This window comes from Streptomyces sp. NPDC031426 (genome assembly GCF_055581585.1).
This window is the reverse complement of sequence record NZ_JBVIJE010000014.1, coordinates 102,073-156,624: the sequence shown is the minus strand read 5'-3', so window position 1 is coordinate 156,624 and position 54,552 is coordinate 102,073. Positions and strand designations below refer to the sequence as shown.

Sequence of the window (54,552 nt, the reverse complement as noted above, 5' to 3'; positions counted from 1 at the left end):
CCGGGGAACCGGTGATCTCGCCGCCGGTCGCCAGCTTCCAGCGCAGGCGGCCGTCGTCGGACTTCAGGGTGTAGAGCAGGTGGTCCGTGGAGCCGAAGTGGATACGGCCCTCCGCCACCGCGGGGGCGCCCACGACGTCGCCGCCCGCCTGGAAGCGCCACTTGGGCGTGCCCGTGACCGCGTCCAGGGTGTACAGGCCCTTGCCGCTGCCGACGTGTACGTGCCCGGCGGCGACCAGGACCGGCTCGATCGACGAACGTGCCTCCGTCGCGATGCGCCAGCGGTCGCGGCCGTCGGTGGCGTCGAGGGCGTAGACGGTGCCCAGGTAGTCCGCGAGGTAGATGCCACCGCCCGTCACCGCCGGGCCGGGGGCGAAGGCCGGCGGGCTGAGGAAGACCGCGGGGGCCTCGAAGTGCCAGCGGACCATGCCGCTCGCCGCCTCGACGGCGAGGACACGGGTGCCGGCGGAGACGTACACGTAACCGTCGGGGGCGGGGGTCAGGCGGACCGGCACGCCGCCGCAGGAGGCCGCGTCGCCGACCGGGTACGACCAGCGCTCCTCGCCGGTGCGGGCCTCCAGGGCGCGCAGCCGGGCGTCCTGCCAGACGTAGACCGTGCCGTCGTGGACGAGGGGACCGGCTTCCGGGGACTCGAAGTCGGTCTGGCAGCCGGCGATCTCCCACAGCTTCTGGCCGTTGGACGCCTCCCAGGCCTGGACGCCGCCGCCGCGGGTGCCGGTGACGACCGTGCCGTGGTCGGCCTTGAGGGAGTACACCCAGGCGTCCGTGGACAGCCGCCACAGGTCGGTGCCCTCGCGGGCGTCCAGGGCGAACAGGGTCGGTCCGTCGGAGGCGTGGATACGGCCGTCCGCCACGGACATCGACCAGGCGACGTCCCGGGTCTTGAAGCGGCGCCGGCCGGTGGCCACGTCCAGGGCGTGCACCTCGAAGGAGGTGACGTAGACCATGTCGCCGTCGACGGCAGGGGTGCCCCAGACCTCGTTGGACATGCGGAACCGCCAGGGCCGCCAGCCGCTCGCGGTCTCCGGGGGCTGGGGCGGGACGTTCGGGTCGGGGCCGGTGACGCCGGGACGGGGACGGGACCAGCTGGCGACCAGGCCGGCCTCCGGCGGGGGTGCCTTGACGGCGGCGGCGCGGGCGTCGGCGACGCGCGGACCGGGGCCGATGGGCACCTGGGCGCCGGCGAGGCGGACCGGGCCGGTGTCGGGCGCGGCGGAGGGGGCGCCGACGGGCACGGGGGCCGGGGGGTCGTACGGGGGCGGCGGGGGTACGGCCGCGCGGCCGCCGCTCCTGGGCCCGCCGGTGGTGACCGGGGCGGGCTTGACGGCGGGGCGGCCGCCGCGGCGGGCCTCGATGAGGGCGACGGCCTTCTCGGGCAGCCAGGCGGAGGCGGTGCCGCTGTCGTCGGAGCCGGAGCCGAAGAGATGGGGCGCGAGCTGGGCCTGGAGGTCGGCCGGGGTGGGCCGGGCGGTGGCCTCCATCTGCATGCAGACCTCGATGAGCGGGCGCAGCTCGTCGGGCAGGCCGGTGAGGTCCGGGCCCTCGCGCAGCAGCATGAAGACGGTCTCGACCGGGTTGGCGCCGTGGAAGGGCGGGTGGCCGGTGGCCGCGAAGACCAGCATGGAGCCGAGCGAGAAGACGTCGCTGGCGCCGGTGACGCTGCGGGAGTCCTTGGCCTGCTCGGGGGACATGTAGGCGGGGGTGCCGACGGCGACGTTCGTCATGGTCAGCCGGGTGTTGGAGACACCGGAGGCGATGCCGAAGTCGATCACCCGGGGGCCGTCCTCGACCACGAGCACGTTGGACGGCTTGAGGTCGCGGTGGACCAGCCCCGCGCCATGGATGGACTGGAGGGCCTCCGCCACTCCCGCGGCGAGCCAGCGCACGGCCTGGGCCGGGAGCGGCCCGCAGTCGTTCACTATCTCCTCGAGCGAGGGCGCCGGGACGTACGCCGTCGCCAGCCAGGGCACGGCGGCGCGCGGGTCGGCGTCGACCACGGCCGCCGTGTAGAAGCCGGAGACCGCGCGGGCCGCCTCCACCTCGCGGGTGAAGCGCACCCGGAAGAGCTGGTCCTCGGCCAGCTCGGTGCGCACCGTCTTGATCGCCACGCGCCGGCCGGACGCCGAGCGCGCGAGATAGACCAGCCCCATGCCGCCGGCGCCCAGCCGGCCCAGCACCTCGAACGGCCCGATCCGCCGCGGATCGTGCTGCGTCAGCTGATCCACCACTTGCCTGCCACCTCCCCGTACGAGCCGCGCCACCCACATATGTACGCGACCGAAGTGCAGCGTCTCACCACCGCACCGCCAAGGCGGCACGCACCCCAGATTCTTCCTGGCCGGGCGGCTGGTTGCGAACCCGGGGATATTCGGGGTGTCTCAGTACCTACCCTGCCGAAACGGACGGATCAGCGCTGCAACAGTGCGAACGACGCCCCCTGATTGTCGGTGACGACGGCCACTCGTCCGTACGACGTCTCGAAGGGTGGCGCCTGCACCCGGCCGCCGAGCCGCTGCACGGCCCCGAGGGCGTCGTCCAGCCCGGTGACGCGGAAGTGGGTCAGGAAGTGGGGGGGCATTTCGGCCGGGAAGACGTCGGTGACCTCGGCACGGCCGAAGTCGGGCCGGGCGTGGGCGCCGAACAGGGCGTCGTGGAAGAGGCCGCCGTAGAAGGCGTTGGCGGCGGCGGTGTCCCGGGTGTACAGCTGGGCCCAGACGAAGGTGCCGGGCTCGTGCCGCCGTCCGAAGCCCCGGTGCCGGCCCGGCTGCCACAGCCCGAACACCGCCCCCTCGGTATCGGTGGCGAGCGCGGCGACCCCGAGGTCGCCCACCGGGAACGGGGCCATGACCACCTGCCCGCCGGCCGCGGTGATCCGCCGGCCGAGGGCCTCGGCGTCCGGGGTGGCGAAGGACACCGTCCAGACGGTGGGCATACGGCCGTCGATCTTGGGGGCGAGCGAGGCGACGAGCTGCCCCTCCAGCCGCGCCCACACCGAGGAGCCGTAGGCGTCCTCGAAGGTCCACCCGAAGAGCTCACCGTAGAACCGCTTGCCCGCCTCGACGTCGGCGAGCTGGGCGTCCACCCAGCAGGGCACACCTTCCCCGTAGGCCTCTTCCGCCTCTACCACTTCTGCCTCTATCACCTCTTCCGCCTCTTCCGCCTCTTCCGCCCCTTCGTGCCCGGATGCCCAGTTTTCGGCCATGCCGTCAAAGTAACCGGGCCGCACGCACCGCGCAGACCAGGCACACCACCCTCAGAGCACCCGTGCACCCCATTTGCAGTCGGCCGAATCGCGCTCCGATCACCCCTCGGTAAGCTGACGGCATGACAGGACAAGTGCGTACCGTCGACGGCCGCGTGGCCGGCCGGCGTGGGCAGGCGACCCGGCAGAAGCTGCTCGACTGCCTCAGCGAGATGCTCAGCTCCTCCCCCTACCGGGACGTCAAGGTCATCGATGTCGCCCGGAAGGCGGGAACTTCACCCGCGACCTTCTACCAGTACTTCCCCGACGTCGAAGGCGCCGTCCTGGAGATCGCCGATCAAATGGCGGCCGAGGGCGCGGAATTGACCGAACTACTCCAGGGGCGGTCCTGGGCCGGCAAGTCGGGCTGGCAGACCGCACAGGAACTCGTGGACGGGTTCCTGGAATTCTGGCGCAAGAACGACGCGATCCTGCGGGTCGTCGACCTCGGCGCGGCCGAGGGGGACAAACGGTTCTACAAGATCCGCATGAAGATCCTGAACTCGGTGAACAACTCCCTCGCGGAGTCCATCACCGAGTTGCAGTCCAAGGGCAGGGTCGACAAGGACGTGAATCCGGCGGCGGTGGCCGGCTCCCTGGTCGCGATGCTCGCGGCGGTGGCGGCACACCAGAAGGGCTTCTCGACCTGGGGTGTGAAGCAGGCCGAACTCAAGCCGAACCTGGCGCTGTTGGTGCACCTGGGTGTGACCGGGAAGAAGCCGAGCAAGTAACACGCGGCCCCTGTAACCCCTTTTTTTCCTTAACCTCCAAGTCCTGTCTGTCAGGCGGCGGTTCGCTCGCGTTCTCGCGCGCGGTGAGCCACCGCCTGCACTGCTATGCGGGCAGTGGACGGTCCCGTACGACGTGCTTCATCACCAGCGTCGAGGTGAGCCGCTGCACCCCCGGCAGGGTCGCCAGCCGCTCGTCGTACAGCCGCTGGAAGGCCGCGAGGTCGGCGGTCGCCACCCGGAGCAGATAGTCGGGCTCGCCGAACAGCCGCTGGGCGTCGAGCACGTGCTCCAGCTCGCCGACCGCCCGCTCGAACTCGGCGACCGTGTCCCGGTCCTCCTGGCGCATCGACACGAAGACCAGCGCCTCGAAGGTCAGCCCGAGCGCCGCCGCGTCCACCACCGCCCGGTAGCCCTGGATGGCACCGGAGCGCTCCAGCTCACGCAGCCGGCGGTGGCAGGGCGAGACGCTGAGGCGCACCCGGGCGGCCAGCTCGGTCACGGTCAGCCGCCCGTCCTGCTGCAGCTCGGCAAGGATTTTTCGGTCCACGTCGTCCATGGGGCAGATCTTGCCTCATAACCCGCAGTTGCGGGCAAATTTCGGAAACACTTTCGGGCCATTCACGCCTAATGTCCCCACCATGGACTCGGGACTGCTCTTCTCCTTCCTCGCCGTGGACCTGCTGCTGGTGTGCGTGCCGGGCGCCGACTGGGCGTATGTGATCGCGACCGCGCTGCGCCGTGGCTCGGCGCCGCGCGCGGTGGCCGGCCTGGTCTGCGGCTATGCCCTGCACACGGTTCTGGCGACGGCGGGCCTCGCGGTCCTGGTGGCGGGCTCGCCGAGGCTGCTGACCGCCCTGACGATGGCGGGCGCGGGTTACCTGCTGTGGCTCGGCTGGAGTGTGCTGCGCCGCCCGGCGGTGCCGGGGGCCGCGGAGGAGGCCTCCCCCGACGGGCGGCTCTTCCTCCGCGGCGCCACGATCAGCGGCCTCAACCCCAAGGGTCTGCTGCTCTACCTCTCCGTCCTCCCCCAGTTCCTCACCCTGCGCGGCGCCCACCTGCCCGTCCCCGTCCAGACGGCAACCCTCGGTCTGCTCCACATGGCCTGCTGCGCGGCCGTCTACCTCGGCGTCGGCGCGTTGTCGCGTGCGCTGCTCTCCGCCAGGCCGACCGCGGCTCGGGCGGTGACGCGGACTTCGGGGGCGGCGATGCTGGGCATCGGCGCGGTTCTCCTGGCGGAGCGCCTGGCCACGTTGTAAGTTCGGCCGTCTTTCGGCTGGGGGTCCGTCGTGGTTGCTCGCGCCCACGCGCCGGTAGCCGCATATCAGACGCAGCCCCGCGCCCCTTCAGGGCGCTTGAGTGAGCCGGAACAGACGGATTTGCCTCGTCACCCGGGCCTGGTAGGTGGCGTACGGCGGCCAGAACGCCAGCAGCGCCTGCCAGGCCTCCGCCCGCTCCTCCCCCGCGAGCAGCCGGGCGGTGACGGGAATGTCCTGCCCCTTCCAGCTGATCGACGCCTCCGGGTGGGCGAGCAGATTGTGGCTCCAGGCTGGATGCCCGGGCCGCCCGAAGTTGGAGCCGACCAGCAGCCAGCTCTTGCCGTCGTCCTGCGGCATGCAGGCCAGCGGGGTGCGGCGGAGCTGTCCGCTGCGGGCGCCGGTGGAGGTGAGGATCAGTCCCGGCAGCATCTGGGTGCTGAGCAGGTACCGCCCCCCGGTGAGCCGGTGGACCGCCCGGTCGAGGGCCGGGATCACATGGGGCGCGACCTTCGCGAACCAGCGCGTCGAGGACACCCTCTGCACCATCCGGACGCCGATCACACCGTCACCTCGCCGCCCGCGAAGAGACCGGCGACCTCGGCGGCCCGGTCCCGCAGCCGGTGCACCGGCCCGAACAGCAGCTCGTCCCCGGCGGCCCGCTTGAAGTACAGCTGGGCGTCGTGCTCCCAGGTGAACCCGATCCCCCCGTGCAGTTGGATTCCCTCACCGGCGGCCCCCCGGAGCGCCTCCAGGGCGTGCGCGAGCGCGAGCCCCCCGGATCGCTCCGTCTGAGCGCCGGACCCGCAAGCCGCCGACGGCGAGGACTGCGCCGAAGGCGAAGCCGAGGCGATGGCGCCGGCGCCCCACGCGGAGCAGTACGCGGCCGACCGAGCCGCCTGCACCCCCACATACACATCGGCCAGCCGATGCTTCACCGCCTGGAAGGACCCCACGGGCCGCCCGAACTGCTCGCGCTGCCCGACGTACGCCACGGTCCGCTCCAGCACCCGTTCCGCCGCCCCGACGGCCTCACAGGCGAGCACGGCGGCGACCCGGTCCCCCAGGGCGGCGAACGCGGGCAACACGTCCACCTCCTCCTCGCCGAGCAAGTCGGCGCGCACATCGCGCAGTTGGACGCGCCCCTGCGGCCGGGTCGCGTCGAGCGCGGTCTGCCGGGCGCGTACGACACCGGACGCGTCCCCGGCCACCAGGAACAGCAGGGTCCGCGACCGCGCGAAGCCCCCGGTGTGCGCGGCGACGAGCAGCAGCCCCGCACTGTGCCCGTCCAGCACCTGGTCGACCTGCCCGTACAGCCGCCAGTCACCGTCGGCCCGCCGCGCCTGGACACCGCCGGCCCGGCCGCCACCGGCGGCGAAGGTGCCGTTGTCGCAGGTCAGCGCGAGGGCCGTGGTCAGGGCCGGGCCGGGGACGGCGAGGGCGGCGGTGAGGGTGCCGGCGGCCAGGCGGGGCAGCAGTTCGGCGCGCTGGGCGTCGGTGCCGAGGGCGAGGACCAGCGGGGCGGTGAGGACGGAGGTGGCGAGCAGCGGGGAGGGAGCGAGCGCCCGGCCGGTCTCCTCGCAGGCGAGGGCCAGTTCGGTGAGAGAGCAGCCGACCCCGCCGTACCGCTCGGGCAGGGCGAGCCCGGGCAGGCCGAGCTGGTCGGCGAGGGCCGACCACAGGAGGGGGTCGTGTCCGGCCGGGCTGTCGACGGCGGTCCGCAGCTCGGGCGAGCCGCACCGCTTGTGCAGCAGCTCGCGCAGGGTGCGGCGGATCTCGTCCTGCTCGGCGGTGAGGCGGGTGTCCATGGCCTTCCCTCCATATCTGACGGGGCGTCATATTAGGGGGGGCGGAATGAGATGCACAGAGGCAGGAGCCCTCGCATGAGTCGTGGCACCCGGAAGGTCGCCGTGGTCGGAGTAGCCCTCTCCGACTGCGGACGCGTGGCCGACGCCACCCCGTACACCCTGCACGCGCAGGCGGCCCGCCGCGCCCTCGCGGACGCGGGGCTCGACCGCGCCCGGGTCGACGGCCTCGCCTCCGCGGGCCTCGGCACGCTGGCCCCGGTGGAGGTGGCCGAGTATCTGGGCCTGTGCCCCACCTGGGTGGACTCCACCTCGGTCGGCGGCTCGACCTGGGAGGTCATGGCGGCGCACGCGGCGGACGCGATAGCCGCGGGCCACGCCAACGCCGTCCTCCTCGTCTACGGCTCGACGGCCCGCGCGGACATCAAGGCCGGCCGCCGGACGGGCGACCTCTCCTTCGGCGCTCGCGGCCCCCTCCAGTTCGAGGTCCCCTACGGCCACACCCTGATCGCGAAGTACGCGATGGCCGCCCGCCGTCACATGATCGAACACGGCACGACCGTCGAGCAGTTGGCCGAGGTCGCGGTCCAGGCCCGGGCCAACGCGGCGCTGAACCCGGAGGCGATGTTCCGCGACCCGATCACGGTCGACGAGGTCCTGGCCGGCCCAGTGATCGCCGACCCCTTCACCAAGCTGCACTGCTGTCTGCGCTCGGACGGCGGCGCGGCGGTCCTGCTGGCGGCCGAGGAGTACGTACGGGACTGCCGTACGGCCCCCGTCTGGATCCTCGGCGCCGGGGAGCACGTCTCGCACGCGGCGATGTCCGAGTGGCCGGACTTCACGGTGTCCCCGGCGGCGGTCAGCGGGCGACTGGCCTTCGAGCGGGCGGGCGTGGGACCTCAGGAGATGGACTTCGCGCAGATCTACGACGCCTTCACCTACATGACCCTGGTGACCCTGGAGGACCTGGGCTTCTGCGGGAAGGGCGAGGGCGGGGCGTTCGTGCAGAAGGGCCGGCTGCTGGTGCGGGGCGGGGAGCTGCCGGTGAACACGGACGGGGGCGGCCTGTCGGCCCAACACCCCGGTATGCGCGGGCTGTTCCTGCTCGTGGAGGCGGTACGGCAACTGCGCGGGGAGGCCGGGGAACGGCAGGTGCGCACGCGGGACGGGCAGCTGCCGAGGCTGGGGGTGGCGTCCGGGACGGGGGGCTGGTTCTGCTCCTCGGGGACTGTGGTGCTGGGCCGGTGAGGGTCCCTCCTCAGTCCTCGTCCAGCAGCCGGCGCCAGATGCGGGTGCGGTGCAGGACGTAGACGGGGCCCAACAGGACGACCGCCTGCAGCCCCACGGCGAGCAGCCAGAACTCGTCCCTGGTCTCCAGCCTGTTCGTCAGGAACGTGAAGTTCATGCCGAAGAACCCGGTGATGAACGACAGCGGCAGGAAGATCACCGGCATCATCACCACCGTTACGATCATCGCCCCTCACCGTCATTCCCGAGCCCGTGGCTCCGAGCGTCCCCGCGCTCCGCCGCGCCCGCACCCGGAATCACTCGTGTGCGTCGCGGGAGGACTGCCGAACGGATGGCGGCCCGGTCGCACCCGCCCGCACCGACCGCGGCCCGGTGGCGATACTCGGCACATGGAAACGGATCTCCACGCAACTCTGAGGTCGCTGCGGGTATGGGACCCGGACGTCACGGACCTGCGCCCCTTCGACCCGGACACCGCCCCGCCGACCCCGCTGCCCCTGTTCACGAGCTGGTTCGCGGACGCGGTGGCGGCCGGGCAGCCGGAGCCGCACACGATGTCGCTGGCCACGGTGGACGAGGAGGGCCGGCCGGACGTACGGATCGTGATGCTGCACGGCGCCGACGCGGACGGCTGGGCCTTCGGCACCCACGCCACGAGCCGCAAGGGCCGGGCCCTGAGCGCACACCCCCAGGCCGCCCTGGCCTTCTACTGGCCGGTGCTGGGCCGCCAGGTGCGGGTGCGCGGGCCGGTGACCGCGGCGCCGTCCCGGGACAGCCAGGCGGACCTGCAGGCCCGCTCGACGGGGGCGCTGGCCGCGGCGCTCACCGGGCGGCAGAGCGAGGAGCTGTCCTCACTGGCCGAGCTGCGGCGGGCGTCCGAGGCGGCGTGGGAGCGGGCGCGCGAGCACCCCGACGAGCCGTCGCCCACCTGGACGCTGTACCGGCTGCGACCGGAGACGGTGGAGTTCTTCCAGGGGGACGCGGAGCGACGGCATGTCCGACTGGAGTACCGGAGCACGGGGTTCGGGTGGAGCCGGACGTTGCTCTGGCCTTGAGCCGGGACACGCCCACCCGCCGGCGTCAGCCGCCGAACCGCCACACGCTGAAGTCCGCCACCGGCCGGTAGCCGATCCGCTGGTACAGCCCGTTGCTCGTCGGGTTGTCGAGGTCGGTGAAGAGGAGGATCTCCTGGACGCCCGCCGCCCGCGCGGTCCGGCTCACCTCCGCCGTGACCGCGCCGGCGTATCCGCGTCCGCGCAGGTCGGCCGGGGTGTAGACGGGGGCGACACGGACCTGGCCGGCCGTTTCGGGGGTGGCTCCGGCCATGGCGAGCGGGGTGCCGTCGCCGGTTTCCCAGAGGGTGACGCCACCGTAGGAGATACGGGCGTCGGCCCAGTTGCCGGGGTCCTGGCCGACGCCGCCGGTGATCTCCCCGAACTCCTCGAACCAGCGGATCAGCAGATGCCGGTCCGCCGGGCCGGCGATCCGCGCCCGCCCCTGCGGCCGGGGCTCCGGTACGGTCAACTCGCCCAGGCGGTAGAGCCGTTGCCGCTTGTCGACGGCGACCGCCGCACCGGTGCGCCGCTCCCAGGCCGCCGCGAAGGACTCCGTCGCGTCCTTCGGCCCGGAGACCCCGGGGAGTGAGCGGCCCAGCTCGGCGAACCGGACCGCCAGGGCGTCGGCCTCCTGCGGGGTGAGCGCGGTGACGTTGATCTGGAAGGGCGGGGTGTGGAGCAGGGCGGCCCGTACCATGCCGTCGTCCGCTTCCAGCAGGCCGAAGAGGGGCGCTTCCTTGCCGTAGAGATGCAGCCCGCGCCGCCGCAGCGCGTCCGTCACCGTCAGCGGCACCGTGTGCAGTGCGGGGCGGGAGCGCAGGAAGCCGCCCGCGCGGGCGAGGAACTCGTCCAGGTCTTCGGTGAGATACCAGTTCTCAGGGCGCATACGGCCATGATCGGCGCCACCGCTGGGAAGGCACACCGGTTTTCCTACGGCAGCCCAGCCCTCATGGGCGCCACATCGGCCCCCTGCCGCAGCTCAGCCTCCGGACCGAACCCCGGCTCCCCTCCGCAGCTCAACCCCAACCCGCGGACCGAATCCCGGCTCCCCTCCGCAGCTCAACCCCAACCCGCGGACCGAATCCCGGCTCCCCCTCCGCAGCTCAACCCCACCCCCCGGACCGAATCCCGGCTCCCCTCCGCAACTCAGCCCCCCAGACCGAACCCCAGCTCCCCCTCCGCAGCTCGACCCCAACCCCCGGACCGGCAGCTCAACCCCCTGGGCCGAACCCCCGGCCCCCTCCCCAGCTCATCCCCAGACCGAACCCCGGCCCCCCCACCCACCCCAGCTCCCCCCGGACGAAACACCGCCACCCCCTCCACGAACGTCGCCCGCAGCGGCAGACCGGCTCGTAGGTCCGCGGCCGCGCACTCCACCACCTGTGTCATCATCCGCGGGCCCTCCGCCAGATCGACCACCGCGGCCACGTACGGCGTGCGCTCGCGGAAGGGCGGCAGGTCGTTGCGGTGGACGGTGGACCAGGTGTAGAGCACGGCCCGGCCGCTCGCCTCCTCCCAGGTCACCTCCTCGCTCCAGCAGTGCGGGCAGAACTCGCGCGGGTAGTGGTGGGCGAGGCCGCAGGCCCCGCAGCGGCGGATCAGCAGCCGGCTCCGCGCGGCCGCCTCCCAGTAGGGGCGGGTGAAGGCGTCGGGCTCCGGAAGGTCGTAGCGCACCTCGGCCATCAGAACCACCCCAGCCACGCGTCGATCGACCAGGTCTGCCACGCCATCCCGAAGAACCCGACGAGCGAGATGAGCGCCATCATCGAGTTCTGCCCCTGCTCGGCCCAGTCGTGGATCATCAGGACGAAGTAGATCGCGTTCAGCAGCAGCCCGCCCAGCAACGCGATCGGGGTCAGAAGGCCGAGGATCAGGCCGAGGCCGAGGGAGAGTTCGGCGTAGGCGACGACGTACGCCATCAGCTTCGGGTACGGCTCGACCACCGTCCCGAACCCCTTCCGCACCGGCGTCCAGCGGTGCTTCCCCGCGATCTCCGCCGCCCACGCGATGCCGCTGCCCCGCTCGAACCAGGCCTTCTTGTCCTTGTGCCGCCAGCTCTCCAGCCACCACAGACCGAGCCCGATCCGCAGCACCGCCAGCCACTGAGCGCCGTCCAGCCATATGGAGTCCATAAAACTGACGGTACGTCAGATCGGCGGCGATGCCCACCTGTGAGCCCACGCCGTACCGCCACAACCAGGCGCCCTACGCCACCGGCCCCACCCACTCCTCCTACATCCGTGATCAATCCGCAACCAATTCCGGTCTTGACCGAGACCCATCAACCGGGTGCGTGATTACGCTCCCGAGCATGGCCGACTCCCGTTCCGCTTCCGTGCAGCTCTCCGCCACGCCCGCCGACCGCCCGGTCTACGTCATCGGCGCCGGTCCGGGCGGCCTGGCCGCCGCGTACGCACTGCGGGCGCGGGGCATACGGGCCGTGGTGCTGGAGAAGGCCGACCACGTGGGCACCTCCTGGCGCGGCCACTACGACCGGCTGCGTCTGCACACCACCCGGCGGCTGTCCGCGCTGCCCGGCCTGAAGATCCCCCGGAAGTTCGGGCGCTGGGTGTCCCGCGACAACGTGGTGCGCTATCTGGAGAAGTACGCCGAGCACCACGAGCTGGAGATCGTCACCGGCGTGGAGGTCTTCCGCGTCGAGCGGACCGCCGACGGCACCGGCTGGCTGCTGCACGCCTCCGGCGGTCGCGAGCTGACCGGCAGCGCGGTGGTCGTCGCCACCGGCTACAACCACACCCCGCACATCCCTGACTGGCCGGGCCTGGCGGAGTACGGCGGGGAGTTCCTGCACGCCGGCGCCTACCGCAACGCCGAGCCGTACACGGGCCGGGACGTCCTGGTCGTCGGCGTCGGCAACACCGGCGCCGAGATCGCCGTGGACCTGGTGGAGGGCGGTGCGGCGCGGGTGCGGCTGGCGGTGCGCACGGTCCCGCACCTCGTGCGCCGTACGACGCTCGGCTGGCCCGCGCAGTACTCGGGCGTCCTGGTACGGCGGCTGCCGGTGGGACTCGTCGACCGGCTGTGCCGGCTGCAGGCGAAGGCGGGCGTACCGGACCTGTCCGCGCACGGCCTGCCCCGCCCGGACACCGGGCTGTACAGCAGGGTGAAGGAGGGTGCCATCCCCGTGCAGGACGTCGGTCTGATCGACGCCGTGCGCAAGGGGAAGGTGGAGATCGTGGCCGCCGTCGAGTCCTTCGAGGACGGGAACCCGGGGAAGGTCGTCCTCGCCGACGGCGGCAGGATCGAGCCGGACGCGGTGATCGCGGCGACCGGGTACACGCGGGCACTGGAGGGCCTGGTCGGGCATCTCGGGGTGCTGGACGGGCGTGGCAGGCCGGTGGTGCAGGGCGGCCGTGCGCCGGCGCAGGCGCCCGGTCTGTACTTCACCGGGTTCACCAACCCGATCAGCGGGATGTTGCGGGAGATGGCGCTCGACGCCGGGCGGATCGCGAAGGCGGCGGCCAGACATCTGCGCACCCGCCGGTGATTCCGCCGCTCCGCACCCGCCGGTGACTCCCACCGCCCGCACCCGCCGGTAACTTTGCTCGGTCCGACCAGTTCCTGACACTACGTCAGTTCCAGTAATCTGACAGAACGTCAGTTTACTTGTGCTGTCTCACAGGAGCGGGCGGACCGATGCTTGGATCAACCCACGGCACCCTCACCACCGACTCCCGCCGGGCCCGCGTCATCGCGTGCGGCGAGCAGCGGCCCGGACCCGTCGTCCACGACCGGGTCGACGACCTGGACGTCAGCGGGCGGCCGCTGTACGCGGACGTCCCCGACCTGACCCGCTTCTTCCGGCCCGAGTCGGTCGCCGTGATCGGCGCCTCGGACGCGGAGGGACGCCCGAACACCGGGATCACCCGGCAGCTGCTGGCCTGGGCCGAGCGGGTGGGGGCGCGGGTGTATCCGGTGCATCCGTCCCGCCCCTCGGTCTTCGGCATCCCGTGCGCCACCTCGGTCGCCGAACTGCCGCCCGGCCAGGTCGACCTGGCCGTGCTGCTGGTGGCCGACCCGCTGCCGGTGATCGAGGAACTGGCCGAAGCGAAGGTGAGGTTCGCGGTCGCCTTCGCCTCCGGGTTCGCCGAGACGGGCGAGGCGGGCGCCGAGGCACAGCAGCGGCTCACGGACGCCGTACGCCGCTCGGGGATCCGGCTCCTCGGCCCGAACACCAATCTCAACGCCTTCGAGCACTTCCGGGAGGACCTGACCGGCCCGGCGATCGCGCTGATCACTCAGTCGGGCCACCAGGGCCGCCCGGTGTTCTCGCTCCAGGAGCTGGGCATCCGCCTCTCCCACTGGGCGCCCACCGGCAACGAGGCCGACCTGGAGACCGCCGACTTCCTGTCCTGGTTCGCCGAGCAGCCCGAGGTCGGTGCCGTCGCCTGCTATGTGGAGGGCCTGAAGGACGGCCGCGCCTTCCTGCTGGCCGCCGACCGGGCCGCCCGCCGCGGGGTGCCGGTGGTCGCGGTGAAGGTGGGCCGCACCGAGACCGGCGCGCGTACGGCCGCCTCGCACACCGGCAAGCTCACCGGCGCCGACGACGTGGTGGACGCGGCGATGCGCCAGTTCGGGGTCGTACGGGTCGACGGTCTCGACGAACTCCAGGACACCGCAGCCCTGTTGGCGCGGGCGCGGGCGCCGCTGGCGGAGGGGGTCGCGGTGTACTCGATCTCCGGCGGCACCGGCGCGCATGCCGCCGACCTCGCCACCGCCGCCGGACTCCACCTCCCCCGCCTGTCCGAGGCCAGGCAGGCCGAGCTGCACCAGTGGATACCGGAGTACCTGAGCGTGGCGAACCCGGTGGACAACGGCGGGCATCCGGTGGGCGACTGGCGCGGCCGGAAGATCGTCGACGCGATCCTCGCCGACCCGTCCATCGGCGTCCTGATCTGCCCGGTCACCGGCCCGTTCCCGCCGCTGAGCGACAAGCTCGTGACGGACCTGGTCGAGGCGGCCGAGGAGACGGACAAGCTGGTGTGCGTGGTGTGGGGCTCGCCGGTGGGCACGGAGGCGGCCTACCGCGAGGTCCTGCTGGGCTCCTCCCGTGTGGCCACCTTCCGCACGGTGGGCAACTGCCTCAAGGCGGTGCGCGCCTGGCTGGACCACCACCGCTTCGTGAGCGACTACCGCTCCCCCTTCGACGAGGCCCCCCGCACCCCCTCTCCCTCCTTCCGCAAGGCCGAGGCCCTGATGCGCCCCGGTCAGCAGCTCAGCGAGCACGGGGCCAAGCAACTGCTGCGCGCCTACGGCATCCGGGTGCCGCGCGAACAGCTGGTGACCAGCGCGGCGGCGGCCGTACGGGCGGCGGCGCAGGTCGGCTACCCGGTGGTGATGAAGGCCTCCGGCGCCCAGATCGCCCACAAGACCGAACTGGGCCTGGTGAAGATCGGTCTGACCTCGGCCAGCCAGGTCAGGGACGCCTACCGCGAGCTGACCGACATCGCGCGCTACGAAGGTGTCTCGCTGGACGGGATCCTGGTGTGCCAGATGGTCGAACAGGGCGTGGAGATGGTTCTCGGGATGACCCACGACGACCTGTTCGGCCCGACGGTGACGGTGGGCCTCGGCGGGGTCCTGGTGGAGGTCCTGCACGACGCGGCGGTCCGGGTGCCGCCGTTCGGCGAGGACCAGGCCCGGGCCATGCTCGCCGAGCTCCGCGGCCGGGCCCTGCTGGACGGCGTCCGGGGCCGACCGCCGGCCGACCGGGACGCGCTGGTGGAGGTGATCCTGCGGGTCCAGCGGATGGCGCTCGAACTGGGCGAGCACATCGCCGAGTTGGACATCAACCCGCTGATGGTGCTGCCCCGGGGGCAGGGCGCGGTGGCGCTGGACGCGCTGGTGGTGTGCCGATGAGCGAGCTGGAGACCGAGCGGAGCGAGCAGGTCGCCCACCTCACCCTGAACCGTCCCGACTCCCTCAACGCCCTCACGCCCGCGATGAGGGACGAGCTGATCGACCGCCTTGCCGAGGCATCCGCTGCCCCGGACATCCGGGTGGTGGTCCTGACCGGCAGGGGGCGCGGGTTCTGCGCGGGCGCGGACCTGAGAGGCGGCGGCACCGGTGGCGACCGGCTGCCCGGCGACGTGGCCCGGATGCTGCGCCGGGGCGCCCAACGCCTGATCGCGGCGGTCCTGGACTGCGAGAAACCGGTGATCGCCGCCGTGAACGGCACGGCGGCGGGCCTCGGCGCGCACCTGGCGTTCGCCTGCGACCTGGTCCTGGCCGCCGAGTCGGCCCGCTTCATCGAGGTGTTCGTACGGCGGGGCCTGGTACCGGACGCCGGCGGCGCGTACCTGCTCCCCCGCCTGCTGGGCCCCCACCGGGCGAAGGAGCTGATGTTCTTCGGCGACGCGGTGCCGGCGGCTGACGCACGGCGGCTGGGGCTGGTCAACCGGGTCGTACCGGACGGGGAGCTGGAGAAGACGGCCCGCGAGTGGGCCGCCCGCCTGGCGTCCGGCCCCTCCCGCGCCCTGGCCCTGACCAAGCACCTGGTGAACACTTCCCTGGAGTCGGACCGGGCCACCGCCTTCGCCGCGGAGGCCTGGGCTCAGGAGCTCAACATGGCGACCGAGGACGCCCAGGAGGGACTGCGGGCGTTCGCGGAACGCCGGGCGGCGCGGTTCCGGGGGCGGTGAGGGTCAGTCCTCGGCGCGGTCCAGGGTGCGGAGGGTGCCCGCGTCCGGGTCGCCGAAGAGGACGTACAGCTGGGGGGCGGGCTCGGTGCCGCTGACGGACCAGCGGGTGTCCTCGCAGGCTTCCAATCTGACGCTCCGTCAGCTTCAATGGAGGCGTGATGGGACACGCAGGGGCGGCGGCCGCCGCCGTCCGGTATCTGGGGCGCAGGCCAGTGGAGCCGTTGCCGCGGCCGGAGTTGCGGTGCGTGCGGGAGGACGAGCGGGCGCCGGTGGAGCCGGGTGAGTTCCGGCGGGTGCTGGGGAGCTTCGCGAGCGGGGTGACCGTGATCACGGCACCGGCCGCCGACGGAGAGGTCGGCCCCGCGGGTTTCGCCTGCCAGAGCTTCGCCTCCCTCTCCCTCGAACCGCCCCTGGTCTGCTTCATGGTGGGCCGTACGTCCACCACCTGGCCCCGGATCGCCCGCGCGGGCGTCTTCTGCGTCAACGTGCTCAGCGCCTGCCAGGGCGAACTGTGCCGGGCCTTCGCGGTGAGCGGCGCGGACAAGTTCGCGGGCGTGGCGTACGACACGGCGCCCGCCTCCGGCTCCCCGCGCCTGGCCGGCTCCGCCGCCTGGATCGACTGCACCGTCCACGCCGTGCACACCGGGGGCGACCACCTGATCGTCGTGGGCCGGGTGGACGCGCTCGGAGCGGAGGATCCGGCCGAGCCGCTGGTCTTCCATCGCGGGCGGTTCGCCCGGATCAGCCACCCCTAGGTCCCGTCCCGCGGTTCACCGGGAGCGGGCGCTTCCGACACGGCTGCCGGTCCGCGCCCCGAGCGCCTTGCCCGGCGTAGGCCATGGTGCGGTGAACACCGGGTCGGGCCCGCGGACTGGCTGTCGCCGCGGCCCGAGGGCGCCTGCCGCTCCGACTGGCCCGCTTCCTGGACTGGGCTCATCACGCCGGACTCCTCCGCGTCGCAGGCAACTCGTACCAGTTCCGGCACATCGAGTTCCAGAGGCGGCTGGTGCGGGACGGCGGCGAGCGGGACTGAGTTCGGGTTCGCGCGGCTTTCTCCCCCTGTCAGGCGCCTCAGGACACGGCGGCCACCGGAGCCGACGGAGCCGTCCGGCGGATCACCAGGGACATCAGGGCCGCCGCCGCGCACAGCGTGCCGGAGGCGTACCAGACGAGGTCGTAGGTGCCGAAGACGTCCCGGGCGAGGCCGCCGAGGTAGGCGACGAGGGCCGCGCCGACCTGGTGGGAGGCGAGCACCCAGCCGAAGACGATGGCGCTGTCCTCGCCGAACTGCTCCCGGCACAGGGCGAGGGTCGGCGGGACGGTGGCCACCCAGTCCAGGCCGTAGAAGACGATGAAGAACAGCATCGGGGGATGGACCGCGGGGCCCAGGAGCATGGGGAGGAAGACGAGGGAGATGCCACGCAGGGCGTAGTACACGGCCAGCAGACGGCGCGGTTCGAAGCGGTCGGTGAACCAGCCGGAGGCGATCGTGCCGACCACGTCGAACACGCCGATGACCGCGAGCAGCGAGGCGGCCGTCGTGACGGGCATGCCGTGGTCGTGCTCGGCGGGCACGAAGTGGGTCTGGATCAGGCCGTTGGTGGAGGCGCCGCAGATCGCGAAGGTGCCGGCGAGCAGCCAGAAGGTGCCGGTGCGCACAGAGGTCGAGAGGACCTTCAGCGTGCGGCGGGCGGCACCGGTCACCGGCGCGGGCTTGGGCACGAACTCGCGTGCGCCGTACGGCTTCTGCCCGACGTCGGCCGGGTGGTCGCGCAGCAGGATCCAGACGAAGGGGACCACGGCCAGAGCGGCCAGGGACACCGTCACGGCGGCCGGGCGCCAGCCGTGGTGCTCGGTCAGCCAGGACAGCACCGGCAGGAAGATCAGCTGCCCGGAGGCGGACGCCGCGGTCAGGATGCCGCTGACCAGGCCGCGCCGCTCGGTGAACCAGCGGTTGGTGACCGTCGCCGCGAACGCGAGGGCCATCGAGCCGGAGCCGAGGCCGACCAGCAGTCCCCAGCACAGCCACAGCTGCCAGGCCGCCGTCATCCACACGGTCAGGCCCGAGCCGGCCGCGATCACGGTCAGCGCGGCGGCGACCACCCGGCGGATGCCGAAGCGGTCCATCAGCGCGGCGGCGAAGGGCGCGGTGAGGCCGTAGAGGGCGAGGTTGATGGAGACGGCCGCGCCGATCGTGCCGCGCGACCAGCCGAACTCCTGGTGCAGCGGGTCGATGAGCAGGCCGGGCAGGGAGCGGAAGGCGGCCGCACCGATGATCGTGACGAAGGTGACGGCGGCGACGAACCACGCCCGGTGCACACGGCGGCGCCGGGCGGGCGGGGCGGCCTGGACGGGGGCTGCGGCTGGGCTTGTCTGAGTCACGTCATACAGCGTGCTTTTTTCATGAGCACACAACGAGTGGCCCAAAGGACAGCATTCGTTAGGATCGGGCCATGACTGCTGTCAGTGAGGAGCCCGAGGAAGCCGCGGGCTTCCGTCCGCACCGGATCGCCGTCCTCGCCCTCGACGGCCTGCTCCCCTTCGAGCTGGGCATTCCGCACCGCATCTTCGGCCGCCCCAAGGACGGGCACGGCCGGCGCCTGTACGAGGTGCTGACCTGCTCGGTACGGCCGCCCGGCCCGGTCGAGACCGACGCCGACTTCGCCGTGCACGTCCCGAACGGCCCGGAGGCGCTGGCCGGCGCCGACACGGTGATCGTCCCGGCGTCGTACGAGCTCGGTCCGGTCTTCGAGGAGGGCCGGCTGACCGAGGAGCTGGCCGCCGCCCTCGCCGGCATCCGCCCGGGCACCCGGCTCGCCTCCATCTGCACCGGCGTCTACGTCCTCGCCGCCGCCGGATACCTCGACGGCCGCCCGGCGACCACGCACTGGGCCGACGCCGAGCGTTTCCAGCGCATGTTCCCGCGGGTCAAGGTGGACGCGGACGTGCTGTTCATCGACGACGGCGACGTGCTCACCTCGGCCGGGGTGGCCGCCGGGATCGACCTGTGCCTGCACATGGTGCGCCGCGACTTCGGTACGGCGGTCGCCAACGAGGTGGCCCGGCGCACGGTCGTACCCCCGCACCGCGACGGCGGCCAGGCCCAGTACATCGAACGCCCGCTCCCCGACCCGCAGTTGTCGACCACGACCGCCGCCCGCGCCTGGGCGCTCGGCCGCCTGCACGAGCCGATCCAGCTGCGGGACATGGCCGGGCAGGAGGCCATGTCGGTCCGCACCTTCACCCGCCGCTTCCGTGAGGAGGTCGGGATCAGCCCCGGGCAGTGGCTCACCCAGCAGCGCGTGGAACGCGCCCGCCAACTGCTGGAGACCACCGACCTCTCCATCGACCAGGTGGCCCGCGAGGCGGGCTTCGGCACGGCCCAGTCGATGCGCCAGCACCTCCAGCAGGCGCTCGGGGTGACCCCGACGGCGTACCGGCGGACCTTCCGGACCGGCGTCAGAACGTGAGCACCGCCCGGGCCACCCGCCCCGCCTCGGCGTCCGCGCGGGCCTTGGCGAAGTCCTCCACGGGGTACACCGCCGTCACCAACTCGTCGAGCAGCAGACGGCCTTGGCGGTACAGCTCGGCGTACAGGGCGATGTCCCGCTGGGGTCGCGAGGAACCGTAGCGACAGCCCAGGACGGACTTGTCCAGGTAGAGGGAGGAGACCAGGAAGGACGCCTCGGCGGCGGCCGGCGGCACGCCCAGCAGGACGGCCTGCCCGTGCCGGTCGAGGAGGTCGATCGCCTGCCGGATCAGCTCCACCCGGCCCACGCACTCGAAGACGTGGTCGGCGCCCGTGGGCAGGATGTCCTTGACGCCCTCCGTCGAGGTCAGGAAGTCGGTCGCGCCGAACTGCCGGGCCATCTCCTCCTTGGCCGGGTTGGCGTCCACGGCGACGATCCTCAGCGCCCCCGCGAGCCGCGCCCCCTGCAGCACGTTCAGCCCGATTCCACCGGTGCCGATGACGACGACACTGTCCCCCCGGTCCACCCGTGCCCGGTTCAGCACGGCACCCACGCCCGTGAGCACCCCGCACCCGATCAGCGCGGCCGACTCCAGGGGGATGTCCTTGGGGATCCGCACCGCCTGCACGGCCTTGACGACCGTGCGTTCGGCGAAGGCGGAGTTGGCGGCGAACTGGTGAACCAGGTCGGCCGCGCCCCGCGTGAACGGCTTCCCCGGGCGCCCGATGGCCTGTCGGCACATCGTCGGCCGGCCCCGGTCGCACTCCGCGCACGTGCCGCAGTTGGCGAGCGTGGACAGCGCCACATGGTCGCCGGGCGCGACATGGGTGACGCCCGCGCCGACCGCCTCCACCACCCCCGCCCCCTCGTGCCCCAGCACCACCGGCACCGGGAACGGAATGGTGCCGTCCACCACGGACAGATCGCTGTGGCACAGCCCGGCCGCCGCGATCGCCACCAGCACCTCGCCGGGCCCCGGCTCCCGCACCGCGAGATCGTCGACCACCTGCACCTGCTTGCCGTCGAACACCACTCCACGCATCACGCGGCCCCCTTGGGCTCTCTGGGCAGGCCGAGCACACGCTCGGCGATGATCGTGCGCTGGACCTGGTCCGAGCCGCCGTAGATGGTGTCGGCCCGGGAGAAGAGGAACAGATGCTGATCCGCGCCGAGTTCGTACGGCGCCGAGGGCGACCAGTCCGCGGGACCGACGGTGGCCGCCGCGCCCCTCACCTGCATCGCCAGCTCGCCGAGCCGCTGGTGCCAGCCGGCCCAGAGCAGCTTGGCCACGCTGGGCCCGCCGGGGTCGGCCGAGCCGCCAAGGGTGCGCAGGGCGTGCCGGCGCATGGTCCGCAGCTCGGCCCACTGCCGCACGAGCCGCGATCGCAGGACCGGATCCGCCGCCGCCCCCGTCTCCACGGCCACCCGTACGACCTGGGCCAACTCCTCGGCGAACCCGATCTGCTGGGCGAGGGTGGACACCCCGCGCTCGAACCCGAGCAGACTCATGGCCACCGACCACCCCCGCCCCTCCCCTCCCACGACGTGCTCCACGCGCGCGTGCGCCCCGTCGAAGAAGACCTCGTTGAAGTCGCTGGTGCCGGTCATCTGCCGGATCGGGCGCACCTCGATGCGACCGGGCTGGTCCATGGGAACGAGCAGGAAGCCGAGCCCGTGGTGCCGCCTGGACTCCGGATCGGTACGGGCCAGCACGAAACACCAGTCGGCCTCGTGCGCGAGCGAGGTCCAGATCTTCTGCCCGCTGATCCGGTAGCGGTCCCCTTCCCGGACCGCCACCGTCCGCACCCCGGCCAGGTCCGACCCGGCCCCGGGCTCGCTGTACCCCTGGCACCACAGCTCCTCACCGGCCGCGACGGGCGGCAGGAAGCGGGCCTTCTGCTCGTCGGTGCCGTGCGCGATGAGGGTGGGGGCCAGCAGGTTCTCCCCGATGTGCCCGGAGCGCGGGGGCGCGACCGACCGCGCGTACTCCTCGGCCCAGACGACCTGCTGGGTGAGGGTGGCGCTGCGGTTGCCGTATCCCGGCTCGGGCCAGCCGAGACCTATCCAGCCGGCTTTGCCGAGGGTGCGTTCCCAGGTACGGCGGTCTGTGCCTGGGTCGGCGTTCGCCGTCAGCCATGCGCGGGCCTCGGCACGAAAGTCCTCGTCCCCTTGACCGAACCCGAAATCCATATGTGGACCACCTTCGAATTGGGGGCCACGGGGGCGCCCCGTAAGGGGCGCGGGGAACTGCGCGCCAAGCCACAACGCACCCGCAGCCGCCGAATCACAACGCCCCCGAGCCATTAGGCGTTCGGTCGCGAAGAACCCCGCGCCGCCTCTTCCATCGCCAACAGCTGGGACAGCATCGGCATCGGATCCACCCCCACCGACCCAGGCAAAAGCTCCGCTATCTTCTCCGGGGTCCAACCGCCGGAGGCAAACGCGGAACGCAGTTCACGCGGCTGGGCCCACACCGCCAACTTCGGTCCCGCGACGGTGTACACCTGCCCGGTGATGCCCAGCGCAGCGGCCCCGTCGGACAGCAGGTACACCACCAGCGCGGCCACGTCCTCCGGCTCGCCGATCTCCGTCAGCTCCATGGGGACGTTCGCCGACATCCGCGTACGCGCCACCGGCGCCACCGCGTTGGCGGTGACCCCGTACTTGTGCAGACCGAGCGCCGCGCTGCGGACGAGCGAGATGATCCCGCCCTTCGCCGCGCTGTAGTTGGCCTGGGACACCGACCCCTGATGGTTGCCGCTGGTGAACCCGATCAGCGTGCCGGAGCGCTGCCTGCGCATCACCGCGGACGCCGCCCGGAAGACGGTGAACGTGCCCTTGAGATGGGTGGCGAGCACGGGGTCCCACTCCTCCTCGGTCATGTTGAACAGCATGCGTTCGCGCAGGATCCCGGCTACGCACACGACCCCGTCGAGACGGCCGTACGAGGCCAGCGCCACGTCGACGACCCGCTGCCCGCCCGCCATCGTCGAGATGTCGTCGGCTACCGCGACCGCCTCCCCGCCCGCCGCCTCGATCTCCTTGACGACGCCCTCGGCGACCTGACTGGTGGGCGAGGCGCCGTCGACGGAGACGCCGTAGTCGTTGACGACGACCTTCGCCCCCTCGGCGGCGGCCGCCCGCGCGACCGCCCGGCCGATGCCCCGCCCGGCACCCGTCACGGCGACGACCTTTCCTGCCAAGAAGTTCCCCACGACCGGCCCCTTCCCGCGGTTTCTGACGGTCCGTTAGATTCTACGGCGCGTCGGATGCGCGGACACAAGCCCCGGGGAGGCACCGGATGGCACTGCCTGAGGAGTTCCACGAGATCGCGGGGCGCGTGAACAACTGGGGGCGCTGGGGGGCGGACGACGAGATCGGCACGCTGAACCTGATCACCGACGAGGTCGTCCGCGAGGCCGCCGCCTGCGTCCGCACCGGGCGCCGCGTCCCCCTCGCGCTTCCGCTCCGACAGGACGGCGTGCAGACCGGTGTGATACCCGGGCGGGTCAACCCGCTGCACGTGATGGTCCAGATCAACCAGGAACTCTTCGGGCCGGGCACGGTGGCGTGCAGCGACGACGCGGTGACCATGGGCCTGCAGGCCGGCACCCACTGGGACGCCCTCCCGCACGTCTCGCACTCGGGCCGGATCTACAACGGCCGCCCTGCGCACACGGTCACCGCGCACGGCGGTGCGGAGTACAGCGGGATCGACAAGGCGCGGCACATCGTCTCGCGCGGGGTGCTGCTGGACGTGGCACGCGCGCGTGGCGTGGACCGGCTGCCGGGGGGCCACGCGGTGACGCCGGAGGATCTGGCGCGGGCCGAGGAGTTCGGCGGGGTCCGGGTCCGGGCCGGCGACATCGTGCTGGTCCGCACCGGGCAGGTGCAGGTGTATCTGGCCGGGGACAGGCACGGGTACGGCTATCCGTCGCCGGGACTGTCCCTGCGCACCCCGGAGTGGTTCCACGCGCGTGATGTGGCGGCGGTCGCGAACGACACGCTCACTTTTGAGATATTTCCGCCCGAGTCGGAGAATCTGTGGCTGCCCGTGCACGCCCTGGACCTGGTGGAGATGGGGATGCTCCAGGGGCAGAACTGGAATCTCGAAAAGTTGTCCACAGCCTGTGGAGAAGAGGGGCGGTACGCGTTCCTGCTGTCGGCGATGCCCGAGCCGTTCACCGGCGCGACGGGAACGCCGGTGGCACCCGTGGCCGTCCTCTGAGAGCCCCCGCGCGGAGGCGTTGACCGGCCGGCGGCGCGTCTCCCCCACCGTCGCGCGCACGCGCCGCCCACCGGGTGCGACCCACACTCGGCGAGGGCCGCCGTCACCCAGGCCCTCGCCGTCCCCTCGCGGCGAATCGTCGCCCACCAGCGTGATCAGCCAGTCACGGGTCGTCAACGCCGGTACGGGGATTTGTTACGTACGCCCTGTTCGCGGCACCCCGCGCACGGATGCACCCCCGGCGCATCGCCGCGCCGGGTGCTACACCGCCTCGAAGGCGAGACCCTCGTACGCGGACAGTCCGCCCCCGTACGCCATCGCTGCGCTCTCACCGGGCTGGGAACAGCGGTCCAGTTCGCACCAGATGCTCTTGCCGGCACCCTCCGGGCTCCAGCCCCAGCGATCGGCCAGGCAGTCCACCAGGGCCAGGCCACGGCCGCCGGTGGCGTCACCGCCCGCGCAACGCGGCACGGGGGCGCGGGAGCTGCTGTCGGCCACCTCGACGCGCACGGTGGCCACCAGGGGTGTCGTCGGCGCCCCGGCGGTCCCGGCAGGCTCGACGCTTCCGGCCGGCTCGGCCGCCGTATCCGGTCGCTCGGCCGGCTCGGCCGCCGTGCCCGGCAGCTCGGCGGCCTTCCCCGGCGGCTCGGCCGCCGTGCCCGGCAGGGAGAGCCGGAGCACGGCCGCGTGACCGGTGTGCACCACGGCGTTGGTCACCAGTTCGGAGACGAGCAGGATCAGGGTCTCGGCCAGCGGCTCGTCGGCCGCTATCCCGAGTCCGGCGAGCCGCGAGCGGGCCCATCTCCTCGCCCGACCCACCTCCGTGGGATCGGGCCGGATCTCCAGCTGCACTTGAAGCACCTGCACCGCTCACACCATCCGAACCGGCGGACACATGACCCCACGCCACCCGGCCGCCACGACCGCTGCAGCCGCGACGACGATCACGAGGGCCACGATCGTAGCCATTTTCTGCATGGCCAGAACAACGGCCAGAGCAAGGGTCACGGAACGTGATTCCCTTTGGAGACAGCATGGTTGACGTACAGTCACCCCAACAAGCGCTTCGGGCATATTCCAGCGCGAAGGAGTACGCGTGCGGCATACTGTGCGACGCTCGTGCGGGGGAGTCGAACAGGCGCCGGCCGACGCCTTCACCGCCCCGCGAGCAGCGGCGCGCACCGCGCGACCCGGTGCCGCCCCAGGGGCACCGCCGGCCCGGCTCGTGCTCGCAGCCACTCGCATCCCACACAAGGTACCGGAGGGGACCCCTGACTCCGGGCCGTGACGAGCCTGACGAAGGACACAACCCGGTCTCGACGCTCCGTGATACCGGCGTGCCACAATCCGCGACATCCTGGGCCAAGGATTTCCCCCCGGTGCAGTCCAGGGCGGGTCACCGCTTCAGGCGACCAGCCGCGCGGCGAGCAGTTCCTCACTCTCCGTGCTCCCGCCGCCCCGCCATGACCGCACCCAGGCCCGCTTCAGATGCAGATGCACATCCGCCTCCCAGGTGAACCCCATGCCGCCGTGCACCTGAAGGCAGTCCCGGGCACCGCGTACGGCGGCCTCGTCGGCGAGCAGCCGGGCGGCGGCGATGTCGGCCGGGTCACCGGTGACGGCGGCCGCGTACACGGCGGCGCGCGCGGTCTCGGCCCGCACCAGCAGGTCCGCGCACAGATGCTGCACGGCCTGGAAGGCCCCGATCGGCCGCCCGAACTGCTCACGCGCACGGGCGTGTTGCACGGCCAGCTCCTGCACCCGTACGGCGGTGCCGAGCTGCTCGGCGGCGGTGAGGAGGGTGGCGACGGGGTCGGAGGTGCGCGCGCCGGTGCCGTCGGCGTCGGGGGTGCCGGTGCCGTCGGCGTCCGCGGCGCCGGTGCCGGCCGGGGGGCGGGTCGTCCGCGTACGGTGCAGGGGGGTCAGCGGGTCGACGGAACGCAGCGGTACGGCCCCCGCCACCTCCCCACGCACCGCATCCGCCGCCTCCAGCCACTCCACCAGTTCCCCGTCCAGCGCCGCCACCACCGTCTCCCCGGTGGCCGCGCCCGGTACGCGCCCGGCCGCGAGGTGGGTCGCCACGAGCGGTCCGGGAAGCAGTGCCCGGCCCGCCTCCTCGAAGGCCAGCACGGCCTCCGGCAGCCCCAGCCCGACCCCGCCGTCCGCCTCGGGCAGCCGCAGGGCGAAGAACCCCGCGTCCCCGAGCGCCCGCCACAGCTCCCGGTCGAGCCGTCCCGGCGCGTCGACGGCCGCCCGCAGCGCCTCCCGCCCGAACCGCCGGCCCAGCAGCTGCCGTACGCCCGCCTTCAACGCTCGCTGGTCATCGGTGAGTTGGAAACGCACGCTCATCGTCCTTTCGGCAGCCCCAGGATCCGCTCGGCCACGATGTTGCGCTGGATCTGTGAGGTGCCGGCGGCGATGGTGTACGAGAGGGAGGACAGGCGGTCCAGGACCCAGGGCCGGTTCAGGTCGAGGCCGTCGGGGCCCAGGACCTCGGCGGCGGTGTCGTACAGCTCCTGACGCGCGTGGGAGTAGCGGAGTTTGAAGACCGAACCCCCGACCCCCGGCACCCCGCCGTTCGCCTCCGCCTCGCTCACGTTCCACTGGGTCAGCCGCCACAGCGCCCGGAACTCCGCCTCCAGTCGGCCGAGCCGGCGCCGCAGCACGGGATCGTCCCAGCGGCCGTTCTCCCGCGCCTCGCCCGCGAGTTCGGCCAGGACGCGGCGGCAGGCCACCACCTCGCCGACGAAGGCCGTGCCGCGCTCGAAGGACAGGGTCACCATGGTCACCCGCCAGCCGTCGTTCTCCGCGCCGACCCGGTTCGCCACCGGCACCCGCACCTCGTCCAGGAACACCTCCGCGAACTCCGCCGACCCGGCGAGCGTGCGCAGTGGCCGTACGGTGATGCCGGCGGCGTCCATGGGCATCGCGAGCCAGGTGATGCCCCGGTGCCTGGGGGCGTCCGGGTCGGTGCGGACCAGCAGTTCGCACCAGTCGGCTACCTCGGCGTGGGAGGTCCAGATCTTGGACCCGGTGACCACGTAGTCGTCGCCGTCACGCCACGCGCGCGTGCGCAGCGACGCCAGGTCCGATCCCGCGTCCGGTTCGCTGAAGCCCTGGCACCACACCTCCTCGCCGCGCAGGATCGGCGGCAGCCAGCGCGCCCGCTGCCCGGGCGTGCCCTCGGCGGCGATCGTCGGGCCGGCGTGCAGCAGCCCGACGAAACCCGCCCCCACATAGGGCGCGCCCGCTTTCTCCGTCTCCTCCAGGAAGATCAGCCGGGTCGTCGGCGAGGCGTCCCAGTGGACGTCGGCGTACCCGGCCTCGTACAGCATCCGCTGCCAGCCCAGGTCGTACGCCCTGCGCGCGGGCCAGTCGTCGACGGACGGCTTGGCCGGGAGGGTGGGGAGCACCTTGGCGAGCCACTCGCTCAGCCGGGCCCGGAACTCCTCCTCCTCGGGCGTGTACGACAGATCCACTAGCGGTCCAGGTCCAGGCCGAGCATGCGGATGGCGTTGCCCCGCATCAGCTTGTGGACCGTCTCCTCGTCGAGGCCCTTCACATGGTCGAGGGCGACCTCCTTGGTGTGCGGGAAGGTCGAGTCGACGTGGGGGTAGTCGGTCTCGAAGGTGGCGTTGTCCCGCCCCACCACGTCCAGCGAGGCGACCCCGTGCCTGTCGCGGAAGAAGCAGCAGAAGATCTGCCGGTAGTAGTACGTCGACGGCGGCTCGGGAATCAGGTCGCGGACCCCGCCCCAGGCCCGGTGCTCCTCCCAGACGTCGTCGGCGCGCTCCAGGGCGTACGGGATCCAGCCCATCTGCCCTTCGGAGTAGGCGAGCTTGAGCCGGGGGAACCTCACCAGGACCCCGCTGAAGAGGTAGTCCATCATCGAGGCCATCGCGTTGTTGAAGCTGAGCGAGGCCTGGACGGCGGGCGGGGCGTCGGGCGACGCGGCCGGCATCTGGGAGCTGCTGCCGATGTGCATGTTGACGACCGTCCCCGTCTCCTGGCAGACGGCGAAGAACGGGTCCCAGTAGCCGGAGTGGATGGACGGCAGCCCAAGGTGGGTGGGGATCTCGGAGAAGGTCACCGCCCGCACCCCGCGCCCGGCATTGCGCCGGATCTCGGCGACGGCCAGTTCGACGTCCCACAGCGGGATCAGGCACAGCGGGATGAGGCGGCCCCCGCTGTCGCCGCACCACTCCTCCACCATCCAGTCGTTGTAGGCGCGCACGCAGGCGAGCGCGACCTCCTTGTCGTGCGCCTCGGCGAAGGTCTGCCCGCAGAAGCGGGGGAAGGTCGGGAAGCAGAGGCTGGCCTCGACATGGTTGAGGTCCATGTCCGCAAGGCGCGCCTTGGGGTCCCAGCACCCGCGCCGCATCTGCTCCCGGGTGATCCCCTCCAGGGTCATCTCGTCCCGGTCGAAGCCGACGGCGGCGATGTTGCGCTTGTACGGGAACTTCAGGTCCTCGTAGATCCACCAGTCGGTCGGCTGGCCGGCCGGGTCCATGGTGATCTGGTACTTGCCGCCGACGTAGGCCAGTTCCCCGATCCCGGCGGTCAGCGGCTTGGGCCCACGGTCCCGGTACCTGGCCGGCAGCCAGGTCTCGAAGAGATGGGCGGGCTCGATCACATGGTCGTCGACGCTGATGATGCGGGGCAGTTCGGTCATGGGTCCCCTCCTCCGCCGCACGGTACTTATCTGATGGTCCGTCAGATAACATGCTACCTGACGAGACGTCAGCCAAGGAGGGGGCACACGTGAACGACACCCCGCACTCCCTGAGTTCCGCCCGCACGCTGTGGGACCTGGTCGTCCGCCGCGCGGCCCTCACCCCCGACCGCCCGGTCCTCCTTCAGCAGGACCGCGCGCTCACCTTCGGCGCACTGCGGGCGCGTGCCGAGCGGGTGGCGGCGGGCCTGTACGGCATGGGTGTGCGACCCGGCACGGTGGTGGCCTGGCAGCTGCCCACCCGTATCGAGACCGTCGTGCTGTCCTTCGCACTGGCCCGCCTGGGCGCCGTACAGTCCCCGGTGATCCCCTTCTACCGGGACCGGGAGGTCGGCTTCGCCCTGCGCGAGTCGAAGGCGGAGTTCTTCGCGGTCCCGGGGGTGTGGCGGGGGCACGACCACCTGGAGATGGCCCGCCGCCTCGGCGCGAAGGGCGTCTTCGAGGCATACGACACCCTCCCCGACGGCGATCCGTCCGCGCTCCCCGCCCCGCCCGCCGAGGGCACCTCGGTCCGCTGGATCTACTGGACCTCCGGCACCACCTCCGACCCCAAGGGCGTGCTGCACACCGACCGCTCCCTGCTCGCCGGCGGCTCCTGCCTGGCGCATGCGCTGAGATTGGGGGCCGACGACGTGGGCTCGATCGCCTTCCCGTACGCCCACATAGGCGGCCCGGACTACCTGGTGATGCTGCTGCTCTACGGCTTCCCGGCGGTGCTGTTCGAGCACTTCGCACTGCCGGACGCGCTGGCGGAGTACCGGCGGCACGGGGTGACGGTGGCCGGCGGCTCCACGGCCTTCTACTCGATGTTCCTGGCCGAACAACGCAAACAGCCGGGTGAGAAGCTGATCCCGACCCTGCGCCTGCTGGCGGGCGGCGGGGCGCCGAAACCCCCCGAGGTCCACCACTGCGTGGTCCGCGAGCTGGGCGTCCAGCTCGCCCACGGCTACGGCATGACCGAGGTCCCGATGATCACCATGGGCGACCCCCGGGACACCCCGGAGAACCTGGCGACGACCGAGGGCCACCCGCCGGCCGGCATGGAGGTCCGCATCGTCGACGGCGAGATACGGCTGCGCGGCGAGGCCGTCTGCCAGGGTTATCTGGACCCCGCCCAGACCGCCGCCGCCTTCGACCCCGACGGCTTCCTACGCACCGGCGACCTGGGCCGTGTCACGGACTCCGGCCACCTCGTCCTCACCGGCCGACTGAAGGACGTGATCATCCGCAAGGGTGAGAACATCTCGGCCAAGGAGATCGAGGACCTCCTCGCCGCGCACCCGTCGGTCACGGACGCGGCGGTGATCGGCCTGCCGGACGCGGAACGGGGGGAACTGGTCTGCGCGGTCGTCGAACAGCAGCCGGGTGCCGCCGAGTTGACCTTGCCGGAGGTCGTCTCGTACCTGCGCGAAGCCGGTCTGTCCGTGCACAAGCTGCCGGAGCGGCTGGAGGTCGTGGACGCGCTTCCGCGCAACGACACCCTGCGGAAGGTGCTGAAGTACAGGCTGCGGGAGCGGTTCGCCGGCCGACCGTGACACCCCGAGCAGCCTCAGCCGACCGCCTGCCAGGCGTCCTTGCCGATGCCCAGGTCCTCTCGGGCCCGCTCGTGGTACCTGTTCAGGAGGTCGGAGAGCCGGCGCACTGTCGCCGACGCTTCATGCGCGCGCGCCTTTGCCAGGATCTCCCACAGGGCCACATTGACGTCATGGGCCGCCTCGACAGCTTTCGGATCCGCCAGCAGCACCAGCGATTCGAAGAGGGCCGAGCGTCTGCGCTCGCCTTCTTCCATCGTGACCATGAACTCCCTGAGGAGTTCTGAGCCCTCCTCCGCCAGCCAGGAGCGTTTCGCGACGTCGGCCACCTCCTTCACACACACCGCGTACTCGATGTACGTGTCGAGCTTTCGCTGGTCCCAGCGCGTTGCCATGGTGCGCCGGTGCTTGGCGCGTTCCGCCAGGGTGACGGACAGATACGAGGTCAGGGCTCCCACGAGGACGCCGACCAGCGTCACTATCTGACTGATCATGGCTGTGACGGTAATGGCCGGGCACCGCCCGGTACGCGCGTTACTCCGCGACCGTGAAATACCGCGCGAACGCCGGAACGATGTCCGGCTCGGTGATGGTGCCGTCGGAGTCGGTGTCCAGGGCGCGGGCGACGGTGTCGGCGAGGTCGGCCGGGACATGGAGGACGCGCAGGACGCGGGCGGTGTCGGCGACGGTGAGGCGGCCGTCGGCGTCCGGGTCGGCCACCGCGAGCGCCGCGTGCAGGAAAGGGCGGGCGATCTCGGCGAAGCGTTCGGGGTTGTCGCGCAGGCGCTTGACCGCGCCGGTGACGAACTCCTCACGGGTGATGCGCTGGTCGCCGTCCCGGTCGGCGATCCCGGCCATGCCCTGCCAGAACGCCTCCGCACCGGCGTACATTGCCTGACCCTTGTCGGAGCGTGCGGTCACGTCGAACTCGGCGAGGAGCGCCTTGGCCGCCGCGCTGAAGTCCTCGCGGTCGATCCAGCCGTTGCCGTCCTGGTCGAAGGTGGCGAACCGGGCTGCGATCCTGCGCTCGTACTCGGTGCTGACCATGTCTTTCCGTCCGCCTTACGTGTGCGTCGTCCGGGTCGTCCCACGGGTGCGTGGGTGACCTGGCAGCGAGCGTATGACGCGGGTGGCCGTCGGATGGCGGAAATCCGCCGCTTGTGCCAAGACCGGGGGAATTCTGCGACAACAGTGTGGCCGAGTCGCGACGGAGCCGGGCCGCGCGGGCGGCGCGTCAGGCCGAGAGCGGCCCCGCCTCGTCCGTCGTCGCGGACTCGATGTCGGGCCGGACGTCGAAGAGCCGGCGCACGCCGAGCGCGCCAAGGACCCGGTTGACGTGCGAGCCGTCGTCGGCGCCCTGGTCGGGCAGGATGAGCCGGAGCCGGCCCTGGCAGGAGCGGATCAGCCTACGGGCGGCGACGAGGACGCCGACCCCGCTGGAGTCGCAGAAGAAGACGTCCGAGAGGTCCACGACAAGGCTGTGGTGACCCTCTGCGACGACGTCGTGCACACGTTGGCGCAGAACCGGTGAGGTGATCAGGTCCAGTTCCCCGGACACCCGGAGCACGGCCCACTCACCCTGTTCGACGCTGGTCACCTTGAATGCCACGCCCCTGCCCCTCCGCTCGCCGGAACTCCCGGAACCGCCCGGAAACGGAAGCAGTTCCTACGCTTGCTTCCGCGCGGCTGCCCAGCGGCCGTTCCCTGAAACGTCGGGCCACAAACCAGACGTGATCGACAAGGGGCTTTTTTCAGTCACTATCGATCCTGTTCGGTCAGATATGCGCGCCGCTCGTGTGAAGTTTGTGTGAAGGGGGCACTATCACCTGCAGCCCTTCCAGGGGCGCGCATTGACACAAGGGGGCGTGCGCTGTCAGGCGTGCCGACTACATTCGAGACGAGGGTGCAGACAGGCTGGACGGGCCGGACACGGCGAGGGGAGGGGACCGCATGGCCAGCAAGGACGTACCGCCCCGCTGGGACCGCAAGATGCAGCAGCGGCTCGCCCGCGGTGAGGCGGCCGCCCTGGGCGAGCTGTACGACCGCTTCGCCTCGCTGGTGCACGGCCTCGCCCACCGCGTCCTCGGCGACGAGAAGGCCGCCGACACCCTCACCCGCGAGGTCTTCGCCCACCTCTGGCAGCACCCCGAGACCTACGACCCCAAGAAGGGCCCGTTGCGCACCTGGGTCGCCGGGGTCACCCACCGGCTCGCCGTGCAGCGGCTGCGCGACAGCGAGGCCGCCGCGCTGCCGCGGGACGGCGGCGGCTCCCTGGCGGAACTGGAGCGCAGGGTGCGCCGCGCCTCGGTCGCCGCCCGCGCCGACTACATCGTCCACTCCATGCCCGCCCCGCTGCGCGCCGCCCTCGACCTGGCCTACTTCCAGCGCCGCGACTACCGCCAGACCGCCGTCGACCTCGGCGTCACCGAGGACGAGGCCCGCCGCCGGCTCCGCCTCGGCCTGCAGCTGCTGTCCACCGCCCATGACGCCGGGACACCACCGGAACACGGGGGTGCGGTGTGAACGGAGCGGAAGGGTTCGGGGCACGCGACGAGCACGAGGGGCCGGGAGACGAGGAGTGGCGCGAGGGACAGCGCGAGGGGGAGTCGTACGAGAAGGGGCATTCGTGCGAGCGGGACGGCGGCCGGGGTGAGAACGGCCACACCTGTCAGGGCGCGGGCGGCGGCTCGGCGCAGGACCCCCGTGACACCGGTGAGCCCGAGGCGGACCGGCCGACCCGCATACCGCCGCCCCGCGCCTCCGTCGAGGACGGCGAGCGCCCGCTGCCCGACCCCGCCGATCCGGGAGACCTCGCACCCGTGCCGCTCGACCTGCCGCACGACGTCCTGAAGTCGCTCCTCGGCGCCTGGGCGCTGGCCGCCTGCTCGGCGGCGGAGTCGGCCGCCGTCGAGGACCACCTGGGCTTCTGCGGAGGCTGCGCCGACGAGGCCCGCCGGCTGCGCGAGGCGGTCGGCCTGCTGCACCAGCCGGAGAGCCTCGACCTGGACCCGGGACTGCGCACCCGCGTCCTGCAGAGCTGCCTGGAAGGCCGGCCGCCCCGCATCCCGGTCCCCGGGTGGGCCGCGCCCTACGACGCCGAGACCGCGCGCCTGGACGCCCTGCTGCAGGACTTCGGGGACGCGGAGTGGCATGCGCCGGTGCGGCTGCGGTGGTTCGAGGCCGACTCGGCGAAGAGCCGTCGTACGACCGTGGCGGGGGTGATCGCGCACCTGCTGTCCGTGGACGGGCTGGTCGCGCTCGCGCTCGGTCTGGAGGACCCGCTGGCCGACGTCGTCGGCGCGGCCGCGCAGGACGCGGTGGGCCCGGCCGAGCGCACCGAGGCGTTCTGGCGGACCTCGCACTTCCCGCCGACCCGCTCGGTGCGGGGGCCCTGGCGGGAGCAGAGCCACGGCCTGGTGCGGACGGTGTCCTTCACCGGTGGGAACGCGGGCGGGCTGGCGGTGTCGTACGGCGACTTCGAGCTGCCGCTGCACGACGCGATGCTGGACCGGGCCTTCGAGTCCTGGGTGCACGCCGAGGACATCGCGGAGGCGGTGGACTACCCGTACCAGCCGCCCGCGCCGCGCCACCTGAACAGGATGATCGACCTCGCGGCCCGGATGCTGCCCGCCGCGCTGGCCCGGCGCCGGCAGTCCGGGCTGGCTTCCCCGGCCCGCGGCCGCCACCTCGGCCTCGCCGGCGAGCCCGGCCGCAGCCTGCGGCTGGAGATCGAGGGCGCGGCGGGCGGCGAGTGGCTGATCCCGCTGGACTCACCGGCGGCGCTGGCCTCCGCGGACCTGGAGGTGGCCCATGTGGCGCTGGACGGCGTGGAGTTCTGCCGCCTGGCCGCCGGCCGGGTGTCGCCGGAGGAGGCCGCGGTGGGGCAGGTCGGCGACCGGGAGGCGATCAGGGATGTGCTGTTCGCGACGGCGGGGCTGAGCCGGCTGTAGGGGTGGGTCGCGGTTTCGCGGGCGGCCGAACGCCCCGGGCTGCTAGGCGAACACCACCGTACGGCGGCCGTTGAGCAGAATCCTCCGCTCCGCATGCCACTTCACCGCCCGCGCAAGTGCCTGGCACTCCACGTCCCGGCCGATCGCGACCAGCTGATCCGGGGTCACCTCATGCCCCACCCGCTCGACCTCCTGCTCGATGATCGGCCCCTCGTCAAGGTCGGCGGTCACATAGTGCGCGGTCGCCCCGATGAGCTTGACCCCCCTGGCATGGGCCTGGTGATACGGCTTCGCGCCCTTGAAGCTCGGCAGGAAGGAGTGGTGGATGTTGATGATCCGGCCGCTGAGCTGCTTGCACAGGTCGTCCGAGAGGACCTGCATATAGCGGGCGAGGACGACCAGCTCGACGTCCTGCTCGCGCACGATGTCCAGCAGCTTCGCCTCGGCCTGCGACTTCGTGTCCTTGGTGACCTGGATGTGGTGGAAGGGAATGTTGTAGGAGCCCACCAGCTCCTCGAACTCGGTGTGGTTCGAGACCACGCCCACGATCTCCACCGGCAGCGCACCGATCCGGGCCCGGAACAGCAGGTCGTTCAGGCAGTGCCCGAACTTGCTGACCATGAGCAGGATCCGCATCTTCTCGTCGGCCCGGTTGATCTTCCAGTCCATGTGGAAGGAGTCACCGATCGCCGCGAAGCTCGCCCGCAGCTTGTCCACCGTCACCGGCGCCTCGGCCGAGAAGTGGACGCGCATGAAGAACAGACCCGTGTCGTGGTCGCCGAACTGCTGGCTGTCCTCGATGTTGCAGCCGGTCATGAAGAGGTAGCTCGACACGGCGTGCACGATCCCCTGCTTGTCCGGGCAGGAGAGGGTGAGGACGTACTGGTCGGCCGGTGCGGCGGAGGGCGCGGGCTGCTCGTTCATGCACTACAGGTTCTCACGACGACCGCCCGCCGTGGGTGATCGTCCCGCAGGGCGGACGGGCTACGCGGTCCTCGTCATGATGCGCAGCACTTCCAGGGTCCGCGGGGGCGTGTCGGGATCGTCGCCGTCGCTCACCGCGAGGCGTACGTGCGCGTCCCGCGCCGCCCGCACCGCCTCCGGCCACCCCTGGTGGTCGAGATACGCGGCGACCGGCGCGTCCGGGCCGACCTGGTGCATGATCCGCAGCAGCCGCAGCACGGCGGTGTCCACGAGCGCCGCCTCCTGCGAGTCCCGGAATATCGTGCCGACGTATTTCTCCGCGGACCAGTTGTCCAGCCAGGTGTCCTCCACCAGCCGGTAGACGGCGTCCGTGACGTCGCCGTACCCGTCCACGCCGGCCAGCCAGACGTCCCGCTGGAACACCGGGTCGGAGAGCATGTGCAGCGCCGAGCGCACATTGCTGCGCCAGCGCCACCACGGCATGTCGCTTAGGGGCATGCCGCCCATGGTGGAGGAGCGACGGCCACGACGGGAAGAGTTCTCCGAACCTTGCACGGTCATCGATCGTACGTTCCTCGTCACACCTGCCTCACCGACCCCTCTAATTCACCTCGATGTCACTCTTCGTTGACTCAGGGTCACTCGACGGTTAGTCGTGTGAGGGAATCGTGCGTGCACATGACCGGCAGGCGACGCGCTATCAGTACCTTCCTCCACTCGACCCTCCGCCCCGGCAGAGCCTCCGCCCTGACCGCGGGCGCCGTGGCCCTCTGTGCGTCGCTCACCGCCGGATGCGGGGTCGTCCCCGGTGCCACGGGGGGCTCCGGGGATGACCCGATCAAGGTGATGACCTGGGCGCCGCAGGACACCAGCGGCACCAACAAGCCCGGCATGCCCGCGATGGCCGTCGCCTACGCCAAGTGGATCAACACCAACGGCGGCATCAACGGCCGCAAGCTGAAGGTCCTGACCTGCAACGACCACAACGACAGCGTGGGCGCCGCCAAGTGCGCCCGGTACGCGGCCGACGAGAACGTGGTCGCGGTCGTCGGCTCCTACAGCCAGTTCACGGACTCCTACTCCGCCCCGCTGGAAGGCGCCGGCATCCCCTACATAGGCGGCTACGGCGTCACCAACGACGAGTTCACCGGCCAGATGTCCTACCCGGTCAACGGCGGACAGCCCGCCCTGCTCGCCGGTCTCGGCAGGGCCCTCGGTGCCTCCTGCGGCAATGTCTCCTTGGTCCGCCCCGACAGCATCGCCGGTGACGAGCTGCCGGTGCTGCTCGACTCCGGGCTGAAGGCGGGCGGGCACGCGAAGGCGGGCGACCAGCTCGCCGCGGAGGACGCCACCGAATACGGCGACCAGGCCGACCAGGCGCTGCGGTACGCCAGCAGCGACCCCGCGAGGAATGGCTGCGTGGTGCCGGCGCTCGGGGACCGCACCGACACCTTCATGGACTCGTTCCGGCGGGACCGCGGGGGCTTCCCCTCGGTACGGCTCGCGACCGTGCTCGGCAGCGTCGACCAGACCGTGATCAACGCCACCGGCGGCGCGTCCGGGCCGTACGAGGGGGCGTACATCACCGGCTGGTACCCGCCGGCCTCGGACTCGCGCTGGGACCCGATGAAGAAGGTGATCAACGAGGAGGCCTTCGGCGACACCCGCATCGACCCCGCGGACGCCGGAGTGCAGACCACCTGGATCGCCTACACCGTGCTGAAGGCCGTGCTCGACAAGATCGGTGACGGCGAGGTCACCGCCGACTCGGTGCGGCGCACCCTCGACGACGGCCTGCGGGTCCCCACCGGCGGTCTCACCCCGACCCTGCACTGGACCTACTCCAGCGAGCTCGCCGCGGTCGGCTTCCCGCGGATGGTCAACGCCGACGTCACCCTGCAGGTGGTCCAGGACGGCAAGCTGGTGGCCGCCCGCAAGGGCGTCGGCGGATTCGACGGCACCACCGACATGACGCGGACGCTGGAGGCCGCCGACGTGCAGTGACGCCCGCCGGCGCGCCCCTCAGGCCTGCCTCACAGCTGGGTGGGCCCGCGCTGGGTCAGGCCGTACTTCTGCGCGATCGTGTTCCACAGCGCCGCCGCCTTCACCTTCTGCGCGCTGGCGGTGCCGCTCGCCCGGTTGCCGGCCTGGGTCTCGCCCGTGACGCGGGCGTGGCCCTTGCGGCAGACCTTGCGGTCCTTGGCCTGGTCGGCCCAGGCCGCGTAGTGGTTGTCGGCCGCGGCGGACGCCTGCCAGGCCTGGGTCAGCGCGGCGGTGAGCTCGCCGTTGTTCGGCAGCTTGTCCACGGACAGCGTGCCGAGCCGGGTGACCAGGTCGCCCCGCTGCTTGGCGGCGGCGCGCAGATCGGAACCGGCCGTGTCGAGGTTGTCGCAGTTCTTGACGTCGGCCACCGACTTGATCACCGTGGCGCGGCTGCTGCCGCTGTCGGCGAGCAGCTTGTCCAGCGCGACCGCCTGCTGCCGGGCCGGATCGGCGGCCCCCGAGGAACCCTGGCCGGGGGCCGCGGAGGTGGCCGCGACCGTCTTGCCGTCGGCGCCCTGGTCCTTGCCGCCCCCACCGCTGAGCAGGGCACCGGCGCCCACACCGATGACGACGATGCCGACACCGATCGCGGCGATCAGCGGCACCCGCGACCGGCCGCGCTGCCGGTCGTCGTCGTGCGCGGGGGCGTACGACGGCTGCTGCGCGCCGTACGAGGGCTGCTGCGCGCCGTACGGCGCCGGGCCGCCGGGGTAGCCGCCCGGCTGCTGGGCGCGCGGCATCTGCTGGGTGGCCCCGGCCGGGCCGTCATCGCCCGCGGGGCCGCCGCGGAAGAGGTGGTCGAACCCGTCCGACGGCTGCCGGTCCACGCCCTGCGCCTGGTTCTGCGCCTGTGCCTGCGCGGCGTACGGCGGGATGTACTGCGTGGCCTCCGCGTCGGGCGACGCCGACGCGGGCGCCTGCGGCTGGACGCGGCCGAGGTAGCGCGTCTCCTCGCCGCCCGCCTCGGGCGGCAGCGCGCCGGGCGCGACCGGCGGGATGTACTGGGTCGCGCCCTCGTCGGCGGTTGCGGCCGGCACCGGGGGCAGATACTGCGTGGCGCCCTCGGCGGCCGCCGCCTGCACCGGCGGTATGTACTGCGTCGCGCCCTCGTCCGCGGCGGGCAGCGGGGCACCGGCGGCCGGGTAGGCGTCCGCCGGCGGCAGCGGCGCGGCACCGGCCGGCGGCTGCCGGTAGGGCTGCGGCAGAGACTGCTGATGCGTCTGGTGCTGCGGCTGCTGCTGGTACGGACCGGGTGCCGCGCCGTACCCGGGCTGCTGACCGGCGCCGTAGCCACCGCCCTGCGCGCCGGGGTGGTCGTACGACGGCGGGCCGTACGACGGCGCCGGGGCGCCCTCCGGGGGCAGCGCGCCGGGGTTCGCGGCGGGCGGCTGCCCGGGGGCGTCCGGGGTGTGCCACTGCTGGGCCGGCGCGGGGGGCCAGCCCTGGCCCGGCTGGGGCGGCTGCTGCTCGGGCCCCCAGGAGCCACCCCAGGCCTGCCCGCCCGTCGGGGCGGCGGGGGCGGGGGCGGGCGCGCCCGCCATGCCCGGCAGCAAGGGCTCGCCTCCGTCGGAGGGCAGCACGATGCCTTCGTGCGCGGGCCGCGCCGAGGGCTCCTCGCCCTGTCCACTCTGCGTCACCGGGACTCCTACTAATGGGGGACCTTGTGAATCGGGCTCACGCTACCGGGTCCCCCGAGCCGGGTGCCATGCAGCTCAGGGCGCGATCTTCTTACCTGTGACGGCGGTAACAGGACCGCCCCGCGGTGCGCCGTCCGCGGCACCTCGCCCGTCCGGGTGCCGTTGGCCGTGCGTTCACGCAGCCGCGGGGCCGGTGTTCACGCGGCCTGCTGGAGATCGAGGCGCGCCCCGAACTCCCGTACCACCGCCTCCTCCCGGAAGGGTTCCAGGCGCTGCTGGAGATCTTCCAGGTACTCGGCGCCCCGGTTGGAGCGGAGCGTCTCCAGCAGTTCCACCGCCTTCAGGCCGGTGCTGCAGGCCTGTTCGACCTCCCGCTGCTGCACCTGGGCCGTGGCGAGCAGCGCATAGCCGATGGCGCGCCGCCGGGCCCGGGACTCCGGGTGCCCGGCCAGTGACTGCTCGGCGTACCGGGCCGCCTGCTCGCTCTGGCCGAGATCGCGGTGGCAGTGCGCCAGTTCGTCGGCGAGATACGCCTCGTCGAAGTGGCGGATCCACACCGGGTCGTCAGCGGAGGAGCCGTCCGCCCGCTCCATCGCGGTCACCGCGCGCCCGATGGACGCCTGCGCCGCGCGCGTGTCGCCGAGCAGGGCGTGCCCGCGCGCCTCGGCCGCGTGGAACATCCCCTCCACGCGCGGGGTCACATGGCCGCGCGCGCCCTCCTGCGCCGCCCGCGCCAACTGGGCGATCTCCCGCGGGTTTCCGAGCTGTGCGGCGAGGTGGCTCATGGACGCGGCGAGGACGTAACCGCCGTACCCGCGGTCCCCGGCGGCCTGCGCGAGCCGCAGCGACTGGATGTAGTACCGCTGGGCCAGCCCCGGTTGCCCGGTGTCGACGGCCATGTACCCGGCGAGCTCGGTCAACCGGGCGACCGCCGCGAACAGATCCCGCCCGACCGTCTCCCGGTACGAGCCGGCGAGCAGCCCGGAGACGACGCTGTTGAGGTAGTGCACGACGACCGGCCGCACATGCCCGCTGCCGAACTGGTGGTCCAGGTCGGTCAGCGCCTGCGTCATGGACCGTACGGCCGCCACGTCGGCCTGCCCCACCCGCGGGCCCGCCTGCCGGGCCACCTGGGCGTCCGGCGCCGAGATCAGCCAGTCCCGGCTGGGCTCGACCAGCGCGGAGGCGGCGACGGAGGAGCCGGACAGGAAGTCCCGGCGTCCCACGTCACTGCGCCACAGCTCGCAGACCTGCTCGATGGCCCCCAGTACCGTCGGCGAGAACTGGAGACCGACCCCCGAGGCGAGGTTCTTGCCGTTGGCCATGCCGATCTCGTCGATCGTGACCGTACGGCCGAGCTTGCGGCCGAGCGCCTCCGCGATGATCGCCGGGGCGCGGCCCCGGGGCTGCTGTCCGCGCAGCCAGCGGGCCACGGACGTCTTGTCGTAGCGCAGGTCGAGGCCGTGCTCGGCGCCGCACATGTTGACCCGCCGGGCCAGCCCGGCGTTCGAGCACCCCGCTTCCTGGATGAGTGCCTGCAGCCGTTCGTTCGGCTGCCTCGCCACGAGAGGCCTTGCGGCCATGGACTACCCCCTGCGTTGCGAGCCCCCGGAGCGTGAAGTTCCGGCCGAGTGATCGGTGTCGATCCGTACGGGAAGATCACTGCCCAGTTGACATACCGTCAATGCGCGACATGTGCGGTTTGCCGGGGTAAAGGTGCTTGCCACCCCACCCCTGGCTACCCAGGTCACGCCCCGCTTCCTCCTGCGCGCCCCCACCCGTGCACCCATGCGCCCCGGCTGCCGAATCGATGCTCCACCCCCGCGCGCGCTACGGCCGTAACTCCAGGTGGGTGCGGGAGTTGAGAGGGGCGTGGAAGAGACGATCGCGGGCGCCGAAAACATTCAGATTGCCGGTCAGATTCCGCAGCAGCGCGGGGAATCGCTGCTGGAGACCGCCGTACGCTACGCCGAGGAACGCCACTGGGAGGTGTTCCCGGGCACCTGGCTGGAAGCGGTCGACGGAATCCAGCGCTGCTCGTGCGGCGACGCCTCCTGCCCTGCGCCGGGTGCGCACCCCGCGCGCCCCGACTGGGCGACGCAGGCGACCGGCAGCGCGACCGTCGCCCGCCGGATGTGGCAGAAGCAGCCGACGGCTTCGATTCTGCTGCCGACGGGGCGGACGTTCGACGCGTTGTCCGTCCCCGAGAGTGCGGGGTTTCTGGCGCTCGCCCGCATGGAGCGGATGGAGTTGACGCTCGGGCCGGTCACTCTGGCTCCGGACCGGCGGATGCACTTCTTCGTGCTGCCGGGCGGGTCGGTGAAGGTGCCGGAACTGGTGCGGAAGCTGGGCTGGACGCTTTCGTCGCTGGACCTGGTGGCGCTGGGCGAGGGGGCGTATGTGGCCGCTCCTCCCACGCGGTTCGGGTCCCGGGGGGCCGTGCAGTGGGCTCGTCGGCCCACGCCGGCGAACCGGTGGCTGCCGGATGCGGAGGAGCTGATCTCGCCGCTCGCCTACGCGTGCGGGCGGGATCGGTAGCCGTCTCGTCCCCGTGGCCGCCCCGCACCCCTCAGGCCGGCGTCCGCGCCGTAGCCTTCATCCATGACCGATGTGGCAGTGCGGGTGCGAGGGCTCTGGAAGCAGTTCGGGCAGCAGGTTGCCGTCGGGGGGATCGATCTGGATCTGCCCGCCGGGAAGTTCATCGGGCTGGTCGGGCCCAATGGGGCCGGGAAGACCACCACCCTGTCCATGGTGACCGGGCTGCTGCGGCCGGACGGCGGGTCCGTCGAGGTCGTCGGTCATGACGTGTGGCGGGATCCCGTGGCCGTCAAGGCGAGCATCGGCGTCCTTCCCGAAGGGCTGCGGTTGTTCGAGCGGCTGTCGGGGCGGGAGTTGCTCGGCTACTCGGGGCGGCTGCGCGGACTGCCGGGGGCCGAGGTCGACAAACGGGCCACCCAGCTGCTGGACGTCCTCGACCTGGCCGGCGCCCAGCACAAGCTCGTCGTCGACTACTCGACCGGCATGCGCAAGAAGATCGGGCTCGCGGCCGCGCTCCTGCACAATCCCGAGGTGCTCTTCCTGGACGAGCCGTTCGAGGGCGTCGACCCGGTGTCCGCGCAGATCATCCGAGGCGTCCTGGAGCGGTACACCGCCTCCGGCGCCACGGTCGTCTTCTCCTCGCACGTCATGGAGTTGGTCGAGTCGCTGTGCGACTGGGTCGCGGTGATGGCGGCGGGCCGGATCCGCGCGACCGGGCCGCTGGCGGAGGTGCGCGGCACGCATCCCACGCTCCAGGGGGCGTTCCTGGAACTGGTCGGGGCGAGCGGCCGGGACACCGGGTCCGATCTGGACTGGCTGGGCGGAGGGGCGGCCCGATGACGAACCTCACCTCCACCGTCGTACGCCTGAAACTGTCACTGCTGCGGAACGGGCTGAGGCAGTCCGGGGGCCGGCGGGCCGCGTTCGTCGTCTCGGCGGTCATCGCGGTCCTGTTCGCCCTGCTGCAACTGCTGGGGCTGCTCGCGCTGCACGGGCACGCGCACGCCGACGCCGTCGCCGTGCCGGGTACGGCCGTGCTGGCGCTGGGCTGGGCGGTGCTGCCGCTGTTCTTCCCGACCGGCGACGAGACGCTGGACCCGACCCGGCTCGTCATGCTCCCGCTGCGCCCCCGCCCGCTGGTCCGGGCGCTGCTCACGGCCTCCCTGGTCGGCATCGGCCCGCTGTTCACCCTGCTGGTGCTGGTGGGCTGCGCGCTGTCGCTGGCTCAGGGCGCGGCCGCGTACGTCGTCTCCGCCGTCGCCGTGGCCCTCGCGCTGCTGGTCTGCGTGGCGCTGGCGCGGGCCGTCGCCACGGCCAACGTACGGCTGCTGACCAGCAGGAAGGGCCGCGATCTGGCCGTACTGAGCGGACTGGTGATCGCCATCGGCGCCCAGCTGGTCAACTTCGGGGCGCGGCAGCTGGGTTCGGCCGGGATCGGCCAGTTGCAGCCGGTCGCGGACGTACTGTCCTGGGTGCCGCCGGCGTCGGCGGTGGCGGCGGTGCACGCGGCGAGCCAGGGGTCGTACGGCATCGCGGTCAGCCAACTCGCCGTGACGGTCGCCGGGTTGGCGGCGCTCATCGCGCTCTGGGCGCGGAGCCTGACCCGGCTGATGACCGCGCCCGACGCCTCCACGCTGCAGCCGGTCGACACCGCGGTCCGCAGCCGCTCGGCCACCGGACTCGGCCGGCTGCTGCCGCAGGACCGCACCGGTACGGTCATGGAACGCAGCCTGCGCTACATCTGGCGGGACCCGAAGACCAAGGCCGCCTGGGTGACCTCCCTGGCGATCGGGCTGATCGTGCCGGTGTTCAACGCGATGCAGGGCACCGGATCGGTCTACTTCGCGTGCTTCGCCGCCGGGATGCTCGGCATCCAGATGTACAACCAGTTCGGGCAGGACACCTCCGCCTTCTGGATGGTGGCCATGACCATCTCCTCACCCCGGGACGCCTACGCCGAGCTGCGCGGCCGCGCCCTGGCGCTGCTGCTGATCACCCTGCCGTACGCGGCACTCGTGACGGTGGTGACGACGGCCCTGCTGGGCGCCTGGACCCGGCTGCCGGAGGTGCTCGGGCTGTCCCTCGCCCTGCTCGGGGCGATGCTCGCGACCGGCGCCTGGACCTCGGCCCGCTTCCCCTACTCCATCCCCCAGGAGGGCCACAAGAACGTCGTCCCCGGCCAGGCGGGCCTCGCCTGGATCTCCATCTTCGGCGGCATGATCTCGGCGGCTCTGCTCTGCTCCCCGGTCATCGCCCTCACCGTCTGGCTGCATGTGAGCGAGGGCGGGGCGGACTGGCGGTGGCTGCTGCTGCCCGTGGGGGCGGCGTACGGCGCGGGGCTGACCCTGGGCGGCCTGCGCCTGGCGGCACCGCGGACGGCGGCACGGTTGCCGGAGATCCTGACGGCTGTCAGCAAGGGGTAGGTCGGTTCAATCCCCGAGCACCCGGTCGAGAAACGGCGAGACAGCGCCCCGCCAAGCCGACGGCAGCTCATAGTGCGCAAGATGCCCGGCATCGGAAACCTCCGCGTACTCCCCGGCCGGCAGCACCCGCACCATCTCCTGCGCCTCCGCCCGCCCCAGCTCCCCGTCCACCCCACGCACCACCAGCGTCGGGCACCGCACCTGGGCCAGCTCCTCCCAGTGCGCGTCGTACACCCAGGTCTCCCGGGAGCGGAGCATCTGCTCCGGCTCGAACACCGGCCGCCAGCCGTCGGCGGCCTCGTGCATCACCTCGGCGTAGAACTCCCCGCGCGAGGCATTCGGCCGCTCCACCCAGGGATCGTCCTCACCGAACCACTTGCGTACGTCGGCCAGCGTGGCGAAGGGAACGGGCCAGGCCCTGAACCAGTCGGCCCACTCCCGCTGCGAGGCGGCGCCCAGCGCGGAGGCCCGCATGTCGCAGATGATCAGGCCCCGGACCAGTTCCGGGCGCTTCGCGGCGAGCTGCCAGGCGGTCAGCGCCCCCATGGCGTGGCCGATGAGGAGCGCGGGGCCGAGGCCGAGCTGTTCGAGGGCGGCCTCGGCGTCCTCGACGTACGCCTCGCGGGTGTAGACGGCCTGTGGGGGCTTCTCGCTCTGGCCGTGTCCGCGCTGGTCGAGGGCGACGGCGCGGTGGCGTGCGGCGAGCCAGCGGGCGGTGGAGGCCCAGTGGGAGGCGCGGCCCATCAGACCGTGAAGTAACAGCACGCCCGGCGTGCCGGGCGGCGCATCCGTCCGGCGCTCCCCCTGGTCGTCCACCGGATCGGGTCCCGGCTTGGGAGGTTCGGCGAACTCCCAGGCGGCGAGGCGCACCCCACCCGCTCCCGTCACGTCGATACGCCGTGCCATCGGCCTGGCACCCCCCAGCTCCGCCTGCCTCGTACCGGTGTACTGCCGTACTCGCTCGTACTCGCTGCTGTCGCTGTCGTGCTTGTCGTCGTGTTTTTCGTGCTTGTCGTGCTGTCGTCGCGCTCGTCCTGCCGTCGCAGACTATCGAATACCTATTCGAAAAATGCGCTTCTGCGGGACAACACCCCTCCTTCGAGTGACACCCCTGAAGGCATGATCGCCGCCACCGAGGGGATCTTTTCTGGCGAGAGGCGGACCGCTCGGGGAAAAACGGTCCGTGGGGGGATGACCCTGAGAGCTCGGGGCTCCGGGTCAGCACAGGGGAGGACAGGCCCCGGCGCCACCAGGCGCCGGGGCCCTCTCCCGCTCAGCGTTTGGCGACGAACACGTGGGAGGCGACATCCGCCTCCAGCTCGGCCGCCTCGCCGCCGCTGCCCACCAGGACACCGCCGGCCGACTCCGTCACGCTCACCACGGAACCGGGCTGCACACCCGCGCGCCGCAGCGTGTACATCAGCTGCGCGTCCGTCTGGATCGGCTCGCCGATACGGCGGACGACGACCGTCTTGCCGTCCGTGCCCGCGTCCAGGTCCGCCAGCGAGACCATGCCCTCGTCCAGGAACGGGTCGGCGCCGTCCTTCTCGCCCAGCTCCTCCAGCCCCGGGATCGGATTGCCGTACGGCGACTCGGTCGGATGCCGCAGCAGCTCCAGCACGCGCCGCTCGACGGCCTCGCTCATCACGTGCTCCCAGCGGCAGGCCTCCGCGTGCACCTGCTCCCACTCCAGGCCGATCACATCGACGAGGAGACACTCGGCCAGCCGGTGCTTGCGCATCACGCGCGTGGCCAGCCTGCGGCCCTCTTCGGTCAGCTCCAGGTGACGGTCGCTGGCGACGGACACGAGCCCGTCACGCTCCATGCGTGCCACTGTCTGGCTCACCGTCGGCCCGCTCTGGTCGAGCCGCTCCGCGATGCGGGCGCGCATGGGGACGACGCCTTCCTCTTCGAGTTCGAGGATGGTGCGGAGATACATCTCCGTGGTGTCGATCAGTCCGGACATACGTGCCCCTCGATTACCTCTGCCGGCAGCCCGGCGCGTGCGCTGGCCCTAGCACCAATTCTGCCGGATCCGACTGACAAGCGGGGGCCTCCGGCGTAACGGGCCGGTACGGGTGACCGCCGCGGTGACCCGTGTCTCAATCTTGCGGGGCCAATCTTGGGGGAACAGGATGTGGGCTGGGTCACGTTCCAGTTGAATGATGGGCACTGAGCGAACCGTGCGCCGCACGTGCGCCGACGCAGTCTCCAGGGGGTCCAGGTGAGTGCTTCCCGGCCGAGTGGGACCACCGATGAACTGGGGCCCGACGAGCCCGGTGAGTCAGGGGGATCCGATCTGCTCGCCGCACTGCTCGACGGCATGGACGCGGCACTGTGCGCCTTCGACTCAGACGGGGTCGTCACGCACTGGAACCGGGAGGCCGAGCGCATCCTCGGCTGGACGGCCGCCGAGGCGGTGGGACGGCACGGGTTCGCCGGATGGGCGGTGCGCAGCGCCGACGCCGAGGAGGTGCAGGCCAGGCTGATGTCGGCGATGCACGCCCCCGGGCGGCAGGTGCACGAGTTCGCGCTGGTCACCAAGGACGGCGGGCGGGTACTCGTACGGACCCAGTCCGCCGCCGTACGCGGACCCGACGGAGAACCCGCCGGACTGTACTGCGCGTTCAGCGAGGTCCACGCCCAGATCGACCTGGAGCGGTCGATCGCGCTGAGCGAGGCGCTGTTCGAGGACGCGGCCTGGGGAGTCGTCCTCATCGACGCCGATCTGCGGCCCGCCGTCGTCAACGCGCACGCGGCCCGCGCGCTCGGCATCGGGCGCACCTCCGCGCTCGGCCGGCCGCTCGGCGAGCTGCTCGCACAGGGTGTGGAGGAACTGGAGGCCGCGCTCACCCACGTACTGGCCGAGGGCGCCCCGCCCGCGCCCGCCGAGATGTGGGTGACCGTGCGCACCCGGGAGAGCGAGAAGCGGCGCTGCTGGCGCAGCGGCTTCGTACGGCTGGCCTCGCCGCTCGCGGAGGAACCCGTACCGCTCGGCGTCGGCTGGCTGTTCCAGGACGTCACCGAGGCCAAGCAGGGCGAACAGGAGGCGGCCCTGCTGCGGTTCCGCACCAACCAGCTGCACCGGGCCGCGCGCGCCGCCGCCGAGTGCGAGGACCCGGCCGAGGCGGCCACCGTCCACCTGGACTTCGCCCTCGCCGGCTTCGCCGACCACGCGCTGATCGACCGGGCGGTGCCTGCACCGCGCTCGGAGGCTTCGCGGGGTTCGGAGGGTTCGCGGGGTTCGCAGGGCGAGGAGGCGGCGGCCGTACGACTGGTGCGGCTGGCCGCGACGCCCGCCGGAGCGCCGGGACCGAGCCTGCTCACCGGGGCGGCCGGGCTGCCCGTGCGCTACGAGCCGGGCCATCCGGCGCTGCAGTGCGTGGAGCGGGCCGGGGTCGTGCGCGCGGACGCCGGGTCGGTCCCGGAACAGCGGGCGCGGGAGTGGGCGCTGGCCCGGCAGTGGCCCGGTGACGCGGTGCACGCCCTGTGCGCGGTGCTGCGCAGCCGGGGGCGGACGCTGGGCGTGGTGACCTTCCTGCGCGGCTCCGGCCGCAGCCGCTTCGAACGGTCCGACACGGCCTACGCCGAGGACGTGGCGGTCCGCATCGCGGCGGCGCTGGACCTGGCGGACGCGGTACGGGAGAAGCAGGCCCACCGGTAGCTCGCCGACGGGTTCAGCGCCGGTAGAAGATCCGGTCGCCGTACTCCCGCATCACCCGGCCGTTCCACTCGTGGCCGCCGTCGACATTGCCGGAGCGCAGGAGCGGGGGCTCGATGCCCCGGTCGGCGAGGGCGGCGGCGGTGGTCGCCATGACGGCCTGCATCAGGGCGGTGGTGACGACCGTGGAGGCGGGGGCGAAGGGCGCCGGGATGGTGTCCAGGGTGAGCTCCGCGTCGCCGACGGCGATCTTCGAGTCCAGGACGATGTCGCAGTGGTCCTTCAGGAAGGTGCCGGAGGAGTGCCGGGACCTGGTCTGCGCTGCGTACGCGACCGAGGTGACGCCGATGACCTTCACGCCGAGGGCGCGGGCGTTCAGGGCCATCTCCACGGGCAGGGCGTTGCGGCCGGACAGGGAGATGATCACCAGCGCGTCGCCGGCGCGGACCGGTGAGGTGTCGAGGACGGCGCTCGCGAGGCCGTCGACGCGTTCGAGGGCGGAGCCGAGGGTGGCCGGGGTGACGTCGACACCGACGACACCGGGCACGGCGAGCAGGTTCATCAGCGCGAGTCCGCCGGCCCGGTAGACGACGTCCTGGGCGGCCAGCGAGGAGTGCCCGGCGCCGAAGGCGAACAGTCGGCCGCCGGCGGCGACGGTGTCCGCGAGCAGGGTGCCGGCCGCGGCGATCGACTCGGCCTCCTCCGCACGGACCCGTTGCAGCAGGCCGATCGCGGCGTCGAAGAACAGGTCGGCAGGCGTGCCGTCGCTCATGCGGTGCCCCTTCGCAGCGTCTGTGTCGCGGATCACCGTGCGGTCTGGACCAGTGCGGTGTCAATACGGCCGCTCGCGGCCGCTCCGGCGGGGCGACGACTGCGGCTACGACGTCCGGCCGCAAGCCCCTGCCGCAGGATCCCCAAAAAACAGTTGAGCCCTCCCCAATCGCTTCTTAGGCTGTGCCTCACGTCGAAGGGAGGTGATCGGGTAAATGAGTGAAACCCGGACGCGCGAGGTGGCTGCGGGCTAGCGGCTCGCCACCACACCAAGTGCGGTGCCGGACCAGCGTGTGTGCGAAACACGCAGCCGGCCTAATCCAACGCAGTCACCCGACCCGCGGGCTGCCGGTACGTCCGGCCGGCTCCTCCTTGAGGAACCCAGCCCGCGGGTCGTCTGCGTTTTCGGGCCCCGTGCTGTCAGGGGGCGAGGCGCTCGACCTTCCAGGTGCCGCCCGGCTGGGCGACGTAGCGCAGGCGGTCGTGGAGGCGGTTCACGCGGCCCTGCCAGAACTCGACGGTCTCCGGGGTGATGCGGAAGCCGCCCCAGTGCGGCGGGACCGGGACCTGTTCGTCCTCGGGGTAGCGGGCCTGAAGGTCGGCGTAGGCGGTGTCCAGTTCGGTGCGGGAGGCGATCACCGTGGACTGGGCGCTGGCCCAGGCGCCGAGCTGGGAACCGTGCGGGCGGGTGCGGAAGTAGGCGGCGGTCTCGTCGCGGCCGGTGCGGTGGGCGGTGCCGGTGACGATGACCTGGCGGGCCAGCGGGTGCCAGGGGAAGAGCAGCGCGATGTGCGGGTTCTCCGCGAGGTCGTAGGCCTTGCGGGAGTCGTAGTTGGTGTAGAAGACGAAGCCCTCGGTGTCGAACTGCTTCATCAGGACCGTGCGCGAGCTGGGGCGGCCGGCCGCGTCCACCGTGGAGACGACCATCGCGTTGGGCTCGTAGACGGTGCCGTGCAGCGCTGCCCGGGCGGCGTCCTCGAACCAGCGGGCGAACTGGTCCATGGGATGCGCGGCGAGGTCCTGTTCGGCGAGGCCTTCCGCCCGGTACTGCTTGCGCATGGCGGCGGGGTCGAGGGCGGGGTCCAGGAGCGGGTCGCGGTCGGTCACGCGGTCATCTTGCCGTATCGAACGCCACTGGCACTCAGTGTCGTACGGACTCCCCAAGTCTGGCACCGGGGGTTATGGTGCTGGTTCCCTTGCGGTTTTGGGTGACCACCGGTCGAACGGGGCATCACCGGGGTGACCGCCGCCGAACCATCTCAAGGAGCCGCCTGATGTCCGATTTCGTACCCGGGCTCGAGGGAGTCGTCGCGTTCGAGACGGAGATCGCCGAGCCGGACAAGGAGGGTGGCGCCCTGCGGTACCGGGGCGTCGACATCGAGGATCTGGTCGGTCATGTCTCGTTCGGGAATGTGTGGGGGCTGCTGGTCGACGGGGCGTTCAATCCCGGTCTGCCGCCCGCCGAGCCGTTTCCGATCCCGGTGCACTCCGGTGACATCCGGGTGGACGTGCAGTCGGCGCTCGCCATGCTGGCGCCGGTGTGGGGGCTGAAGCCGCTGCTCGACATCGACGAGGGACAGGCGCGGGAGGATCTGGCGCGGGCCGCCGTGATGGCGCTGTCGTACGTCGCCCAGTCGGCGCGCGGGCAGACGCTGCCGATGGTGCCGCAGCGGGAGATCGACAAGGCCAGGTCGGTGGTGGAGCGGTTCATGATCCGGTGGCGGGGTGAGCCGGATCCCAAGCATGTCGCCGCCGTGGATGCCTACTGGACGTCCGCGGCCGAGCACGGGATGAACGCCTCGACCTTCACCGCGCGGGTCATCGCCTCCACCGGGGCGGATGTCGCCGCCGCGCTGTCGGGGGCGGTCGGGGCGATGTCCGGGCCGCTGCACGGGGGTGCGCCCTCGCGGGTGCTCGGGATGATCGAGGAGATCGAGCGGACGGGGGATGCGGAGGCGTACGTCAGGCAGGCCCTGGACCGGGGTGAGCGGCTGATGGGGTTCGGGCACCGGGTGTACCGGGCGGAGGATCCGCGGGCGCGGGTGCTGCGGCGTACGGCGCGGGAGCTGGGCGCGCCGCGGTTCGAGGTCGCCGAGGCGCTGGAGAAGGCCGCGCTGGAGGAGTTGCACAACCGCCGGCCGGATCGGGTGCTCGCCACCAACGTGGAGTTCTGGGCCGCGATCGTGCTGGACTTCGCCGAGGTGCCGGCGCACATGTTCACGTCGATGTTCACGTGCGCGCGGACTGCCGGGTGGTCGGCGCACATTCTCGAGCAGAAGCGGACGGGACGGCTGGTGCGGCCCTCGGCCCGGTATGTGGGGCCCGGGCCGCGCCGGCCGGAGGACATCGAGGGGTACGGGGAGATCGCCCGCTGAGCGGGACCCAGCCCCCCGCGCCCCTGAAAATCGGGCCCTTCGGGCCCGATTTTCATGCTGCCGCAAGCAGACCCGCATGGTGCCTCTCCGCGACCAGCGGATGCGCCCTCAGCTTGCCCTTGAGTTCGTTGTAGCCGTACTCGGCGTACAGGGGGTTCGCCGGGTCGGTGGTGATGCCGGGGGCCTCGGAGGCGTGCGGGAAGGGCAGGGGCTCCACCCTGGCGTCCAGGCGCGGGTTGTAGAAGAACGGGACGGAGAAGCGTTCCGTGGCGCCGGGCGGGCTGACCACGCGGTGGTTGGTGGCGATGAGGTAGCCGTTGGTGGCCACTTCCAGGAGTTCGCCGAGGTTGACGACGAAGGCGCCCTCGATGGGCGGGACGTCGTGGAAGAGGCCGTCCTCGCGCTGGACCTGGAGGCCGCCGACGGTGTCCTGGAGGAGCAGGGTCAGGAAGCCGTAGTCCTTGTGGGCGCCGACGCCCTGGTCGGTGCCGTCGCCGGCGCTGCCGGGGTAGCGGACGAGCTTGAGGTGCGGGTGGGCGTGGGCGCCGAAGACCGGGTCGTAGAAGTCGGCGGGGGCGCCGATGGCGGCGAGGAGCTCGTGCAGGAGGCGGTCGGCGACTGTGCTGAGCCTGTCGATCCAGGCGAGGGCGGCGGTGCGCAGTTCGGGGAGGGCGACGGGCCACTGGTTGGGGCCCTGGAGCCACCAGTACGGGGGTTCGCCGGGGGCCGGGACGCGGGCGGGGCGTTCGGCGCCTATGTCGAGCTGGTCGCGCCAGTCGCGGGCGCCGGCGGTGCGTTCGTCGCCGGTGCGGGTGTAGCCGCGGAAGTGCGGGGAGTTCACGTTGTCGAGGGCGAGCCGGTCGGCCTCGGGGAGGGTGAAGAAGGCGCGCATGGCGGTGAGCAGCGCGTCGGTCTCGGCCTGGGTCACGCCGTGTCCGACGAGCTGGAAGAAGCCGACGTCGTGGGCGGCGCTGTGCAGCTGGGCGTGGAGCAGGGCGCGGGCCTGGGGGCCGCGGTCGGCGGCCGACAGGTCGATGATGGGGAGCTGGTCGTACGACGGGGTCGTCGTGGGGTGCGTCGATGCGGTGTGCGTCGTCATGGGTGCGTCCACGGGGTGTGTGGGCCACGGGCAAGCCACCGAGGGTGTGGGCGGCGTCGCCCCGGGTGCCGTAAGAAGATGCCGTAAGAAGGCGGGAGAAAAGAGGCTGAATCAGGCCGAAGGCCGACAGCCCATGCTCGTGACGCGCACGTAGTCCACGTGGCGGCGGCGAACGAGCATCGGAAGCATGCGGCAAGGGTACTGCCCGGTGCCGGATACCGGTGTGGCCTGCTTCACGGGGTCAGAGCTTGCCCAAGCCCAGGTGGGCGAAAGCGAAGTGGTCGTGGGCCCAGGTCCGGTCCGGGAGCGGGACCGAGGTGGCGCAGGCGGGGCAGGTGACGTCGGCCGCTCCGGTCGTGTGCCAGCGGTCCACAGCCGTGCCGTACGGCTCCCAGGCCGTGTCGATCCGGTCGTACTCGTCGGTGTGGCCTCGGGTAGTGGTCGTGCAGCGGGGGCAGCGGACCCACTCGGGCTCGCCGTGGTCGCCGTGGAAGCTCGTGCGCCCGGTGTGGACGGTCAGGCCGTCGGACGGTTCCCAGTCGACGTCTGCCGGGTCGACGGCCCGGTCCCAGTGCGGGCCGGGCAGGTGGTGGCCGAAGGAGCGGTCGGTGCGCTCGACGAGCCGCGGCGCCTCGGCGGCGGTGGCGTCCAGGTCGACGATCGTCTGAAAGTGGTCCCCCATGCCCGCTACCGTGGCCGCCGCCACTGACAGCGGCTCAGCCGAGGGCCTGTTCCAGCAGCTCGGCCCATTGGGCGACGACTCGGGCGCGGCGGGCGGTGTCGTCGGTGAGGAGGTTGGCGAGGCCGAGGCCGCGGGCCATGTCGAGGAGGCCCTGGACGGTTTCGCGGACGCCGGGGCGGGTCTCGTCGGCGCCGAGGAGGTCGACCGCGATGCGGTGGGTCTCCCGGCCGACGCGGGCCTCCAGTTCGGTCACGCGGGTGCGCAGCTGGTCCTCGTTGGAGGCGGCGACCCACAGGTGCAGGGCGGCGCGGAAGAGGGGTCCGGTGTAGAGGTCGACGAGGGCGGCGACGACGGCATGGCGGTTGGCGGGGCCGGACGGGAAGAGTTCCCGGAGGGCGGTGGAGCGTTCTTCGGCGACGTATTCGACGGCGGCCGTGAAGAGGTCCTCGCGGGTCGGGAAGTGGTGCTGGGCGGCGCCGCGGGAGACTCCGGCGCGTTCGGCGACGACGGCGACGGTGGAGCCCGCCCAGCCGTGTTCGGCCAGGCAGGCCACGGCGGCCTCCAGGAGCCGCTGCCGGGTGGCCCGGCTGCGGTCCTGCTTGGGCGCCCGGTCGCGTTCCCTGGACACGCGGTCGTGTTCCGCCGTCGTGCTCATGTGGTCACACCGCCCATGCCGCGTCCCGTCTTTCCAGGAAGGCCGTCATCCCCTCCCTGGCCTGGTCGGAGGCGAACAGCCGGGCCGAGAGGGCGGTCAGGTCCGCCGCGTCCCGGTCGAATGTTTCCAGCACCCTAGCCGTGAGCAGCCGTTTCGTCTCGGCCAGGGCCTGGGGTGCGGACTGGCGCAGTCCGTCGAGGATCGGGGCGAGGGCGTCGTCGACGTCGTCGCCGGTGACGGTGAGGAGCCCGGTGCGTACGGCCTCGCGCGGATCGAAGCGTTCCCCGGTGAGGTAGTAGCGGGCCAGGGCGCGCTGGTCGGCGCGGGGGATCACCGGCAGGGAGATCACCGCGGGTGCGACGCCGATGCGGACTTCGGTGAAGGCGAAGGTGGCCGTGCTGGAGGCGGCGGCGATGTCGCAGGCGGCGAGCAGGCCGAGGCCGCCCGCGCGGACGTGTCCGGTGATGCGGGCGACGACCGGTTTGGGCAGTTCGACGATCTGCCGGAGCAGGGCCACGAGGGCCTCGGGCCCGGGCGGGTCGCGCAGGTCGGCGCCGGCGCAGAAGGTGTTGCCGGTGTGGGTGAGGACGACGGCGCGTACGTCGGGGTCCTTGCCGCATTCGGTGAGGGCCTCGGCGAGGCCGGAGACCAGGGCCGCGGAGAGGGCGTTGCGGGTGTCGGTGGAGTCGAGGCTGAGGGTTTCGACGGCACGCGCGTGTGTACGGCTGATCGGCGTCACGGCAGCTCCCTCAGTTCCCGGCGCAGGATCTTGCCGGAGGCGGCGCGGGGGACGATGTCGATGAAGGTGACCTGGCGGACCCGTTTGTAGGGTGCCACCCGTTCGGCGACGTACAGCATGATCTCGCTCTCCGTGAGTTCCTCGGCGGCATCCGCCCGGCGGACGACGAAGGCGTGCGGGACCTCGTTGCCGTCGTCGTTGTAGCTGCCGATGACGGCGGCGTCGGCGATGCCGGGGTGGGTGAGCAGCAGGGCCTCCAGTTCGGCGGGGGCCACCTGGAAGCCCTTGTACTTGATGAGTTCCTTGACCCGGTCCACGACGAAGAGCCAGCCGTCCTCGTCGACGTGCCCCACGTCCCCGGTGTGCAGCCAGCCGTCGGCGTCGATCAGCGCGGCGGTGGCGTCGGGTCGGCCGAGGTAGCCCTTCATCACCTGGGGGCCGCGGATCAGGATCTCGCCGCGCTCGCCGGTGCCGAGGTCCTTGTCGGGGTCGTCCAGGGAGACGATCCGCATCTCGGTGCCGGCGATGAGCCTGCCGACGGTGCCGGCGGGGGCGTCGTGCAGCCGGTCGAGGGGGACGACATGGGTGCCGGGGGACAGTTCGGTCATGCCGTAGGCCTGGCCTATCGGGGGCAGGCCGAGCCGCTGTGCGCAGGCGCGGGCGAGGTGGGCGTCCAGCGGGGCGGCGGCGCTGAGGACGTACTTCAGGGAGGAGAGGTCGTAGCGGGCGACCGCCGGGTGCTTGGCGAGGGCGAGGACGATCGGCGGGGCGACGTACAGGCCGGTGATGCGGTGGGTCTCGATGGCCGCGAGGAAGGTCTCCAGGTCGAAGCGGGGCAGGACGACGACCGTGGCGCCCTTGCGCAGGGGCGCGTTCATGAGGGCGGTGAGGCCGTAGATGTGGAAGAAGGGCAGGACGGCGAGGATGCGGTCGCCGGGGGTGGCCGGGACGGCGGGTTCCAGCTGGGCGAGGTTGGTGGCGATCTGCCGGTGGGTGAGCATCACGCCCTTGGGGATGCCGGTGGTGCCGGAGGAGTACGGCAGCGCGGCGATGTCCTCGGCCGAGTCGAAGACGTGCT

At 72.4% G+C, this 54,552-nt stretch carries 52 protein-coding genes and 1 pseudogene (2 of these 53 cut by a window edge); 19 read left to right on the top strand and 34 right to left on the bottom strand.

Translation table 11 applies throughout. The features are described from left to right. Together afsK and kbpA are read right to left on the bottom strand one after the other, a co-directional pair. A protein-coding gene (afsK, locus tag ACZ5NH_RS27775; RefSeq protein WP_468778965.1) for a protein serine/threonine kinase AfsK crosses the window boundary here: on the bottom strand, positions 1-2,248 show its 5' portion. It extends 95 nt beyond the left edge of the window; only the first 2,248 of its 2,343 coding nucleotides appear in the window; its start codon is at positions 2,246-2,248; its stop codon lies beyond the left edge, outside the window. Between the two features lie 179 nt (positions 2,249-2,427). Further along, positions 2,428-3,102 carry an AfsK-binding protein KbpA gene (gene kbpA, locus ACZ5NH_RS27770; protein ID WP_468779056.1) on the bottom strand — a complete coding sequence of 225 codons (675 nt, stop codon included), beginning with the start codon at positions 3,100-3,102 and terminating at the stop codon, positions 2,428-2,430. Positions 3,103-3,356: 254 nt separating this feature from the next. Here kbpA and ACZ5NH_RS27765 point away from each other — a divergent pair, with 254 nt between their 5' ends. Continuing rightward, positions 3,357-3,992 carry a TetR family transcriptional regulator gene (locus ACZ5NH_RS27765; RefSeq protein ID WP_468779054.1) on the top strand — a complete coding sequence of 212 codons (636 nt, stop codon included), beginning with the start codon at positions 3,357-3,359 and terminating at the stop codon, positions 3,990-3,992. A gap of 103 nt (positions 3,993-4,095) precedes the next feature. Here ACZ5NH_RS27765 and ACZ5NH_RS27760 read toward each other — a convergent pair whose 3' ends face one another. Further along, on the bottom strand, positions 4,096-4,548 hold the full coding sequence (locus ACZ5NH_RS27760; protein WP_228623186.1) for an Lrp/AsnC family transcriptional regulator: 453 nt from the start codon (positions 4,546-4,548) through the stop codon (positions 4,096-4,098). 82 nt (positions 4,549-4,630) lie between these two features. On the opposite strand from ACZ5NH_RS27760, the gene ACZ5NH_RS27755 reads away from it, so the two are divergent. Next, positions 4,631-5,248 carry a LysE family translocator gene (locus ACZ5NH_RS27755; RefSeq protein ID WP_388630391.1) on the top strand — a complete coding sequence of 206 codons (618 nt, stop codon included), beginning with the start codon at positions 4,631-4,633 and terminating at the stop codon, positions 5,246-5,248. Positions 5,249-5,335: 87 nt separating this feature from the next. Here ACZ5NH_RS27755 and ACZ5NH_RS27750 read toward each other — a convergent pair whose 3' ends face one another. Continuing rightward, the gene (locus ACZ5NH_RS27750) at positions 5,336-5,809 is read right to left on the bottom strand and encodes a nitroreductase family deazaflavin-dependent oxidoreductase (RefSeq protein WP_468778962.1); all 474 of its coding nucleotides are present in this window, start codon (positions 5,807-5,809) and stop codon (positions 5,336-5,338) included. Beyond that, the gene (locus tag ACZ5NH_RS27745; RefSeq protein ID WP_468778960.1) at positions 5,806-7,053 is read right to left on the bottom strand and encodes an acyl-CoA dehydrogenase family protein; all 1,248 of its coding nucleotides are present in this window, start codon (positions 7,051-7,053) and stop codon (positions 5,806-5,808) included. The genes ACZ5NH_RS27750 and ACZ5NH_RS27745 overlap by 4 nt, the downstream gene beginning before the upstream one ends. Before the next feature lie 75 nt (positions 7,054-7,128). On the opposite strand from ACZ5NH_RS27745, the gene ACZ5NH_RS27740 reads away from it, so the two are divergent. Next, positions 7,129-8,298 carry a thiolase C-terminal domain-containing protein gene (locus tag ACZ5NH_RS27740; protein ID WP_468778958.1) on the top strand — a complete coding sequence of 390 codons (1,170 nt, stop codon included), beginning with the start codon at positions 7,129-7,131 and terminating at the stop codon, positions 8,296-8,298. Between the two features lie 10 nt (positions 8,299-8,308). On the opposite strand, the gene ACZ5NH_RS27735 is transcribed toward ACZ5NH_RS27740, so the two are convergent. Continuing rightward, on the bottom strand, positions 8,309-8,524 hold the full coding sequence (locus ACZ5NH_RS27735; protein ID WP_468778956.1) for a CorA family divalent cation transporter: 216 nt from the start codon (positions 8,522-8,524) through the stop codon (positions 8,309-8,311). 163 nt (positions 8,525-8,687) lie between these two features. On the opposite strand from ACZ5NH_RS27735, the gene ACZ5NH_RS27730 reads away from it, so the two are divergent. After that, complete coding sequence (locus ACZ5NH_RS27730) at positions 8,688-9,353, top strand: pyridoxine/pyridoxamine 5'-phosphate oxidase (RefSeq protein WP_450982978.1); 666 nt, start codon at positions 8,688-8,690, stop codon at positions 9,351-9,353. Between the two features lie 25 nt (positions 9,354-9,378). Here ACZ5NH_RS27730 and ACZ5NH_RS27725 read toward each other — a convergent pair whose 3' ends face one another. The 3 genes and pseudogenes from ACZ5NH_RS27725 to ACZ5NH_RS27715 form a co-directional block, all read right to left on the bottom strand. Next, the gene (locus ACZ5NH_RS27725; RefSeq protein ID WP_468778954.1) at positions 9,379-10,239 is read right to left on the bottom strand and encodes a GNAT family N-acetyltransferase; all 861 of its coding nucleotides are present in this window, start codon (positions 10,237-10,239) and stop codon (positions 9,379-9,381) included. Positions 10,240-10,643: 404 nt separating this feature from the next. Beyond that, positions 10,644-11,036, bottom strand: a pseudogene (locus ACZ5NH_RS27720) (Zn-ribbon domain-containing OB-fold protein); the annotation flags it as partial. Continuing rightward, complete coding sequence (locus ACZ5NH_RS27715) at positions 11,036-11,485, bottom strand: DoxX family membrane protein (protein ID WP_451552875.1); 450 nt, start codon at positions 11,483-11,485, stop codon at positions 11,036-11,038. The gene ACZ5NH_RS27715 and the pseudogene ACZ5NH_RS27720, both read right to left, overlap by 1 nt. Before the next feature lie 179 nt (positions 11,486-11,664). On the opposite strand from ACZ5NH_RS27715, the gene ACZ5NH_RS27710 reads away from it, so the two are divergent. The 3 genes from ACZ5NH_RS27710 (at position 11,665) to ACZ5NH_RS27700 (ending at position 16,015) form a co-directional block, all read left to right on the top strand. Continuing rightward, positions 11,665-12,861 (top strand): flavin-containing monooxygenase, encoded by a 1,197-nt coding sequence (locus ACZ5NH_RS27710; RefSeq protein ID WP_468778951.1) that lies wholly within the window; start codon positions 11,665-11,667, stop codon positions 12,859-12,861. A gap of 149 nt (positions 12,862-13,010) precedes the next feature. Continuing rightward, complete coding sequence (locus ACZ5NH_RS27705; RefSeq protein ID WP_468778949.1) at positions 13,011-15,233, top strand: acetate--CoA ligase family protein; 2,223 nt, start codon at positions 13,011-13,013, stop codon at positions 15,231-15,233. Continuing rightward, the gene (locus tag ACZ5NH_RS27700) at positions 15,230-16,015 is read left to right on the top strand and encodes an enoyl-CoA hydratase/isomerase family protein (protein ID WP_468778947.1); all 786 of its coding nucleotides are present in this window, start codon (positions 15,230-15,232) and stop codon (positions 16,013-16,015) included. The genes ACZ5NH_RS27705 and ACZ5NH_RS27700 overlap by 4 nt, the downstream gene beginning before the upstream one ends. Positions 16,016-16,018: 3 nt before the next feature. On the opposite strand, the gene ACZ5NH_RS27695 is transcribed toward ACZ5NH_RS27700, so the two are convergent. Next, the gene (locus tag ACZ5NH_RS27695; protein ID WP_468778946.1) at positions 16,019-16,141 is read right to left on the bottom strand and encodes a hypothetical protein; all 123 of its coding nucleotides are present in this window, start codon (positions 16,139-16,141) and stop codon (positions 16,019-16,021) included. A 32-nt stretch (positions 16,142-16,173) separates the two neighbouring features. On the opposite strand from ACZ5NH_RS27695, the gene ACZ5NH_RS27690 reads away from it, so the two are divergent. Further along, entirely contained in the window at positions 16,174-16,770 is a 597-nt protein-coding gene (locus tag ACZ5NH_RS27690; protein WP_468778945.1) for a flavin reductase family protein, read from the top strand. Between the two features lie 316 nt (positions 16,771-17,086). Here ACZ5NH_RS27690 and ACZ5NH_RS27685 read toward each other — a convergent pair whose 3' ends face one another. Next, the gene (locus tag ACZ5NH_RS27685) at positions 17,087-18,397 is read right to left on the bottom strand and encodes an MFS transporter (protein WP_468778943.1); all 1,311 of its coding nucleotides are present in this window, start codon (positions 18,395-18,397) and stop codon (positions 17,087-17,089) included. Between the two features lie 71 nt (positions 18,398-18,468). Between ACZ5NH_RS27685 and ACZ5NH_RS27680 the strand changes: the two genes are divergently transcribed. Beyond that, positions 18,469-19,485 carry a GlxA family transcriptional regulator gene (locus tag ACZ5NH_RS27680; RefSeq protein WP_388630426.1) on the top strand — a complete coding sequence of 339 codons (1,017 nt, stop codon included), beginning with the start codon at positions 18,469-18,471 and terminating at the stop codon, positions 19,483-19,485. On the opposite strand, the gene ACZ5NH_RS27675 is transcribed toward ACZ5NH_RS27680, so the two are convergent. From ACZ5NH_RS27675 to ACZ5NH_RS27665, 3 genes are all read right to left on the bottom strand, one after another. Then, positions 19,475-20,527: a Zn-dependent alcohol dehydrogenase gene (locus ACZ5NH_RS27675; RefSeq protein WP_468778940.1), complete on the bottom strand. Its 1,053-nt coding sequence runs from the start codon at positions 20,525-20,527 to the stop codon at positions 19,475-19,477. The two genes, ACZ5NH_RS27680 and ACZ5NH_RS27675, sit on opposite strands and share 11 nt — an antisense overlap. Beyond that, entirely contained in the window at positions 20,527-21,675 is a 1,149-nt protein-coding gene (locus tag ACZ5NH_RS27670; RefSeq protein WP_468778939.1) for an acyl-CoA dehydrogenase family protein, read from the bottom strand. The genes ACZ5NH_RS27675 and ACZ5NH_RS27670 overlap by 1 nt, the downstream gene beginning before the upstream one ends. Positions 21,676-21,788: 113 nt before the next feature. Further along, positions 21,789-22,700, bottom strand: a complete 912-nt coding sequence (locus tag ACZ5NH_RS27665; RefSeq protein WP_468778937.1) for an SDR family NAD(P)-dependent oxidoreductase — start codon at positions 22,698-22,700, stop codon at positions 21,789-21,791. A gap of 86 nt (positions 22,701-22,786) precedes the next feature. Here ACZ5NH_RS27665 and ACZ5NH_RS27660 point away from each other — a divergent pair, with 86 nt between their 5' ends. Beyond that, positions 22,787-23,713 carry a cyclase family protein gene (locus ACZ5NH_RS27660; RefSeq protein ID WP_451552884.1) on the top strand — a complete coding sequence of 309 codons (927 nt, stop codon included), beginning with the start codon at positions 22,787-22,789 and terminating at the stop codon, positions 23,711-23,713. 261 nt (positions 23,714-23,974) lie between these two features. On the opposite strand, the gene ACZ5NH_RS27655 is transcribed toward ACZ5NH_RS27660, so the two are convergent. The 4 genes from ACZ5NH_RS27655 to ACZ5NH_RS27640 form a co-directional block, all read right to left on the bottom strand. Next, the gene (locus tag ACZ5NH_RS27655; RefSeq protein ID WP_468779052.1) at positions 23,975-24,565 is read right to left on the bottom strand and encodes an ATP-binding protein; all 591 of its coding nucleotides are present in this window, start codon (positions 24,563-24,565) and stop codon (positions 23,975-23,977) included. Between the two features lie 552 nt (positions 24,566-25,117). Next, entirely contained in the window at positions 25,118-26,056 is a 939-nt protein-coding gene (locus tag ACZ5NH_RS27650; protein WP_468778936.1) for an acyl-CoA dehydrogenase family protein, read from the bottom strand. A 2-nt stretch (positions 26,057-26,058) separates the two neighbouring features. Then, the gene (locus ACZ5NH_RS27645) at positions 26,059-27,192 is read right to left on the bottom strand and encodes an acyl-CoA dehydrogenase family protein (RefSeq protein WP_468778934.1); all 1,134 of its coding nucleotides are present in this window, start codon (positions 27,190-27,192) and stop codon (positions 26,059-26,061) included. Next, on the bottom strand, positions 27,192-28,385 hold the full coding sequence (locus ACZ5NH_RS27640) for an amidohydrolase family protein (protein ID WP_388630448.1): 1,194 nt from the start codon (positions 28,383-28,385) through the stop codon (positions 27,192-27,194). The genes ACZ5NH_RS27645 and ACZ5NH_RS27640 overlap by 1 nt, the downstream gene beginning before the upstream one ends. Positions 28,386-28,474: 89 nt before the next feature. On the opposite strand from ACZ5NH_RS27640, the gene ACZ5NH_RS27635 reads away from it, so the two are divergent. After that, on the top strand, positions 28,475-29,980 hold the full coding sequence (locus tag ACZ5NH_RS27635; protein ID WP_468778932.1) for a class I adenylate-forming enzyme family protein: 1,506 nt from the start codon (positions 28,475-28,477) through the stop codon (positions 29,978-29,980). 14 nt (positions 29,981-29,994) lie between these two features. Here ACZ5NH_RS27635 and ACZ5NH_RS27630 read toward each other — a convergent pair whose 3' ends face one another. The 3 genes from ACZ5NH_RS27630 to ACZ5NH_RS27620 all read right to left on the bottom strand — a co-directional run bounded on the left by ACZ5NH_RS27630 (position 29,995) and on the right by ACZ5NH_RS27620 (position 31,586). Then, the gene (locus tag ACZ5NH_RS27630) at positions 29,995-30,471 is read right to left on the bottom strand and encodes a hypothetical protein (RefSeq protein ID WP_468778930.1); all 477 of its coding nucleotides are present in this window, start codon (positions 30,469-30,471) and stop codon (positions 29,995-29,997) included. A 40-nt stretch (positions 30,472-30,511) separates the two neighbouring features. Continuing rightward, on the bottom strand, positions 30,512-31,024 hold the full coding sequence (locus tag ACZ5NH_RS27625; RefSeq protein WP_388630457.1) for an EF-hand domain-containing protein: 513 nt from the start codon (positions 31,022-31,024) through the stop codon (positions 30,512-30,514). 187 nt (positions 31,025-31,211) lie between these two features. Further along, a complete protein-coding gene (locus ACZ5NH_RS27620) occupies positions 31,212-31,586 on the bottom strand; it encodes an STAS domain-containing protein (RefSeq protein ID WP_468778928.1) in 375 nt (124 codons plus the stop codon). A 341-nt stretch (positions 31,587-31,927) separates the two neighbouring features. Between ACZ5NH_RS27620 and ACZ5NH_RS27615 the strand changes: the two genes are divergently transcribed. Both ACZ5NH_RS27615 and ACZ5NH_RS27610 read left to right on the top strand, forming a co-directional pair. Continuing rightward, positions 31,928-32,500, top strand: a complete 573-nt coding sequence (locus tag ACZ5NH_RS27615; protein ID WP_451552891.1) for a sigma-70 family RNA polymerase sigma factor — start codon at positions 31,928-31,930, stop codon at positions 32,498-32,500. After that, the gene (locus tag ACZ5NH_RS27610; RefSeq protein ID WP_468778926.1) at positions 32,497-33,927 is read left to right on the top strand and encodes a maleylpyruvate isomerase mycothiol-dependent enzyme family protein; all 1,431 of its coding nucleotides are present in this window, start codon (positions 32,497-32,499) and stop codon (positions 33,925-33,927) included. Before ACZ5NH_RS27615 ends, ACZ5NH_RS27610 begins: the two co-directional genes overlap by 4 nt. 42 nt (positions 33,928-33,969) lie before the next feature. Here ACZ5NH_RS27610 and purU read toward each other — a convergent pair whose 3' ends face one another. Then, positions 33,970-34,851, bottom strand: a complete 882-nt coding sequence (purU, locus tag ACZ5NH_RS27605; protein WP_468778925.1) for a formyltetrahydrofolate deformylase — start codon at positions 34,849-34,851, stop codon at positions 33,970-33,972. A 60-nt stretch (positions 34,852-34,911) separates the two neighbouring features. Beyond that, positions 34,912-35,412: an SCO4402 family protein gene (locus ACZ5NH_RS27600; RefSeq protein WP_468778923.1), complete on the bottom strand. Its 501-nt coding sequence runs from the start codon at positions 35,410-35,412 to the stop codon at positions 34,912-34,914. A gap of 117 nt (positions 35,413-35,529) precedes the next feature. Between ACZ5NH_RS27600 and ACZ5NH_RS27595 the strand changes: the two genes are divergently transcribed. After that, positions 35,530-36,855: an ABC transporter substrate-binding protein gene (locus tag ACZ5NH_RS27595; RefSeq protein WP_468778921.1), complete on the top strand. Its 1,326-nt coding sequence runs from the start codon at positions 35,530-35,532 to the stop codon at positions 36,853-36,855. A gap of 29 nt (positions 36,856-36,884) precedes the next feature. Here ACZ5NH_RS27595 and ACZ5NH_RS27590 read toward each other — a convergent pair whose 3' ends face one another. Beyond that, positions 36,885-38,531: a hypothetical protein gene (locus ACZ5NH_RS27590; RefSeq protein ID WP_468778919.1), complete on the bottom strand. Its 1,647-nt coding sequence runs from the start codon at positions 38,529-38,531 to the stop codon at positions 36,885-36,887. 197 nt (positions 38,532-38,728) lie between these two features. Continuing rightward, positions 38,729-40,114 carry a transcriptional regulator gene (locus tag ACZ5NH_RS27585; protein WP_468778917.1) on the bottom strand — a complete coding sequence of 462 codons (1,386 nt, stop codon included), beginning with the start codon at positions 40,112-40,114 and terminating at the stop codon, positions 38,729-38,731. A 289-nt stretch (positions 40,115-40,403) separates the two neighbouring features. On the opposite strand from ACZ5NH_RS27585, the gene ACZ5NH_RS27580 reads away from it, so the two are divergent. The 3 genes from ACZ5NH_RS27580 to ACZ5NH_RS27570 all read left to right on the top strand — a co-directional run bounded on the left by ACZ5NH_RS27580 (position 40,404) and on the right by ACZ5NH_RS27570 (position 43,492). Then, on the top strand, positions 40,404-41,069 hold the full coding sequence (locus tag ACZ5NH_RS27580; protein ID WP_451554363.1) for a bifunctional DNA primase/polymerase: 666 nt from the start codon (positions 40,404-40,406) through the stop codon (positions 41,067-41,069). A 63-nt stretch (positions 41,070-41,132) separates the two neighbouring features. After that, positions 41,133-41,909 carry an ABC transporter ATP-binding protein gene (locus ACZ5NH_RS27575; protein WP_388630482.1) on the top strand — a complete coding sequence of 259 codons (777 nt, stop codon included), beginning with the start codon at positions 41,133-41,135 and terminating at the stop codon, positions 41,907-41,909. Next, positions 41,906-43,492, top strand: a complete 1,587-nt coding sequence (locus ACZ5NH_RS27570; protein WP_468778914.1) for a transporter — start codon at positions 41,906-41,908, stop codon at positions 43,490-43,492. Before ACZ5NH_RS27575 ends, ACZ5NH_RS27570 begins: the two co-directional genes overlap by 4 nt. 6 nt (positions 43,493-43,498) lie before the next feature. Here the strand turns inward: ACZ5NH_RS27570 and ACZ5NH_RS27565 are convergent, their stop codons facing one another. Together ACZ5NH_RS27565 and ACZ5NH_RS27560 are read right to left on the bottom strand one after the other, a co-directional pair. Then, a complete protein-coding gene (locus ACZ5NH_RS27565; protein WP_468778912.1) occupies positions 43,499-44,398 on the bottom strand; it encodes an alpha/beta fold hydrolase in 900 nt (299 codons plus the stop codon). Between the two features lie 367 nt (positions 44,399-44,765). Next, the gene (locus tag ACZ5NH_RS27560) at positions 44,766-45,458 is read right to left on the bottom strand and encodes a metal-dependent transcriptional regulator (protein WP_383025050.1); all 693 of its coding nucleotides are present in this window, start codon (positions 45,456-45,458) and stop codon (positions 44,766-44,768) included. A 258-nt stretch (positions 45,459-45,716) separates the two neighbouring features. Between ACZ5NH_RS27560 and ACZ5NH_RS27555 the strand changes: the two genes are divergently transcribed. Then, a complete protein-coding gene (locus ACZ5NH_RS27555) occupies positions 45,717-47,156 on the top strand; it encodes a PAS domain-containing protein (protein WP_468778909.1) in 1,440 nt (479 codons plus the stop codon). A 13-nt stretch (positions 47,157-47,169) separates the two neighbouring features. Here the strand turns inward: ACZ5NH_RS27555 and ACZ5NH_RS27550 are convergent, their stop codons facing one another. Both ACZ5NH_RS27550 and pdxH read right to left on the bottom strand, forming a co-directional pair. Then, on the bottom strand, positions 47,170-47,925 hold the full coding sequence (locus ACZ5NH_RS27550) for an SIS domain-containing protein (RefSeq protein ID WP_388630490.1): 756 nt from the start codon (positions 47,923-47,925) through the stop codon (positions 47,170-47,172). A gap of 419 nt (positions 47,926-48,344) precedes the next feature. Then, on the bottom strand, positions 48,345-49,031 hold the full coding sequence (gene pdxH / locus ACZ5NH_RS27545) for a pyridoxamine 5'-phosphate oxidase (protein WP_468778907.1): 687 nt from the start codon (positions 49,029-49,031) through the stop codon (positions 48,345-48,347). 167 nt (positions 49,032-49,198) lie between these two features. Between pdxH and ACZ5NH_RS27540 the strand changes: the two genes are divergently transcribed. Then, positions 49,199-50,299, top strand: coding sequence for a citrate synthase 2 (locus tag ACZ5NH_RS27540; protein WP_388630494.1), 1,101 nt, complete (start codon positions 49,199-49,201; stop codon positions 50,297-50,299). 52 nt (positions 50,300-50,351) lie between these two features. Here the strand turns inward: ACZ5NH_RS27540 and ACZ5NH_RS27535 are convergent, their stop codons facing one another. The 5 genes from ACZ5NH_RS27535 to ACZ5NH_RS27515 form a co-directional block, all read right to left on the bottom strand. Then, positions 50,352-51,398 carry an isopenicillin N synthase family dioxygenase gene (locus tag ACZ5NH_RS27535; RefSeq protein WP_468778905.1) on the bottom strand — a complete coding sequence of 349 codons (1,047 nt, stop codon included), beginning with the start codon at positions 51,396-51,398 and terminating at the stop codon, positions 50,352-50,354. Between the two features lie 241 nt (positions 51,399-51,639). Beyond that, positions 51,640-52,080, bottom strand: coding sequence for a hypothetical protein (locus ACZ5NH_RS27530; protein ID WP_468778903.1), 441 nt, complete (start codon positions 52,078-52,080; stop codon positions 51,640-51,642). Between the two features lie 34 nt (positions 52,081-52,114). Then, positions 52,115-52,735 carry a TetR/AcrR family transcriptional regulator gene (locus ACZ5NH_RS27525; RefSeq protein ID WP_388630503.1) on the bottom strand — a complete coding sequence of 207 codons (621 nt, stop codon included), beginning with the start codon at positions 52,733-52,735 and terminating at the stop codon, positions 52,115-52,117. A 4-nt stretch (positions 52,736-52,739) separates the two neighbouring features. After that, the gene (locus ACZ5NH_RS27520; RefSeq protein ID WP_468778901.1) at positions 52,740-53,474 is read right to left on the bottom strand and encodes an enoyl-CoA hydratase family protein; all 735 of its coding nucleotides are present in this window, start codon (positions 53,472-53,474) and stop codon (positions 52,740-52,742) included. Next, positions 53,471-54,552, bottom strand: the 3' portion of a protein-coding gene (locus ACZ5NH_RS27515; RefSeq protein WP_468778899.1) for a 4-coumarate--CoA ligase family protein. 490 nt of this gene lie beyond the right edge of the window; only the last 1,082 of its 1,572 coding nucleotides appear in the window; its start codon lies off the right edge, out of view; it ends in the stop codon at positions 53,471-53,473. The genes ACZ5NH_RS27520 and ACZ5NH_RS27515 overlap by 4 nt, the downstream gene beginning before the upstream one ends.

What these genes read in the sequence shown, in the direction of transcription:
- ACZ5NH_RS27760 (WP_228623186.1), bottom strand. Translation starts at nt 4,548, where the DNA reads ATGGACGACGTGGACCGAAAAATCCTTGCCGAGCTGCAGCAGGACGGG.
- ACZ5NH_RS27755 (WP_388630391.1), top strand. Translation starts at nt 4,631, where the DNA reads ATGGACTCGGGACTGCTCTTCTCCTTCCTCGCCGTGGACCTGCTGCTG.
- ACZ5NH_RS27745 (WP_468778960.1), bottom strand. Translation starts at nt 7,053, where the DNA reads ATGGACACCCGCCTCACCGCCGAGCAGGACGAGATCCGCCGCACCCTG.
- ACZ5NH_RS27740 (WP_468778958.1), top strand. Translation starts at nt 7,129, where the DNA reads ATGAGTCGTGGCACCCGGAAGGTCGCCGTGGTCGGAGTAGCCCTCTCC.
- ACZ5NH_RS27735 (WP_468778956.1), bottom strand. Translation starts at nt 8,524, where the DNA reads ATGATCGTAACGGTGGTGATGATGCCGGTGATCTTCCTGCCGCTGTCG.
- ACZ5NH_RS27730 (WP_450982978.1), top strand. Translation starts at nt 8,688, where the DNA reads ATGGAAACGGATCTCCACGCAACTCTGAGGTCGCTGCGGGTATGGGAC.
- ACZ5NH_RS27725 (WP_468778954.1), bottom strand. Translation starts at nt 10,239, where the DNA reads ATGCGCCCTGAGAACTGGTATCTCACCGAAGACCTGGACGAGTTCCTC.
- ACZ5NH_RS27715 (WP_451552875.1), bottom strand. Translation starts at nt 11,485, where the DNA reads ATGGACTCCATATGGCTGGACGGCGCTCAGTGGCTGGCGGTGCTGCGG.
- ACZ5NH_RS27710 (WP_468778951.1), top strand. Translation starts at nt 11,665, where the DNA reads ATGGCCGACTCCCGTTCCGCTTCCGTGCAGCTCTCCGCCACGCCCGCC.
- ACZ5NH_RS27705 (WP_468778949.1), top strand. Translation starts at nt 13,011, where the DNA reads ATGCTTGGATCAACCCACGGCACCCTCACCACCGACTCCCGCCGGGCC.
- ACZ5NH_RS27700 (WP_468778947.1), top strand. Translation starts at nt 15,230, where the DNA reads ATGAGCGAGCTGGAGACCGAGCGGAGCGAGCAGGTCGCCCACCTCACC.
- ACZ5NH_RS27690 (WP_468778945.1), top strand. Translation starts at nt 16,174, where the DNA reads ATGGGACACGCAGGGGCGGCGGCCGCCGCCGTCCGGTATCTGGGGCGC.
- ACZ5NH_RS27680 (WP_388630426.1), top strand. Translation starts at nt 18,469, where the DNA reads ATGACTGCTGTCAGTGAGGAGCCCGAGGAAGCCGCGGGCTTCCGTCCG.
- ACZ5NH_RS27675 (WP_468778940.1), bottom strand. Translation starts at nt 20,527, where the DNA reads ATGCGTGGAGTGGTGTTCGACGGCAAGCAGGTGCAGGTGGTCGACGAT.
- ACZ5NH_RS27670 (WP_468778939.1), bottom strand. Translation starts at nt 21,675, where the DNA reads ATGGATTTCGGGTTCGGTCAAGGGGACGAGGACTTTCGTGCCGAGGCC.
- ACZ5NH_RS27660 (WP_451552884.1), top strand. Translation starts at nt 22,787, where the DNA reads ATGGCACTGCCTGAGGAGTTCCACGAGATCGCGGGGCGCGTGAACAAC.
- ACZ5NH_RS27640 (WP_388630448.1), bottom strand. Translation starts at nt 28,385, where the DNA reads ATGACCGAACTGCCCCGCATCATCAGCGTCGACGACCATGTGATCGAG.
- ACZ5NH_RS27630 (WP_468778930.1), bottom strand. Translation starts at nt 30,471, where the DNA reads ATGATCAGTCAGATAGTGACGCTGGTCGGCGTCCTCGTGGGAGCCCTG.
- ACZ5NH_RS27625 (WP_388630457.1), bottom strand. Translation starts at nt 31,024, where the DNA reads ATGGTCAGCACCGAGTACGAGCGCAGGATCGCAGCCCGGTTCGCCACC.
- ACZ5NH_RS27615 (WP_451552891.1), top strand. Translation starts at nt 31,928, where the DNA reads ATGGCCAGCAAGGACGTACCGCCCCGCTGGGACCGCAAGATGCAGCAG.
- purU (WP_468778925.1), bottom strand. Translation starts at nt 34,851, where the DNA reads ATGAACGAGCAGCCCGCGCCCTCCGCCGCACCGGCCGACCAGTACGTC.
- ACZ5NH_RS27600 (WP_468778923.1), bottom strand. Translation starts at nt 35,412, where the DNA reads ATGACCGTGCAAGGTTCGGAGAACTCTTCCCGTCGTGGCCGTCGCTCC.
- ACZ5NH_RS27595 (WP_468778921.1), top strand. Translation starts at nt 35,530, where the DNA reads ATGACCGGCAGGCGACGCGCTATCAGTACCTTCCTCCACTCGACCCTC.
- ACZ5NH_RS27585 (WP_468778917.1), bottom strand. Translation starts at nt 40,114, where the DNA reads ATGGCCGCAAGGCCTCTCGTGGCGAGGCAGCCGAACGAACGGCTGCAG.
- ACZ5NH_RS27575 (WP_388630482.1), top strand. Translation starts at nt 41,133, where the DNA reads ATGACCGATGTGGCAGTGCGGGTGCGAGGGCTCTGGAAGCAGTTCGGG.
- ACZ5NH_RS27570 (WP_468778914.1), top strand. Translation starts at nt 41,906, where the DNA reads ATGACGAACCTCACCTCCACCGTCGTACGCCTGAAACTGTCACTGCTG.
- ACZ5NH_RS27565 (WP_468778912.1), bottom strand. Translation starts at nt 44,398, where the DNA reads ATGGCACGGCGTATCGACGTGACGGGAGCGGGTGGGGTGCGCCTCGCC.
- ACZ5NH_RS27560 (WP_383025050.1), bottom strand. Translation starts at nt 45,458, where the DNA reads ATGTCCGGACTGATCGACACCACGGAGATGTATCTCCGCACCATCCTC.
- ACZ5NH_RS27550 (WP_388630490.1), bottom strand. Translation starts at nt 47,925, where the DNA reads ATGAGCGACGGCACGCCTGCCGACCTGTTCTTCGACGCCGCGATCGGC.
- ACZ5NH_RS27540 (WP_388630494.1), top strand. Translation starts at nt 49,199, where the DNA reads ATGTCCGATTTCGTACCCGGGCTCGAGGGAGTCGTCGCGTTCGAGACG.
- ACZ5NH_RS27535 (WP_468778905.1), bottom strand. Translation starts at nt 51,398, where the DNA reads ATGACGACGCACACCGCATCGACGCACCCCACGACGACCCCGTCGTAC.
- ACZ5NH_RS27530 (WP_468778903.1), bottom strand. Translation starts at nt 52,080, where the DNA reads ATGGGGGACCACTTTCAGACGATCGTCGACCTGGACGCCACCGCCGCC.
- ACZ5NH_RS27525 (WP_388630503.1), bottom strand. Translation starts at nt 52,735, where the DNA reads ATGAGCACGACGGCGGAACACGACCGCGTGTCCAGGGAACGCGACCGG.